Consider the following 57,671-nt stretch of genomic DNA (forward strand, 5'->3'; position numbering starts at 1 on the left):
GGCCGGATTCACGGATTCGGGCCGCGATGCGCTTGGCGGCTTTCAGGTGATACCCCTCGAGATTGACGTTGTAGGCCAGCATGAGTTCGCGCGCGCCGAAAACGGCGGCACCGCAGCGGGCCTGGAAGCGTTTGGGTCCGAAATCGGGTACCCCGTCGGGCCGTTCCATCCGTTTGGCCAGGCCCTCGTATTCTCCCGCCCGAATGGCGGCCAGCGAAATCCGCTCGGGCGTTTGGGCGGCGAGGCAGTAGAGGTAGCTGGGAACGCCCAGGGTCGTGCCCACCCGGTGTGCCAGCCGGCGCGCATGGTCGGCGGCCTGGGCCATGGTCATCCCTCGAAGCGGAATGAGCGGACAGACGTCGGCGGCACCGATGCGCGGATGGGTGCCGCGGTGGTCGCGCATGTCGATGAGCCGCACCGCGGCCTCGACCGCCCGAAAGGCCGCTTCCACGACCGGTTCGGGCGGGCCGGCAAAGGTCATGACGGTACGGTGGGCGGCCAGGCCGGAGTCTCGGCCGAGAAATCGGACCTGGTCGACGGAGGCGATCGCCGCCGCGATTTCATCCAATACGGCGGAATCCCGACCCTCGCTGAAGTTGGGTACACACTCGAGCAACATCGACATGGTGATCACCTCGCAAACGAATCGACGGCAAGGCGTACTCTACCACCAGATCGGTGGGGGTCGGCGCGCAACCACGTGGAGACTGCCCCACAAAAGGCCGTAATGCGCCGAACGGCGTTTCGACCACCTGAAATCGCCAGCATTTGGTGCCGGTTGGTTCCGGCTTTTTCTATAATGATGAGTGGCCTCGCGAGCTGGATTTCGATCGCGCGGTTCGCATGGAATTCGACGACGCGGCACACCGCGATGAAGGGAGCCCCACATGGATCCGTTGTTCAATAATGCCTCCTGGTTGAAGAAAAAGGGGATCCCCTCGCTGACCCTGTTGGCGGGAATTCTGATGGGCGCGGCTTTTTTCAGTTGGTACGCCAAGATGTCGAAGACGCTGGAAATCGCCGAAGCCGCCAGGCCGGTGTCGCAGCGAGGCGCCCTGACCAGCGACGAGGAGAACACGATCAACGTGTTCGAGGAAGCGGCATCCTCGGTGGTCTTCATCACCACCAAGCGTCGGACCTACGACTTCTTTCGCAACGTCATGGAGCAACCGGCAGGTACGGGTTCCGGCTTCGTGTGGGACCAAAAGGGTCACATCGTCACCAACTACCACGTGCTGCAGGGCGGCAACGCGTTCGAGGTGGTCCTGCTCGATCAGTCCATCCACGAGGCGAAGGTCATCGGCCTCTATCCCGACAAGGACATGGCCATCCTCAAGATCGAGGCCGATCCCAAGTTGCTGCGTCCCATTCCTTTGGGCTCCAGCTCCGATCTCAAGGTCGGCCAAAAGGTGCTGGCGATCGGCAACCCCTTCGGTTTGGACCACTCGCTCTCGACCGGCGTGGTCAGTGCCTTGGATCGAACCATCGAATCGGTGAACGGTCGGGAGATCGAGGAAGTGATCCAGACGGATGCGGCCATCAATCCCGGCAATTCGGGAGGTCCCCTCTTGGATAGTGCGGGCCGGCTGATCGGCGTCAACACCCAAATTCTCTCCCGTTCGGGCGCGAGTGCCGGCATCGGTTTCGCCATTCCCGTCGACGCGGTCCGTCGCGCGGCGCCACAACTGATTCGCTTCGGCGAAGTGAAACGCGCGGGCATGGGCATCAGCATCGGCGCTTCCACCTCGATCCAGCGCATGCTCTGGCGGCGGGGCATCAAAGGCGTGCTGATCATGTACGTGCAACCGCGCAGCGGGGCCGACAAAGCCGGTTTGCGCGGCACCCATCGCCGTGGCCGCAAGCTCCAACTGGGCGATATCCTGGTCGACATCGAAGGAGAGGCGATCGCCACGCCCCAAGACCTCTATCGCGTCTTGGATCGGTTCGAGATCGGCACGGAAGTGAACGTCACCTTCCTCCGCAACGGTGAAAAGCAAAAGACGAAGGTCACCCTGGAAGCCATCAGTTCGAGATGACCCGCCCGCAATCAGCCCCCTTCCGGCTTGGCCACTTCCTGCAGGCCGCCGATGGCGAGCGTGCCCATCAGGGACAGATGATCCTGTGCCGCCTGGGGAAGCTGGGCCGACCAGCTAAGCGACATCGCCACTTTCTTGTAACCCTGAACGCGTTTGTTGCGAACCACGGTCGGTATCATGATTTCGCGCTCGATCCAGTGATCGAGCGAGAAGGTTCGCAGCAGGAATCGCGGTGAAATCTCCAACTCGTGGTGGATGGAGACATCCCGATCCAAAATGGAGGTTTCCACTTTCAGGTCCAGGTCGAACTCCTTCTTGGCGAAACCCAACTCCAAAAAGCCGTCGCGCTCGGTGATTTCCACCGGTACTCTCTCGTTCACGCGCGGCTCGGCGGCGAACTCCTTGTTCAGGGCCAATCCGAACAAATCACCGGAGGCGACCCCGGTCACCTTGCCGCCCGCTTCCAGATCGACCCACAATTCCCCCGACGCCACGCCCAATCGGGCCCGCTGGATGTCGAGACTGCCGTCGACACCGACCAGATCCAGCTCCGCTTTGGTGGTCACGCCCAAAATCTTCTTCTCCTTGCGCCACACACGGGGAATGCGATCACTCTGCAGATAGAGGTCGACTTCCGGTTCGACCAATTCATCCAGCATGGCGGAGATCAGCCCGAAACGCACGGCCACCTGCGCCGAGCCTGGCGTCAGGTCGGGAGCCCCGAGCGCGGTCGTCGTTTCCGACGGCGCCTCGCGGTCGGCCAACTGAATGCGCTCGACGCCGATCACCAGGTATCCGGGCTCGATCGCCACCCACGGCGCGGTCAGCTCGAGTTGCACGGTCCTGGCCGGAATGCGCAGATTCAGGTTGCGCTTCGGGACGAATTTGGTCATTTCGGGCAGAGAGAGATTGGGTTCCAGCGTGACCGGAATGGGGAGTTCGGGAAATTTCAAGGCCCGCTGCAGCTTGAGCGTCATCCACGATTCGACCCATTTGGGAGAGATCAACGGCACGCGATCGGCGCGAACCTGATCCAGGCGAGACTCCAAAATACAGTGCCCGTTTTCGCCGATGCGGGCGAAGCCGAGATAGGAAGCCTTCACGGGCGTGACGTAGAGACCGCCAAAAGCGGAAAAGACGCCCTCGGCTTCGATATGCAGGAAACCGCGATCGAGGTGTACTTCGACCTTTTCCACCTGCAGGTCGTGTCCGCCTCGAGCCCGAATCTCCAGCCCGGCGGTGGCCCCGAAAATGTCGTTGAGAAACCGCTCGTCGAGGACCACCCGCAAATCCTGGGGCTGGGTCAACCGTTCGGCTTCTCCGGTTTCGGCGCGTGCGGCCGCCATGCGTCCTTTCAGTTCCGCCTGATATTCGGCGAGGCGACTCGTGACAAAACTACCATAGCCAAACGCGGCCAGCACCAGGACAAAAGCCAAGACACCAACCCACTTCACCACTCGTTTGATCAAGGGATCCTCCAACATCGGAAAGGCAATCACGCGCGAGTTCGAGGTCGCGTCACAGGAAGAAAAAGTCGTTTCCAGAGCAAGGTAGCACACTCCAACCGCGTACGACCGAGGATGATACCGATGCCCGGCCCAATCCCTTCACGACGAAGCGACAACCCGGCGACGGGGCCGGCCGAAACACCGACTGCGCCCGAGATGTCGTTTCAGGCGCTCCTTCAGCCGCAAGGGGGCCAAGCGGCGTAGATTTAATGAGAGAATAGAAAAAACCGCGACCTTGCGATCCCATCTCCAACCGTCGGTGAGACCTCCCCCGTGGCGCCACCGTGATGAGGCTAACACCGCGAACACCAAGGGCGCATGCTATGATGAGGCCCGTTTCTGTCGACCCGACAGGCACCGCATTCGCCCAAATTTTCCCGATAAGAGCCGCCATGAAACCCTTTCTTCTATTCCTTTTGGTTGTGGCCTGCCATGCAGACGAACCCCGACGAACCGCCCAGGTGCTGAAGGCATCCGCCACACTGAAGGTCTACAAAACGGAGCGGCTGAATATCTACTATACGCGCGGGTTTTCAGAGCACGCGGAGGCGCTGGGTCGCGAGGGTGAACGCTTCCTGGCCGAGCTGGGCCAGCGATGGTCCGTCATCCTGCCCGAGGAACCCGTTCACGCCTCCGTGATCATCAACGCCGTGGACCAGGGCCGGCCCCACCACCTGTCCCCTACCCGCTGGCTGGAAGTCAGCTACAACCAATCCGGGCAGCGCATCGAATTCCGAATTTCCCGACAGTTTCAGATCGATCAGGAGCACCTGAACGCGGAACTCCGGCATTACCTCGTCCACCACTATTTGAGATGGGATCATCCCGAACCGCTCCCCTTCTTCCTGGAAGAGGGCCTGGCCCAATACTACGACGGCACCGAACCCAACGGATACCGCTACAAGTTGATCCTGGGCTTTCGGGCGCTGTCCAATCCCGGCGCCCTGACCTCCCTCGACCAAGCCGCGTTTTTCCACGGTTTTCGAGGCGCCTATTTCGCCGCCGTGTCCGAGCAATTCGTGCGTTGGCTCTGGCAGGAATATCCCGACTCCGAAGTCACCTTCATCCAACGCCACCTGTTGGGCCAGCCGCTCAGCGACACCCTGCGGAACGCCCGACTCCCCGACATGGACGAACTCTTGGATCGCTACTTTCGGGACGAAAGTGCCAAACACCCGATGAGTGCCGTGACCCGCACGCCCGACTTCTGGATGATCGTCTTCGGCATCCTGTTTCTGATCGGTTTGGCCATCAAGACCTTGTTGGCGATTCGCGTCGCGCGCATTCCCCACGTGGAGATCGGCACCGTTGCGGAAAATCCCGGCTCGACCGGTGGGCCCCCCAAGGCCAAACCCACGGGTCCCGGTGAGCCCGTACTGGTCCCGACCGGCCCGGCATTCGATGCGAGCCCAAATGCTCCGATCTCGGACCTGCCGTTGCCCGATCTGCCTTTACCCGACCTACCGGCCGCGCCCGCGTCATCTCAGAGCGACCCATTCCAGGGCGCCGCATTTTTCGACGCCGCCGACCAACATGGATCTTCGCAACCGGCACCGCCGACAACGGCACCTCCGCAACCGCGGGACGACGATCACCTCTTCGCCCAACAGAGCCAGGAAACCATCGTCTTTTTGGATGACGAGGCGGCGCCGCCCCCGCCGACACCGGCACGCCCCTCGCGGCGAGAGGTCAAAAAGCGCACGTCCAGCTCGCAGTCCGCCGATTCGCGGACCGCCGATTCCATCCAGCCTCCCAGCCTGCCCGATCACCGGGCGAACCCATCCAGCCGAAGCCGCCAAGCGAAGCCCGAAGCCCCCAAGACGGCCCAATCCGCGGGCTCCTCCAGGCCCCAGGCCCCCACCCGACCGGAACGAGACAAGGCCGAAACGCCTTCGCAGAATCCTTCCATTCTGCCGCCGCCCAAAAAATTGATCCAAAGCCGAAAAGAGCAGGAAGTGTCCCACCTGAACCCCGGCGACGTCCTGCTGGATCTGGGCGACCTCGACGACGAACTGGATGCGGCATTCGGACAACTGGGCGGTGCCGAAGACAAGGCACCACCACCCAAGCGCCGCTCCCGCGAGTGAGGCGCGGCCGCTCCCGGCCTCGAGAAATCGCCGTGTTCATGGCCCGGGTGCGCGAGCACTCCGGCCATTCGACGTTTCCCCACAGCATGGGGACCAAGGCGAATCACGCAAAACCCAAAAAGTTTATGTATCTGAAAAACCGCCTATATATAATGAATCCGAACTCATTTTCTGGCGAGGAATTCGACTTCACGCCGAAAACGAACGATCGGTTCACGGGCGCCAAATGTAAAAAAACGCCATCCGATCCATTTTTTTGGAAACTTTTGTTGATTTCGTGCAACACATTCTAATTATTAGTATTTAAGCCCTAAAAATCATCATTTATCTCAGTCTGAACCCGGCTTTTTTCGCATCAGTTTTGAAAAATCTTATTGGCTTCCCTGCGGGTTCTTCATACAATGATCCAAATTTCGAAGTTGCTGCATCACGAAACGTGCACACTTCAGGATAAAACCTTATTTGGAGTATCTTTTCATCCACAGGTTTTTTCCAACGCTCAGGTTTTATCTACATTTCACTCCCCGCACTTTCATCGTTCCTCTTTTCTCGCTGTCATCAATGCGAATTCGTCGGGGATTTTCGGTGCCATGGCCGTGGTGTATCCCACCGTACCACCGGCTCCAATGAGGTTTTCAGGAGATTTGTTTCTATGCTCAGAAGAACCCTTGTGTGTTGTCTACTCATCGTCTGCGGGTTACCGCTTTCAGCTCAAACCGGGACCAGTGTCATCACCGGCACGGTCACCAACGAAGACCAGCCCTTACCGGGCGCCCTCGTCGTCTTGGAGGGCGAGGTCCTGCAAGGCCAACGTGAAATCGTCACCAACGACAAAGGTCTGTTCCGCTTCGCCCTGCTGCCGCCCGGCAGTGGATACCGGATTCGCGTGACCATGACCGGCTTTCAAACGGCCGTCCGCAAGGACGTCAACCTCCCCTTGGGCAAAACCGTCAAGCTCACGATACCCATTCAACCCCAGTCGGTTACGGACGAGTTGGTCGTCACGGCCGAGGTGCCGATGATCGACACCACCACCAACCAGATTTCCCACAACTTCAGCGCGGAATTCCTGGAGACGGTGACCAACAACCGCCAAATGCAAATGGTCATGGCCATGACCCCCGGAGCCCTGGAAGGCAACAACCCCAGCATGCTGGGCGGCTCCTCGACCGACAACATCTACCTCGTCGACGGTGCGGACAACACGGATCCCTTGTCGAAAACCTGGGGTACCCAAATCAACTTCGACGCGATACAGGACATCCAGGTCATCACCGGCGGGGTTTCGGCCGAATACGGTCGCGGCCAGGGCGCCGTGGTCAACCTGGTGACCAAATCGGGCGGTAACCGCTTCGAGGGGAACGTGCGCTTCCTGAAGTCCGACGTGGAATGGAACGAGGACGCCGACGGCAAGACCTTCGACGAAAGCACCCGGTACACCACGGAAGACCGCATCGCGATGACGCTTGGCGGTCCGATCATCAAGGATCGCCTGTGGTTTTTCGCGGCCTTCGAAACGCGCGGAAAGGAAAAGCAGACCTTCCACTACGCCAATCTCGAAGCGTTCGAATCGCAGGATCTGACCAGGCAGACGACCAATTCGCCCACCTACGAAGGTCACTACCTGAACCTCAAACTGACCTACCAGGCCACGCCCAATCACAGCCTGGTATTGGCCTACAACGAAGACCCCATCGAATTCCCGCTCCATTCCTACCTGAACTACGAGTATTACGGCAACCCCTTCACGGTCAATCGTGAACAGGGCGGCGACACCATGATGTTCGAGTGGAACTGGAACATCAACGCGGTCTCCTATTTGAGCGCCAGAGTACAGCGGTTCGACTCCAACCTGAACAACGTCCCCGCCGACTCGAGCGACATCTCGACGGCGCTCAGACCGGTTCATCAGTTCGTCTCGGCCGAGGCCGGCACCTTCTACACCAACACCTCGCCGGCGCGATCCAACTACCGATCCGACCGCGAATTCGATTCCTACACCGCAACGTACAACTACTTCTTGGATGCGGGCAAAGGCACCCACAACCTGAAGATCGGCGCGGAAGTCCGCGATTCCAGCTACGGCAGCGGCGACGACCTCTGGAACGGCGGCCACCGCATGTACTGGAACGAGCGCAGCGACTGGGCCGCCTTCCTGATCTACACCGACGACCGGCCCACCGCCCTGACCAGCGAATCCTACGGCGCGATCTTCCTGCAGGACGAATGGACGGTCAACGAGCGCCTGACCTTCAACCTGGGCCTGCGTGCCGAGAGCCTGAAGTTCGACAACGTGGAAGGCCGCGAAATCGTCAATCAGAAGCTGGGCGACATGATCTCGCCGCGGGTGGGCTTCGCATATACGCTCGACAAGGGCAGCCTGCACGGTTCGTTCGCGCGCTACTACGATGCGATCGGCGACTGGGTCGTCGACAACAGCCAACCCGACCAGGAATACACCCGTGAGTGGTACTGGCTGAATCCGGCCATTTCGGATCTGGTCGCGCAAGGCCTGCGCCCCTGGGAGAACCCGGCCGATTGGGCCCAGATCAACATCCAGGACCACCCCGACATGTGGGAGTACCGGACCACCTCCACCTTCGGTCCCTCGGGTACCACCCAAATCCTGGGCACCCTGGATCCCTCCTACATGGACGAGTTCACCCTGGGTTACGACTACCAACTGACGCCGATGTACGCGGTGGGCGTCAACACCTATCACCGTACCTGGCAGAACGCTTACGAGGACGCCGACTTCGCCCAGACCGGCGATTGGATCTTCCAGACCGTGGACGGCGAATGGCGCAAGTACCAGGCCCTGATCCTGAGTGCCCAGAAGCGCCTCGGCCCCGACGGCTTCCAGTTCTTCACCTCCTACACCTATTCCAAAACCCGCGGTCGCAGTTCCTCCGACAACTCGACCCTGTACCTGGATTCGCCCTACCAGGTGAACAACTGGTACGGCAAGGTGCTCGACGTGCCGCACAGCTTCAAGTTCAACGGCTCCTACGCCTTCGACGGAGGCTTCACCGTGGGGGTCAACTACATCCTCCAGAGCGGTTCCACCTTCACGCCCGAAATCAGCATCCTGAACCAGATTCCGGACGGCATCAACGAGGACACCTACGAAGAGGTGTGGTACGAGTCGCGCGGCAGCCGCCGCATGGAAAACTACACCCGCACGGACCTCCACCTGGAGTACGCCTTCAAGTTGTTCAACGGCCGCGTTTCGCCGTCGATCTACCTGGACATCTTCAACGTGCTGAACGATCGCCGGGTGGTCGATGTGGACAATTTCATCGGCTACGGCTCGTTCACCACCGACGCCGAACCCGGTTCCGAGGCCTATCTAGAGTACGTGCAGAACAACAGCCCCGTGCTGGACGAGTTCGCCGAGAACTTCGGTGAAGCGACCGAATACTCGTTCCCGCGCTCCTATTACGTGGGCTTCAACGTCAAATTCTGATCCCGCTACCCAAACCCATCTACCGGGAATCGCCCCCGATTCCCGGGATTACCTCCAAGCGATGAAGCCATCGCGAATTCAGGGAGCCGTTTTCGGCTCCCATTTTTCGTTCAGGCCGAGAAGGTGACGTGATAACCGCCGTATTTGCGGATGTTGATGACACCGGTGGAGAGAATCAGGTACTGGCCTTTGATCCCCTTCAGGACACCGCCGATCTCGGGCGTTTTGTCCAAGTTCAGCGAGGTCACCTTGGTCGGAAACTCCAGAACGGGAAAATCGAGTCGCGTTTCGGTCGCCTCGGGAAGAGGCGTCACCGCATCGGGACCGTGCTCGGCCACCAACTCCTCCAGGCCGGGCCGGCATTTCTCCATCAACTCGTCGCGCGCCGCGACCAGGTCGCGCTCCTCGACCTCGCCCTTCAACATCTTGCGCCAATTGGTCTTGTCCGCCACGTGCCGCTTGAAAAGGACCTCCGACAGTCCCGAAACGAGGCGGGTGCCGACCTTCAGGATCGGCAGGGCCTGAATGGCCCCCTGATCGATCCAGCGCGTGGGGATCTGGGTTTCGCGGGTAATGCCGACCTTGATTCCCGAGGAATTGGCGAGATAGACGTAGTGCGGCTTCATGCAGCGAGCCTCGCCCCAATCCGGCTGGCGGCAGGTGCCCTGGGCGAAGTGGCACAACTCGGGTCTGACGATGCAGGTGTCGCATTCGGCCAGGGTCTGGGTGCAGGGGTAACAATAGCCCTGGTGGTAGCTTTTTTTGATCTTGCGGCCGCAACCTGCGCATTCGATGCGGCCCGAGAACGTCAAGCCGATCGTGCGACCGAGATAGGTATTCATGGGAACGCGAAGCTGGTCCAGACACATTTCGTACTGGACCGGTTCCGCCAATGTCGTGGCCATTTTACTCAGGTGACCCGAATAGGTTTCCAATGCAGCATCCTCCCTCTCCGATCCGCAAGGCAGGGCCCCTCTCGCGATGGATGGATCGGTATACGATCCAAGGCGAAAGGAAAAACGATCCCGAATCGAAGGCGGTGCGAAGTGTGGGGCCCACACCGCGACGCGTGGGGGGCTCGAAGCGTTGCTTGTCGGTTTCGGCCCAAACCATACCGCGAATGGACCAAGGGTACAAACAGAAAGCGCCTCGGTGTCCTTGGTGTTCTCATTTGAAACCAATCCGTCTAGAGTTCCCGAATGCCGAGAGATTCGTCGTGCCCGGTAGGATGGGCACGGCCGGTAGGGCCGCTGGCCCGACACTTCGAAGCGATCAAGGCAGCGCAGATACGAAACGCCAAAGCGCGAAGCGTCGATAGAAGCAGGAGCTTCGGAATGTGCGACCAGCGGTCGCACCTACCTGGCCATACCGGCCGTGCACGACGACCCTCCCAGGCAACCGGGACCACCATGCAGGCTCGCTCCGCGCTGTTTCTTTCTCGAAATCGAGCTGGGTATGCCCGCTGGTCCGTAGCTCTCTTGAAGCAAAGTGGTGCTTTCAACCAGAGCTGGGTCTTGCCGTCGCCAATTCTTGATCAGGAAGGCAGGAATGATCGAAACCAGGAAGAGCGGGACCATGATCTGTCCCAAATGCCGATCCTTTCCTGGTTTCCGATGTTCCTGGGTTCCTGCTGAATTTTTTGGATGAACGACCCATGGCCCTTCGCCAGAAACCAGAAATAGTTTCACTGCTCGCCGTTGGAATGGTCCTCCGCCATTCGTTGCTGCATGGCACGCGCCGAGTGTTCCCAGAACTTTTGTGCCCAGCGGTTGATTTGCACTTCCTTCCCGATCGCATCGGCCTGCCGGTCCTCGGCGGCGGTTTCCTTCGCATCGGCAAGACACTGGTCCATCCTCGCGGCCAGACGGTCTGGATCGAGCTTGCCGGCAGCGGCGATGAACACCAATTCGGTGTAGGGCCGGGTGTCGCGCCACAAGCGGTCACCGAGAAAACTCACCCGCCGACCGGCCACCTGGAGCACCGTACGTTCGGCGGGCATGTTCTGCAACTGGACGATCCCCTTGACGCGGTAGACCGAAGCCGGCAATCCGCTCATCATCCGTTTCAACGCCGTGAAATCGAACGGTTTTTCACCGCGATAGGTCCAGGTCTCGAACTCGAGCAGGTGATTCTCGTGGGCGTGTTTCGCGGACTGTTCCACGTCGTGAACATGAACATCCAGCGTGTCCTTCTCCGCGGCCTCCCGCCATTTCTTGCCGCCCAGGCCGAACACCAGCTCGAGTGGAACACGACCTCGAACCGTTTCCACCAACCGCACGTCGGAAACCTGTTGTCGCAGCCATTTCGAAAGGGAGGCGCGCTGGGCATCGTCGAGAAGATCCACTTTGTTCACCAACAACAGGTCGGCCACGGCGATCTGGCGGCGCGCCAGCAGGGCGTTCTTGCCCTTCAGGTCGCGCACCTGCTCGCCATCGACCACCGCGACGATCCCGTCGAGGTACACCTTGGCGCGCAGGTCGTGGGACAGTGCGAAGGTTTGCACGATGGCCGCCGGGTCGGAAACGCCGCTGGCTTCGATCAACAGGTGATCGGGCTTTTCATCGCCGTCCACCATGGAAACCAGGGTTTCTTCCATATCGCCGCGAATGGAGCAACAAATGCAGCCATTGGCCAGGCTCATGGTTTCGCCTTCGATGCGTGTCACCAGATCCGCATCGATGTTGACACTGCCAAAATCATTGACGAGTACGCCAATGCGCCGGCCGTGGTCGGCGTGTAACAAATAATTGAGGAACGTCGTTTTCCCGGAACCCAGAAATCCACTGAGTACGGTGACTGGAACTTGTTTCACGACTCAACCACACTCCTCTCCGTCGTTCGCGGGTGACAGGCGGTCATGCCCCACCCATTCGGCCGCGAGCATCTACGTGTAAATACTCATCGGGACAGGACGGTTATCGCAATTTTAACCAAACTCGACCATCGACGTGTAGCACTCTTTTTGCGCGAATCCCGCAAAATCCAACAATCCCCTCATGGCAGGTCACACGGTCGATACAGCATCCTGCGTCAAAAAGGAACGTCGAACGAGGTCAGGAACGGTCGCGCCGATCGCCGTTGATCATATCGATCTGCTCTTGCTCCAGGTCGTTGATGCGATCGATGTTGGCGTCCCAGATTCGGCCCATGATCGGGTGGTAGAAACGGTGCAGGCTGGGCTTGGGCCGCGCGGGGAAACCGCGGTGCTTCTTTTGGGAGGCCCCGCCGGAACCCGCATCGTAATAGCGAATGCCGCGTTGGATCGCCCACTCGATGGCCTGGTAGTAACAGGTCTCGAAATGAAGGTAATCGTATTCCTCCAGGCAACCCCAATAGCGCCCGAACAGCCACTCGCCCTCGTGAACCAGCAGCGACATGGCGATCGGAAGTTCTCGATCGGGTTCGAAGGCGCACACGAAGGCGATGCGGTCGGCAAGGTGCACCGCCAGCTCGTGAAAGAAGGCCTGTTTCAGATAGTAACTGTATCCCCAATATTTCACGCAGGTCGCGCTATAGAAGAGGAACATGTGTTGAAAGTATTCGGCGGGGATCCGTTCGCCCGAAAGAACGCGAAAGTGAATGCCGGACTCGCGCACCTTGCGTCGTTCGCGTCGGATATTTTTGCGTTGGTGGCTGCGAAACGTGGCCAGGTAGTCGTCGAAGTTCGCGAATCCGGGGTTCTCCCAGATCAGCCCGTGGTGAAGCCAATACTTGAGGCCCAACTGCCGCATCTGGTCCACAAAATTGGGATCGCCGTGGAGAAAGTGACAACCCTGAATGTCCTTGCCGGCACAGAAATCGTCGATTTCGATCATCAAGCGGCGGTAGAGCGATGTCTCGTCCCAATCGGGATCGGTGAGGAAGCGGTACCCGATGGCGGGCGAGAAGGGGCTCATCCCCAAGAGCTTGGGGTAATAGGGAACGCCGACTTGGAGCGAGACGTGGGCCCATTCCTGATCGAAGACGAATTCGCCGCGACTGTGGGCCTTCAGGTAGAGTGCGGCGGCGGCCACCAGCCGCCCCCGATGGCGCAACAGGAGATGGCAGGGCGCCCAGCCCTCGGCCTGGCAGGCACTGCCGGACCGTTCCAAGCCGCGCAGCCAGCGCCAGTCAAGGAAGGGATAGGGGCGCGCCTCAAGGAGCCGGTTCCACGCCTCTTCCGTCACGCGCTCGATCGAATCGATCCACTCCGCCTCCAGGTTCAGGGTCGTCATCGGTCTTCAGTCGAGCACGAAGGTGAGCAGGTGGTTGTCGGCGGGCATGGCCACGTCTCCCACCAAGGCGAACCCTTCGGAGCGAGCCTGCGCCACGACCGCCTCGAAATCGCGAATACCGCTCAGGGGATCGCGCTGGCGGAGCATCTGATCGAAGTTCCGATTACCCGGCCCCGTGTAGTTGCCGTCGTAGTTGAAAGGACCGTACACCGCCAACTTCCCGCGCTTTTCCACGGCGGCGGCCTTCAAGGCACGGGCGGCGCCCGCCAGGAGTCGCTGCACCTGGGGCCACGACACGATGTGAAAGGTGTTGGCGGTAAACACGGCATCGGGCTCGAGTTCCGGCCATTCGGTCTGGTCCACGTCCAGGGGCAGGGGCGAGCCCACGTTGGGCAAGCCGGCATCTTCCAGCCAGCGCCGGATGCCGTCGTGATGCACCGCGAGATCACTGGTCTGCCACGTCAAATGCGGCAGGTGGGTCCCCATGTGTACCGCGTGTTGGCCGGTCCCGGAGCCGATCTCGAGCACGAGCGACACGTCCGCGAAAAAGCGTCGAAGCACCGTGAGAATGGGGTCTTTGTTACGTTCACAAGCCGCCGAGTAGGGTTTCATCGAAAACGTCCTTTCGACCATCGCTGATGGACGCGACGCCCTGTCCACCGGACCCTGGGCATCGCGGTCCTCATGCTAACACGATTGCCGCGGGAGACGATTCGGGTGAAGGGCGAGACCACACGGAGGCCCGTGCCCACCATGCCGGATGCGCGTCGGGATCAAGGCTTCAAAGGACGAATGGTGGCCAACAGGGCAAGTTGTTTTTCCAGATCGAATTCGCGATTGAGGCCGAGTGTCTGTACGCGTACGAGCCCTTCGGGTGTGTCCAGGATCATGAAACAGGAGGTCGCTTCGAAGCGGTCCTGTTCCACCTGGGCCACGCCCATGAAGCGAAAGACCCGATGGATCCGGCCTTCGATGTCCAACTCCACAACGGCCGTGGAACGCGTGTGGAACTCGTTGCGTGCCAAGCGCTTTTCCATGTCGGATTCGATCTCGGCCTCCAGCTCCGCAAGGGTGAGTTCGCGCCAATCGTTCTCGCGGTAGAGCGCGAACAGATTGGTCGTGCGTCCATCCTCGCGTACGTGTTCCATGTCCCAGAACGAGAGCGATTCGACGCCGAACACGCGGGTGTGGGAATAGGGCTGGAACGAAGCCGGCATCTCGACCCGAATCAATCCATGGAGGCGCTCGGCGATCTGCTCGGGATCGCGCACGGCCCGCGACCGCACGAACACCATGATGGCGATGATCACCAGCATCAGGCCAAACCAACCCGCGATCAACCGCAGTATGCAACCTCTTCGTTTTGCGCGGTGCTCTTCATCGTGACGCGCCAAAAAAGCCTCGGCATCTTGAACCTGATTATTCTCACTCGTTTCCATAATGTTCGAGCATCCCCTCGGAGTCATTGATGTCCCGTGCCGGCCAGGAAGCGACCTCGTGCCCATCGTGGCAGGGTTAGAGATGTCAGTCTCCCAGTTAATTCACCTGGACGGGCCCGATATCGTCCCCCAGGCTCCAGGCCTCAACAAGACCTTTAGTACCAGACAATTGGCTGAAACGGAATAGCTAACTGTAGATACCGGTGAACTTTGGGAACTCGGCCGGTTTCGGAGAATCGATTCAAACGATTCCTGATTCCGGGTGGGCACCAGCTCGCCGACAGCGGGCAATCATAACCGAAAACCGCGAGGGGACCCAAGAAAGTCACCCTTCGGCGGCAGAATATTTGGCCTGACATTGTTCGTTTTGCAAGAGTCCTGGAAGGAAATACTCAACTAAACGTGTTCCTACTCCGAATAGATGACCAACCGGAATACATCAGAATCGAATGAAAATCACACCCGATCCATCTTTCGCCCGACGACTTTCGGCCCGAATTGCGCGTATCGAGATAGTGCGGCTTCTCGATCGAGTAACCGCGATCGGCATCTGGCGAAGCCTGCCGACTTTTCGACCAATTTTGACCCACGAGGGTCGAGACACGATATCCCGAAACTTGACACCCGACCCGGCGAAAACGTGACCTCAGCCACAAGCCAAAAGTGTTCCAGCCAACGAACGATCGTTTTTTTAATGTGTTACAGACATTTCCCGACTCCGATTCGCGTTTTGTAATACCATGATGCGATAATGGTAGAGATCGGCTTTCGCATACCGGGAGGATGCCCATGGGGATTGCCAAGCTGTCTTTTATTGCAGCTCTCGCGCTAACGACAACCACCTTTTTGCAACCCCAAGCTGCCGACAAATCCGCCGTTTATGACTCGTTGGACACCATGGCCGAGATCCTGACCGTCGCGAGTGCCAAATCCGCAGTGAAGGTGGACAGCCAGGCGATGGTGGAAAGCGCGATCGAAGGCCTGCTGAACCAGCTCGATCCCCATTCCAGTTATTACAATGCCAAGCGCTACCAAACCTTGCGCGAAGATCAGGCGGGCTCCTTTTACGGCATTGGCATCATCGTCGGATACCAGAACAACGAGCTGACCGTCATTTCCCCGGTGGACGGCACCCCGGCCGCACGGGCGGGCGTTCGCGCAGGCGACGTGATCCGCAAGATCGACAATCAGGAAACCGCCAACCTGGATCTCTACGACGCGATCCGGCTCCTTCGCGGCAAAGAGGGCACGCCGGTGGACGTCACCATTTCGCGCGCCGCGGACTCCCTCGACCTCACCCTCTACCGGGCGGAGATCCCCTCGACCAACGTCCGCACCCATTTCATGCTGAACCGGGAAACCGGATACGTGGCCCTGAAGGATTTCGGTGAAACCGCCGCGGAAGAAATGACCCAAGCCATCCTGGACCTGGAAACGAAGGGCATGAAACTTCTGGTTCTGGACCTGCGCGGCAACCCCGGCGGCCTGTTGCCCCAAGCGATCGCGGTCAGCAGCCTGTTCGTTCCGGGCGACAAGTTGGTGGTCTCGACCGAGGGTCGTCTCTCGAATTCCAATCAGAAATTTTTCAGCGAAAAATCCTCGCCCATCACCCAGGTGCCCCTGGTCGTGTTGATCGATCGCGGCAGCGCCAGCGCCTCGGAAATCGTGGCCGGAGCCATTCAGGATCACGACCGCGGCCTGATCCTGGGGGTCAACTCTTGGGGTAAAGGTTTGGTTCAAAGTGTGTTTCCGGTCGCCGAAGGGGAAAAGGGCCTGGCTCTCACCACGGCACGTTACTACACCCCTTCCGGTCGCAACATTCAGGGTGACTACCAATCGCTGGACGCCTATTACAATCCCGAATCGTCCGAGAAAATCTACTTCACGCCGCTTTCCCAGCTTTCCAACAAGGTCTTCAAAACCATGCACGGCCGCTCGGTGCTGGAAGTGCGCGGCATCACGCCGGACGTCTATCTGGGCTTTTCGGAGTCGCCCCAAGAAATCGAAGCACTGGAAACGAAGCACAACGCCTTTTTCAATTTCGCCATTTCCAAACAGGACGCGATGAAGTCGGTCAGCGATGCTTTCGAGGCCGACGATGCGCTACTCGATGCATTCACGACCTATCTCGAGGGCGAAGGCATCGAAGCCGGCGACCTGACCGCCCACCGCGAGCTGCTGCGCCAGAAAATCACCCATCAGATTCTCTACATCCGCAACAACGCCTGGGCTTGGCGCTATCTCATGAAACACGACCGTCACACCCTCGCCGCCCTGGAATTGGCGCCCCAGGCTGCGGAGCTGTTCCAGGTCTACCTGGGCAAGTCGAACCTGGCGAGCGATTACACCAACAACCTGCGCAACTACGCCAAGCTGAAACTCGCAAAGCAGGCGCCGTCGCAGCCTAGATAATACCCATCCAGAAACGGAAGAACGGCAACACCCAGGTGGTTCGCTGGATGGGCCTAAATAATCGGCACGCGCCACGGGGACGGTTTCGCCGAGCCCGATTCGCAGGTGCCGCTTAGGGGCGCCGGCTAGCCGGCGACGACTTACGGTGGGCTCACGGGCGACGGTCGCTGAGCGCCGCAGTCAGGCCCGGTTTTTCAGGAACTGGGATATGATGTCTTCCACGTCGTCGACCTGGGCGTCGGCATCGATGGCGTCGCGATCCAGAATGTCTTTCCCGGAAGGCGGGATATGGGCCAGGCGGGTCACGTCCGGAACCAACTTGCGGCGAATGTATTCGGAAACGTCGATCAACTGGTGACCGACCTTTTCCAACTTCTGCCGGGTGATATCCTGATACTGATAAAGGTCCAAAATCCCATCGAGATTTTCCAGGCCGTTCTCCGCGTAGCTCAAAATATCTTCCACGCGGGCCATGACTTCGTCGGGCGAGAAATCCTGCTCCTCAGATCGCGACAGAAAGCCCATCAACTCGGCGGACAACCGTTTGATTTCCTCAAAATTATTGATGGAAATCTCAACCTGATCCATGACCCGAGCGGCGCCACCCTCTGATTCCTCGGCTATTTTGTAGAGCTGATCAGGAATGGTTTTTTCCTCATCTGGATCGTCAGGTTTTTTGGCCATCTGAAAAACTCCTCAAGCGCTACCGTAAAAGTCACCCTCTCGCGGGCGGCCACCAGGACTTTATTCTTTAGGAAGCGTTGGCGAATCCGTGCCAATAGGGCCGAAAAAGCGCATCAACCATTCATGTATCGATTTGGACTGAGCACATTCTAACATCCTGGAAACCGCCCCAGGCAAGAAAACACTTGTTACCATTCGATTTCGACGGAAGTGCCGCGCACCCGGGCAGCGCCTCGGCGGCCTAGCGAGTCCAGGTCAAGGAGAGCTTGGCGCCGTCTCCATCGAAAACATTTCGCCCATTTACGGTAGTCTGATAGCCGATATCGATCCGCCAACGTCGTCCAAGGTCGGTAAAGAGATCCAATCCCACCGTCTGCCGGCCGCGATCAGTCGCGTACTCCAAGACGTCAAAGGCGCTACCGCTGTTTTTGCGACTTTCGACCATGTGATAGTGGAGCTTCAGGTAACCGATTTTCATGACTTGGAGGTTGAGCGAGGTGTCGAAAAAGTACTCGTCCTCGGGATCCTCGTTGCGGAAGCGGTAGCCGAAATCCATCTCGAAGCCACCTTGAGTGGGGTAGAAGGTCTGGTTGTAACTCATGATGAAGATCCAACTCAGCCCCTCGTATTCGATCGGCAGGGGATCGTTCTGATCGGCCTCGGCCGGATACCAGATACCGGTCTCCGCCATGAACCGGGTGCCGTCGAGGTTGCCGCTCAGGCGTTGGCGAACACCGGCGTAGACGCCGTCGATCCCGCTGGTCTTGATGGACCCGGCCGGGCCTTCGATTTCGCGCTCCACGTAGCTGGTGTTCCAGACCAGGGTCAGCCCGTTGCCCCAACCAAAGGCAAAATCGAGATCGAGGCGGTTTTCGGTGAAATCGTCGTAATCCGAAAGGCCACTCAAGGGAATGGAGATTTTGTCGCGGTCGAGATATTCGTCGGCTCCCCAAGTGGAGAACCGGGTCTTGAACTGAAGGACGCCGCGATCGAGGGTGTCGTCCAAGGCGAGCGCGGGGCTGCCGAGACACGCCAACACACCGGCGAGCAGGATCAGCCCGCGAAACGATCGTCTCGTGTTTTCAGCGGAAACCGAGACCTGGCTGGTGACGCGAACACCCGATCCGAACAAATTGAAACCATGTGATCCATTCATGGGGTCACCTCAAAATACCTGTTGCCGCACGGCACATACATCGCGCCGATCCGGGGAGGGAGATCGCCCGGCCGCGAGACAAGGCCACATTGTGACAGAAAATCGGAAATCCGTGGGGCCGAAGCGTGCCGCTCGACCGCCATTCGCCGGGCCATTCCGTTGCGAAGCGAAGCGGCCGGTTCGGCAATGCCCGCCGACACGGGTGCAAGAGCGGCTCTCATGCCGATGCACCCGCCTCACGCCAAGCGCCTCATTCCTCCTCGACGCTCTGCTCCAGCTCGTAGATGCGCTTCTTGATCATGGCCTCGGCCAGCTCGGGCACCACCTGCCACACGATCTCGCGGACGTTGTCGGGCACCAGCTTCTCGAGCACGCGATCGGCGACCCGATCGGCAATTTCATCCATTTGCTCTTCGGTCAACTGACCTGCGGCCACTTCGGCCATGGCTTCGGCGATCGGGCCGGTCGTCGCTGCGGCCACCGGGGCGGGGGCGGCCAGCTCCTGTTCGGCCACGGCCACCGGTGCCGCTTCGGGCTGAACGGGTTCTTCCACCTCGTCGAGCAACGGCATCTCGGCGGAAACCGGTTCGGTGTCCAGTTCCTCGGTCTGAATGTCGAGCGGGTTGTCTTCAGCCGGCTCGAACGGTTCGTCGAATCCGGGGCCTCCGGCGAACTCGCCCAGCGGCGATTCCTCGGAAACCTCGGTCTCCAAAGGATTCAGGTCGACCTCTTCGAGCGGTTCTTCCGCGGGGGCGGTCTCTTCGAAAGGCGCAGCCTCTTCCAAGCCCAAGGGCTCTTCCTCGGCGGGAATCTCTTCCACCTCGTCGGCCAACAACGGCTGCTCGATTTCTTCGATTTCGAGCTCGTCCGGCTCGTCGAGCACCTCGCCGGTCTCGTCCATACTGCCGTCGTCTCCGCTGAGGTCCAGGGAATCCTCGTCCAGTTCGTCGTAAACCGGTTCGGCTTCCGCGGGCTCCGCCTCCGTCAGTTCGGGTTCGGTGAACTCGGGATCGGGTTCGGTGAGCTCGGATTCGAGTTCGGGCTCACCATCGTCCAGCACCGCGTCGGGCACGTCACCTTCGGCTTCGGCCGGGGCTTCGTCGAGGCTCAAGACGTCCTCTTCGCCAAATTCCGCCGAAGCCTGTTCGTCGAGTACGGGTCGATCGACGGGCGCGGTATCGTAATCGTTCTCTTCGGTTGCAGCGGCAAGCGGCTGGGTCTCTTCCTCGGGAAGATCCGAGTCTTCGTGTTCTTCGGCCAAATCGCCCTCGTCAAGGTCCATGATGCCTGGATCATCATGGGAATAGTCGGCGAAGGAGGGGGCGGCATCGATTTCTTCCAGCTCGTGATCCTCCAGGTCGTCGAGCCCGGCTTCTTCGAGATCGGCGGTCGTGAGCTCCATGGTATCGTCTTCGCTGGCATCTGCGGGGATCAACGGTTCCCCCAACTCCTGGACGGGCGCTCCAAAGGCGGCATGGTTGCCGGAAGCGGCGCCCGCATCGTTGAATTCTATCGGGCCGTCATTCGATTCCGCTGAGACGAGGCTCACATCCTCCGTCTTTTCATCCTCATAGGGAAGGAAGCCGGCTTCACGGGCCTCTTCGATCTCCTCGGAGGCACTGACCGCATCCCGCGTGGGGTCGTCCTCGACCTCGTCCAGATCTTCGGAGGGCAGGAAAGCCGCCTCGCTGGCCTGGGGCAGGGCTTCTTCGCCGACGGATTCGACGGGCGTGAACTCGGCTTCGGTGGGAGTGGGCAACGATTCGGTATCTCCCCAGCCGTCGTCGGTTTCGTCGTCGGCCAGGGCTTCCGGCTCGCTCCAGTCGTCGTTCGCGTCGACGGGCATGGACTGGTCCGCCGTGTCGCTCAACGAATCGTCGATGCCGGCGTCGAGCGATGCCGCCAGAGGCTCGTCGTCGCCGAGGTCGTCCCCGAAACCGGCCGAAAAATCATTGGAATCCGAAGCGGGATCCCCGGAATCGGCCATCTCGACCACCTCGTCATCCTCGATTTCTTCCATTTCGAAATCTTCGGCGGAGAGAAAGTCGTCCTCGTCATCGAGCGGTTCGGCCACCGCGGTATCCTCGAATTCCACCGGCGCATCCGCGGAGCGCATTTCGGCGGCCTCCCGCGTCAGCACGTCCGGGCTGACGCTGACCGTGGCATCCACGTCGGCACCCGCCATCTCCGGCACCATTTGCGGCATGGGCTGGTCCCGGTCCACGTAGCGGTCGATCATGGAAATCAGTTGTTCCTGGGAGAACGGTTTCACCACACGCTCGTCGATCTCGACGCTGCGCGCCCGGTTTTCGTCGAAGGGTTGAAACCGGCCGGTCAACAACACAACGGGAATATGGCTGAACCTAGGATTGCTTTTGACCGCGCGGCAGACCTCGTAGCCATCCAGCATCGGCATGATGGCGTCGGCGAGAATGATGTCCGGCTGAACCTCTTCCAACAGATCCACGGCGTTCTGCCCGTCCGAAACGCTGGTGAGATCGTAATCGGTGTCGCTCAGGGCCATCTCCACCAACTTTTGGATGGTTGCGCTGTCATCGGCAAGCAATACTCTTTTCCCCATTGCGCGCTCCTAAATTCGTGCTCTCTCTCGAGTGGTAAATCGTGAATTTGATACTAACATGAAATCTCTCTAATCTTAATCTCAAGCAAATCTTTTGATCAAGTTAAAAGGCTGTAACGAAAGGGGATTCTCACACATCCCAGGAACTCGGCAACCCCGGTCGCCGGGGGCGGGGCCGAGGCTGGAAGGAAATTTGCCGCCCGCTCAACCACACCTCTCTCCGTACAGCCCACCGTTCGAAAAGACGAAGCCTCGCCCACGAATTCTCTTCGGGAACCTTTTTGGCGAACTCACAAAGAATCTATCAGCGTTTTTCCGTTTTGACGGTGAGATAAAACAATCACATGCGACGATCACTATCCAATCCGCCCATCGACCGGCGATATCGAAGCGCCGCAACCAAGTTCCCAAACCGCACTTGTCTGTGGCGCCCAGCCGATCCATATAGTCCTCGCTCCACGAAACCACAAGTTTGTATTTCATCAGAATTGTCGGGTAGAATCTGGAAAGCTTAATGGTAAGATGAATTTTGCTTTTACCGGGGGCGCGCAATCAGGTATCAGCGGTCAGGTGTCAGTACCTTTATCCTCAAGGGTTTTCCTTGGTTTCGAGGCGTGTCTCGAAGGCCGGGTCCCAGCGATATTCCGGAAAGGGTTTGAGACCTGAACGCTGACTACGGGCTGTGTCCTCATGGTTCGAGCCTTGGCGACATGTTGCCGCACAATTCACGAAGCGACGCTTGGGAAGGGGTTTGAATGGGCGTAGATCTGAGGCATTTCGATGACGAATTACAGCAAATCCTTCTCGAACTCAAGGAGAACCCGGAGAACGTGGAGCTCCTTGCGAAGGTCTGCTACGAGTTCAACATTCGCTCGTACCACAACCTGTGCATCACCTACGCGCGCAGGGGCCTGGCCAAGGATCCGTTCCACGCCAGCCTGTATTACGAGCTGATCATCGCGAGCAGCCTCGACACCGCCCACATCCTCGAAGAGATCCTGACCGAGCTGGAAGGAATTCTGGAGAGCCGCCCCGGCGACGTCGGTGCCCGTCGCAACCTGGCCCTGACCCATTACTTCATGGAAAACGACGAAGAGGCCGAGCGCATGCTGCGCGACATCCTCCACGGCGGCGACGAGGAAAACGGCGATCGCCAGTCCTACGAAATCCTCGCCCAGCTCGAGTACGCCCACGGCCATTTCGATGGCTGCATCGACTGTTGCGAAAAAGCCATCGCACAACCGGGTCCCGCGGCCCGTGCCACCCGCCTCAAGGGCATGTGCCACCAGGAATTGGGCCAACAGGAAGAGGCCATGAGCGCCTACACCCAAGCGCTCGAGATGGAACCGCACTTCGTTTGGGCCTGCCACTCCTTCGCCTCGCTCCATTTCGAACGCGGCGACTTCAAGCAGGCCATGCGCTATTTCGGCAAGGCCACCTACACCAACCCCAACGATCCGGGCAATCTGTTCCTGCTGGCCGAAGCCTTCATGGACATGGAAGCCTACGACCTGGCCATGGGCGAACTCACCAAGTTGCTGATGTGCAAGCCCATCAAACGCATCGAGGCCGAGGTCTACAACGCCTTGGGTTACCTGTGGATCAAGAAGGGCGATCCCGACCGTGCCCGCCAGAACCTGACTCAGGCCATCGAGCTGGAGCCCGAACTGGCCGTCGCCTATTTCAACATGGGCCTGCTCGCCCAGAAGGAACACAACTTCCCGCTGGCCGAACGCCACTTCAAGAACGCGATCGCCATCGACTCGCAGAACATGGACGCCTGGGTCGAACTGGGCTTTCTCAACATCCAGCAGAAGAAGTACGATCAGGCCGAGGAGTGCTTTCAGACCGTGCTCGACCTGGATCCCGACGAGGCGCAGGCCTACCTGGGCCTCTCCAAGCTGTGCCAGCGCGAGAAGGATGCGGACGCGCAGTTGGAAACCGCCCAGCGCGCCTACGAGCTGGATCCCGATCATCCCGAGATCTGCAACAACCTGGGTATCGCCTACGAATGCAACATGAATTTCGAACAGGCCGAGGATGCCTACACCCGCGCCCTGGAATTGGATCCGTTCCACTCGCCGGCGGCGAACAACCTGGGGTACCTCTACGAGAAAAAGATCAAGCTCCTGCCTTCCGAAGAGAATCACTACCGCAAGAAAGCGATCGAAGCCTGGACGAAACGCCTCCAAATCTGCGTCGTCAAGAAGAAGTCCATCAAGGGTGCGACGACCCACCTCCTGAAACTGGGATTGACCCAGCAGGAAATCGACGCTCTCTCGGAGGCTCCCTACCAGCCCGAGTCCTGAGCACACCATGGATCGCCTCACCTGTCCCATTTGTGGTGATACCATGGAGGATCACCGACCGGCGGGGGAGCTGGCCAAGGCATACAGACGGTACGAGTGCACCGGCTGCGGCGCGGAGTTGCGCCAGTACTACGATCGCGCGGGTGGCACCAAGGCCGAACGGGCGAAACACGAAGGCGGTTCGCCTCATCTGGAATGCCCGGAGTGCGCCTTCGGCGACATCGCCTGCACCCAGTGCGGGGACACGCTCTGTCCCCAACACGTACGCACGTTCGAGAAATACGCCACCTACCTGCCGGCGCCCATGATCGAGGGCCTGATCGAGGTCAACGGCAACGGCGTGTTTTGCCCTCTCTGTTTTCAAAACGCGCTCAAACGATACAATTACGGCACGAGCAAGCCGCGCCGGACGCCGCGTCGGCCGTTCAACCTCCCCATCATTCTGGCACTCTGCAGCCTGTTTCTCATCATCGCCATTGGATTGCGACAATGTGGTCATTCACCACAGCCTCAAAAGGAGCCTGCAGTTGAGCAACCCAGCCCTTGATCGAAGCATCGGGGTCCACCTCGCCTTGGGCGGCGGCGCGGCCCGCGGCCTGGCCCACCTGGGCGTGATCAAGGCGCTCCAGGAACACCAAATTCCGATCGCCAGCATCTGCGGCACCAGCATGGGTGCACTGGTGGGCGCCTGCTTCGCCCTCAATCCCGACGCCGAACAGGTCATCGACGACTTCATTCACCACGTCAACAGCGAGAAATTCAACAAGGCCCGATTCACCGTCATCCATCAGGTTCAGAAACAGGAGAGTCGCGATCGGCGCTTGACCCTCGCCGCCAGAATGCGGCACGGCTGGCTGGTGGGCCGCTCCCTGACCACGGGCTCGATTCTCTCCTTCGACGAGTTTCGCTCGGAAGTGTCGTCCCTGATCCCCGATCGCACCTTCAAACAGCTCAAAATTCCCTTTTTCGCCGTCGCCTGCGACCTGTTGGCGGCCCGCGAAGTGGTGTTCCACGAGGGCTATCTGCGGTCGGCCATCATGGCATCCTCGGCCATTCCCGGCGTCTTTCCCGGCGTCCAGGCCGGCACCACGGTTTACGTGGACGGCGGGTGGATCAACAAGATCCCCACCCGTCCTCCGGTGGCCTTCGGGGCGCCGCACGTGATCGGCATCGACGTCTCGGACAACTACACGGCCGAATTCAACCCCAGACGGGGCTACTCCATGCTGAACCAGGCCAATGCCGCCTCGCAGATTCGCCTCCAGGAACTCCAGACGGAACACGCCGACCTGATGTGGCGGCCGCCGATCTCGGTGCTCCACTGGTCCGAATTCACCCAAATCGAGCGCGCGGTGGAAATCGGGTACGAATACGCGTCGGCCCACATCCACGAAGCGGAAGCCCTGTTGGCCCCGCCGCCCAAACCCACATGGCGCGAGCGGGTGAAACAACGCTTTTTTCCCGATCCGGCGCCCAAACCGCGGTTCCAACCCGGCTTCGACGCGCGCGGAATCTGGGATATCCAGGAAGCAGAAGAAAGTCGTCTTCAAAACCAACACAAGACCGAAAAAATCGACACAGCCAAATCAATTACACATCAATAGGAAAACAATCAGGCCCATTTCACACAACATTGTACAAAACAGCGCAAATCGAGCGCCCTTCCAAAGACCGCATTCCACACACAAACAACTGTAATGAAATGGGATAACCCACTCACCCGCCCTCCCCCAAAAAATCTCAAAAAAATGGTTGACGGCTCTTGGGGGTTCCATTATTATTACGACTCGTTGCTCGGGAACGAGCGTCACACGAGAGTGACCCGTTAGCTCAGTTGGTAGAGCATCTGCCTTTTAAGCAGGGTGTCGATGGTTCGAGCCCATCACGGGTCACCACTTTCCTTCTCAGTGCCCCCATCGTCTAGAGGCCTAGGACACCGCCCTTTCACGGCGGCGACAGGGGTTCAAATCCCCTTGGGGGTACCAAGAGACATTGTTTCCTGGGTACTGAGAAGATTTTCATGGCCTGCCCCCATCGTCTAGAGGCCTAGGACACCGCCCTTTCACGGCGGCGACAGGGGTTCGAATCCCCTTGGGGGTACTTGAGTACTCGATCGAAAACCCGCCCATGTGGCGGGTTTTCGTGTTTCTGGGCTCCATTTCCCAAAATGAAAATGACCGAAGCATCGCCCCGGGCGATTGACTTCGGTCTTTGTCGTTTTGGGGTTGGGCGACCCACCGCGGAGTCGCCCACCCGAGTCACACGCGCTCGATGCCGATGCGCAGGTTCTTGCCGTTCACGTCGCGCTCGTGCAGGGTTCCGGGAGCGAAGCCCTCCTCGTTGACGCTGACGGCCAAGGTCTCACGCTGGATGTAGTCGCCGTGTTGCGCCAGACAGGTAGCCAGCCAATCCGCGTCCAACTTCAGGCGCACGCGGTCTTCCACGTTGAAGTCGAGCTCCTTGCGCAAGTTTTGAATGCGGTTGACCATTTCGCGCGCATCCGCCTCCAATTTGAGTTCGTCGGTCAGGTGGGTGTCCAGCGCGATGGTGAGGCCGCCTTCGGTGGAAACCACCATCTCTTCCCGCTCGTTGCGATCGATAAGGAAGTCGTCGACGGACAGCTCGTGCCCGGCGAGTTCGATCGAGCCGTTTTCCTGCAGGGCCACGATATCGGCATGACCCATTTCGCGAATCGCACCCTGGAGCTGTTTGAGGGCCTTGCCCAGACGAGGGCCCAGCACCTTGAGATTGGGCCGCGCGGTGTAGTGAACCAACGAGGTCTCGTCTTCGAGTACCAGGATCTTCTTGACGTTGAGTTCTTCGGCGATGATGTCGCCCATCGCCTCCACGACCGCATCCTGCTCGTGGGGAACCACCACGCTGAGCTCTCCCAGCGGCTGGCGCACCTTCAGGTTGTGTGCGGCTCGCAACGAGCGCCCCATGTCGACGATGCGACGAACCAGCGCCATGTCCTTTTCGACCTCGATATTGATCCGCTCCTCGATCGGCTTGGGGAAATCACACAGGTGCACACTCTCGATGCGGTCGCTTTCCAATCGGGTGAGATTCTGGTAGATGGCCTCGCACAGGAAAGGCTGGAAAGGCGCCATGACCTTGGCGAACTCGCGCAGGACGTAGTACAGGGTATTGTAGGCCTGTTGCTTGTCGCCATCGCTGTCCGCACGCCAGAACCGCCGGCGCGACCGCCGGATGTACCAGTTGGTGAGCTCGTCGATGAATTCCTGGAGCTCGGGGACCACGTTGTAGAGCAGGTTGTGCTCCATGTGACGGGTCACGTCGGCGACGAGCGACTGGAATCGCGAGAGAATCCAGACGTCGAGCTCGTGGGTGGAATCCGTGAGCGCGCCCTCGGGCCGGTAGTTGTCGAGGTTGGCGTAGGTCACGAAGAAGCTGTAGGCGTTCCACAGGGGCGAGACCACGCCGCGGTAGATTTGCGAGATTCCGGTTTCGGAAAACTTCAGGGGCTCGGCCCGAACCACGGGAGAATTGATCAGGTAGGCGCGCAGGCAATCGGCGCCGTACTCGTCGATGATGACCATCGGATCCGGGTAGTTCTTCTTGGACTTGGACATTTTCGAGCCGTCTTCGGCCAGGATGAGCCCGTTGACCACCACGTTCTTGAAGGCGGGCTTGTCGAACAGGGCGGTGGACAGGACCGTCAAGGTATAGAACCAACCCCGGGTCTGGTCGAGGCCCTCCGCGATGAAGTCCGCGGGGAAGTGCTCTTCGACCATTTCCTTGTTCTCGAAGGGATAGTGGTTCTGGGCGTAGGGCATGGCGCCCGACTCGAACCAACAATCGAACACTTCGGGAATGCGGCGATAGGTCTTGCCGTCCCTCTCGATGGTCAGCTCGTCGATGAAGTGCGAATGCAGGTCGTCGACCTTCTGGCCACACAGTTCTTCCAACTCCGCGGCGGACCCGACGGCGATGGTCTCGCCGGCGTCGTCGACCCATACCGGCAGCGGCGTGCCCCAGTAGCGGTTGCGGGACATGTTCCAATCGCGGGCTTCCTCCAACCAGTTGTGGAAGCGCTTGGTTCCCACGGCTTCCGGCACCCAGCAGATCTGCTCGTTGCTGTTGAGCAAACGGTCCTTGATCTTTTCCACGCTGACGAACCAGGTGTCGATCGCCTTGTAGATCAACGGCGTGTTGGTGCGCCAGCAGAAGGGATAGCTGTGCTGGAGCGTGCCCTGATGCAGCAGCTTGCCGGACTCCTTCAGGTGACGAATGATGTGCCTGTCGGCATCCTTGACCATCATGCCCTTGAAATCGGTGACGGGATCGGTGAAGGTCCCTTCCACGTCGACGGGATCCACCAGGCGCAGCCCGGCTTCCTTGCAGGCCCAGAAGTCGTCCTCACCGAATGCCGGCGCCATGTGGACGATGCCGGTACCGTCCTTGGTGGTGACGTGCCCGGAGGTGATGACGCGAAAGGCCTTGTGCTCGCGCTCGGCTTCGAAGTAGTCGAAGGGCGGCAGGTATTCGCGACCGACGAGCGCACGCGCCTCGTGGGTGGCCACTTTCTCGAGGCCGCGCTTCAACAGTTTTTCGTGGGCCTCCACCAGTGCTTCGGCCAGGATGTAGTGTTCGCCGGTTTCGGCATCGCGAACTTCGGCATAGGTGATGTCCTCGCCCACGGCGAGGGCCAGGTTGGAAGGCAGGGTCCAGGGGGTGGTGGTCCAGGCCAGGAACGAAGTGTTCTCGGAATCCTTCAGCCGGAACTTGATCGTGACGGCCGGGTCCTGAACGTCCTGGTAATTCATCTTCGCTTCGAAGTTGGAGAGCGGCGTGGACAGCTTCCAGGAAAAGGGCATCACGCGATAACCCTTGTAGACCAGGCCCTTGTCCCACAATTGCTTGAACACCCACCAGATCGACTCCATGAAGCTCTTGTCCATGGTGCGGTAGCCGTTCTCGAAGTCGACCCAGCGCCCCATGCGCCTGACCACGATTTCCCATTCCTTGGTGTAGCGCAGGACGATGGAACGACAGTATTCGTTGAACTTGGCGACGCCATACTTTTCGATGTCGTACTTGCCGGAGAGGCTCAACCCCTCCAATTCCTTCAAATCCTTGAGCGCCTCGTTCTCCACGGGCAAACCGTGGCAGTCCCAACCGAAGCGGCGCTCGACGCGATAGCCGTGCATCGTCCAATAGCGAGGAACGATATCTTTAATAGTACCCGCGAGGAGGTGGCCGTAGTGCGGCAATCCGGTGGCGAACGGCGGGCCGTCGAAAAATACGTATTCGGGCGCGCCGGCGCGATTTTCAACCGATTTTTCGAAAATGCGGTTGCGCTGCCAGAAGTCGAGGATTTTCTCCTCGAGCTCCGGAAAATTGGTTTTGGGAGATACCGCCTCGAACATTCATCATCCTCCTCACGGTTTCCGTCGCACCGTTTCGGACGAAACCAAGGTACGACGCCCGTGGCAAGCGGGTAACAGTAGCCGATAAGTTCCCAAAATTAGTTGATTTTCCCAGTGATGTAAAGCCGGAATCGACGATGAGAGGCAAACGCGAAGCCATGAGGAACCAAGGCTTCGACCCGGTGCCCGGACATCGCCGCCGGAACCCGCTCGAGCTGGTGAGGGGCGTCGGCCGGGAGCGCGTAAATCGAAGCTCCCATGTAGGATCGAAGCCGGCCGCTCCCTCTCGAATTTCAAGCCAAGCCTTCGGAAACCTGATAAGATGTAAGCAATATTTCCTCAATACCCTGCGTGCTCGTCCGTTTCTCGTCCCGCCACTCGATGCCCTCGAGCGGCCCATCAATCACCAACTCGTGCCCAACCGAAACCAGGGATTTTCTGGAACAAATCCCCTGAATTGACACGACATCCACGACCGAATGAAATCAGCGCCAGTCACCCGCAAACCCCTGTGACCGTGATCTGACGCGCGACATTCGATCCCGTGACCATCCCGCCGGAAAAAACCGGAAGTTGCCGGTGATTCCGACCCGAATGGCCACCAACGCTCGATCCCGAAACCCAGGGTTGATTGATTCATGTCCACGGTAACCGAACCAGAAAAACTTCTGCACTACGACATTTTGGAAGTGCTGGGCTCAGGTGGAAACGGCACGGTCTACCGGGCGGTCGACACGCGCAATGAAAAGGTCGTCGCGCTCAAGACGTTGAAGACGGTCACCGAGGTCACCCTCAACCGCTTCAAGCGGGAATACCTCGCCCTGAAGAAAATGGACAACGACGGCATCGTCAAGGTGTTCGAAGGCTTTTTCGAACATGCGCCGCCGTTCTTCTCGATGGAGTGGGTGCGCGGCAAGACGCTCTCCAACGTCATCGAGGACATGGAGCACAATCCGCTGATCTTCAGCGTGGCGGATCGCGAGAATTTCGCCGTAAGGTTGGCCATCCAGGCCTGCGACATCCTGAGCTACATTCACGACTTCCAGGAAGTGCACCGCGACCTGAAGCCGGACAACCTCTTCATCACCATGGACAAGGGCAACATCCTCTCCGAGTTCCACGTGAAGATGCTGGATTTCGGGCTCCTGAAGCAGTTGAGTACCCAGGAGGACGAGGACACCCAGAGCGGCATGATCGTCGGCACGGTCCACTACCTCAGTCCCGAACAGGCGCGCGGCACCTCGCTGGATCCCCGCTCGGATCTCTACAGCCTCGGCGTGATCATGTACCGCATCATCAGCCTCAAGTTGCCCTACGAAGCCAAGGACGTGGTGGGCTACATCTTCAAGACGGTCTTCGAGGACCCGATCCCGATCGACCAGCACACGCAGGAGTGCTCCAAGCAGATGCAGTCGATTCTGCACGATCTGCTGGCCAAGGAGCCCGGCAAGCGCCCGCCCACGGCCAACGCCCTCAAGTCGAGGTTGAAGGGGTTGCTGCAGAAGGAAGTCAAAACGGTCGATTTCGATGCCTCGGACCTGGACTTCACCTCGGGCATCGAAGGCTGGGGCACGCCCCTGCTGCCGCCGCCGCTGATCGGCCGCGACGAGGCCATCGCCAAATTGGAGCGGCTGATCCAAACCCTGGACAGCACCCACCCCCAGGCGGCGCTGGTCATCGGCGAGCCAGGCATGGGACGGACCTCGGTATTGAAGGAATGGCGTTCCCGGGTTCAGTTCAAGGAACCGATTTTCATGCAGGTCCACTTCGCCGAGGAGGCGGTACCCGCCCAGGACCCGGTGGGCACCTTGATGGATTCCCTGATCCGCAATATGAAGCCGGAAGAGGTGAAAACCGTCTTTCGCGACGTCTACCCCTTTCTCTCCAGCGTATCGCGCTATTTGGGCCGCTATTTCGACACCAAATCGGTCAGCAAGTTCGACCACCTCTCACCCGGGCGCAAGCTTCAGGTCCTGGCCATCAATTTCATCAAGCTGATTCAAACCCTGACGGTTCGCGGTCCCATCGTCATTCTGCTGGACAACGCCCAGAACGCGCCCGAACGCTTCTACGGCTGGCTCACCCTGTTCTGGGAACAGGTGGGCAGCAAGAAACTGCTGCTGTTGCTCTCGGCCTCGCCCGACCATTCCAAGAAGGCCTACAATCAATTCGTGGCACGGCTCAAGTCGGGGCCGGACATGACCGAGATTCCCCTGAATCCGCTGGAAGAAAAGCAGATCTGCGACCTGCTGCAGGACATGTTGCCGATCGCGACGCGCCTCCCGTTTTCCGAGAAACTGCGCAAGTTCCTCATGGAGCGCGGCTCCGGCAATCCCTTCTACAGCATCGAACTGTTTTCGCGGCTGTACGAGGACGACCACGTCTTCATCAACAAGGGCACGATCGACGTGCGTTCCGTCGACGACCTGGACGTGCCGGTCTCGATCCACCAGGCCCTGATGAAAAAAGTCTCGCGCCAGCCCGAGGACGCCATCACCCTGCTGCGCGCGGCCTCGATCGTCGGCAACGGCGTCGACTACGCCACCCTCCAAAACATGTTGGGCTGGCAAGAGGAGAAGGTCATCGAGGAAGTCATGTCCCTTCTCAAGCAGGGCATCCTCTCGGAGAGCGAGGAAGGTACCAACAAGCTGAACTTCAATGCGCCGGCCCTGCTGAAAATCGTGACCGAGCAGATGTCCGAAGAGGACAAGCGCTTCTGGCACCACGCAGCCGCCCGCGCCATCGAAAAGGGACTGCCGACCAACGACATCCTCACCCTGGAAAAGGTGGCCTATCACTACGCCAACAGCGCCAATCACGTGCGGGCCGTCAAGTACGCCTACCTGGCGGGCAACAGCTCGTTGGAAGCCAAGGACATGGACAAGGCCGTCTACTTCTACGAGCTAAGCCTGGAAATGATGGATCGGATGGAAAACAAGCAGGCCCGCAACCTGGTCAACCTGAAGCTGGCCGAAGTCCACCTGTCGGGCAATCAACCCAGGGAAGCCATTTCCTATTACAACGAAAGTCTCAAGATTCCCAATCTCTCCAAGATGGAGGAACTCCGTTCCCTGCGGGGACGGATGCTCTGTTTCCAGAAACTCGATCAACTGGAAGACGCCTTCGGCGACGCCCGCGCGCTGTTCAAACTGGGCGAAACCTGCTCGGCACGGATTCGCTCGGAGACCAAAAGGGCCTTCGGCCGGCTTTCCTGGCAGTTCAAGGGCGAGGGCAACGTCTATTTCAAGGAACTGGACGAAGGCCGCAAAATCTATCCGAAACTCAAACACTGGCAGTTGGAGCTGCCCCTCTCCCAAATGCTCGCCAACGAGGTGATCGCGGCCGGAAAACGCCTGCTGGCCCAACTCAAGAGCAATCCGCCGAACACCTTTCCACTCTACTGCCAATTGGCGTTCATCCGCTATTTCATGGGCGACTTCAACAAGGCCCGCGAGTACCTCAATGCGGCCCAGAACGCCACCTCCACCCAACAGCACCAGGGCGGTCCCCATTTCCTGGTCCTCCAGGCCCTGCTGACCTACAAGATCAAGAACACGCTGGCCCCCGACCACACCTCCGACGAATACCTGGTGATCGCCGAACGGTATCTCGAACGCTTCGGCCTGGAAAAGCTGCATCCCGTCATCGCCATCGTGCGCCTGGAGCACCTCCTGATGAACGGTCGCTACGAGGAGGCCTGGGAACTCATCCGCACGCGCGCCAAAGACTCCATGGACTTGCCGGTCAACTACCACGACCGCTATCTGTTCCTCTCCCTGGCGATGCGGGCCGCCTGGGAAATGAAGGAACGACCGCCTCGCGGCTGGTTGATCCAGTTCCAAAAATTCAACCCGGCACCCCACGACTCCTTCATCCTGCAGACCCACTGGGTCCTGGCTCGCGCCACCGAAGCCTCGTTGCCCCTGTCGATGGGTGCCCCCAAGGCGCTCAAATCGCTGAAGGAAGTTGAGGCCCTGCTGGTTCAGGCAAAATTGAAATACTACTACCGGGCCGTTCTGACCAAACAGATCATCTTGTTGGAGAACCTGGACCAACAGGAGACCCTGGCCCAGTTGATCACGCTGCGCAACCAAATCGACGATCTGCTCAAAGTGGCGCTTCCAGAGCGGTGATGGCCCCAAGGCGTCTTTTTTACGACACCAAACCACTTTTTTACACACACCACCCGTCACTTCCCTTACAATGTAAAAAGAGGCACATTATTCGGTGATCCAGATCACACCTCCTCAACACAAAAAGACTTATGAATGGGAGACAGAGGTCACACATGAAGCTTGAGGAAATACTCGAGACTCGCGATCTGAGCGGAGCGAACCTTTCCGGTCACTCTCTCGGAGGCGTCAATCTCAGCGGCAAGAACCTACGCGGGGCGGATCTGTCCTTTGCCCACCTGGGCGGTGCGGTTCTTCGCGGCGTGGATTTACGCAACGCGATTTTGAATCAGGCCAACCTGGGCGCTGCGGACCTTACCGGAGCCGATTTGCGTTACGCGGACCTGAGAGACGCCAATCTCAAGGGCGCCATTTTGATGGGCGCCGATCTGAGGGAATGTATGGGGTTACGCCAATATCCCATCGCCCCACCGAGTCATCTGCTCAAGCAGGACCCACTTCTCGAAGAGACCGAAGATTTTGCCGAGGCAAAAAAAGAAGGATTTCACCCGATCTCCCACTGGGGGAAAGCCTTCGCTCTTTCAGCCAACGACAGCGACTTGAACCAGAACGACACCATCTGGCGCAATTTGAAAGATCACCTCGGCGACTTGATTTTCGGGGACCGCAACACCTACAAGGAAGTGCGGTTGGTACGCCAATACAAACACTACTCCCAGTGGGCGTACATGATTTCCAAAAAGGGGTTTGAACAAATGGCCGCCAAACTCGGCCTGAAAATCAAACCCAAAGCCTGAATCTCCAAGGGGTGACGCGGTCACCACAAAACGTTCCGAGCCACAGGCGAAGAACGTCGGTAGGGGTCCGTGCGCTGAAGAGGGCCACACCGGAGAGGTCAGGCGAACGAGGCAGGAACGGGCCGTCCATAGCGGTCTTACAAGTACTTTAGGTTGAAAAGGTCATATGTTTTTCCGATAATCATATTAAAGGCATCCATTTTTTTATCTAATTCAGCTTGACCGACCGATATTAACCTCCAAGTGCAACGTTTCATCTCTTTCCGCTAAACCCGGTCATCTGCCATGCCAACCATAGTGAGTCAAGAACGGCGTTTTCACGCGCTGACCATGGAGCGCTTGACTCACCCACCAGGAATGAAACCAGAAGCAAACTTAACAAACGGAGGTCTGTCCTATGGCGGTCGCCAGTCCTATTTTACCTACGCGGCACCACTCGGTCACTTATAGCCCACTCACAGAAAACGACTTAGAAGAAACCATCGAATGTCTATGCCGGGTATTTCCGCAAAATGAACCAATTACCCAGAGAGCCGGAATCACCGAAAAAGACTTTCGTCCTTTCGCAAGGATGTTCTGTGAATTAGCTGTAAAAGAAAAAGTTTCCCTGATTATGAGGGATAAACAATTTGGAAATCGCGTTACCGGTTTTTCCATTAACCACGACTATGCAACTCCTGCTCCCGAGGAGATAGAACGAGTAACACCAAAGTTCGCTCCAGTTTTTAAAGTACTTGAAGAATTGGACATCATTTATCGTGACGGAAAGTCATTTTCTTTTGGTGAAGTCTGTTACTTGTTGATGGCCGGTGTCGATCACCAGTTCTACAAGCAACAGAAGGGAAAAACGGCAGTCAAGGGCAACCAGTTAGCCGCGAAATTGTTTCAGTTGACACTCGACATCGTGCGCGCCGAAGGGTTCCACAACACGATCGCCCACGCCACGGGCTCGTTTTCGCAAAAGGGTCTTCACGACTTGGGATTCTCGGAAGTCGCCAGAATCGACTACAACACCTTCGAGTTCGAGGGCCAGTATCCATTCAAGAGGATTCCCTGGCACTCGTGCTGCAAAATCTACGACCTGTCCCTGCGCGAAGAACCCATCGTTCAAGCCAGCTAGGATCCATCCCGAAACGGACAGGCCTTTTCTTCGAAGGCTTTTCGACGGGGGACGGTTTCGGGCCGCTGGCCTCGGGCCTGGGCAAAATTGGGTGGGCCCGGTTCACGCGCCGAAACGCCACTTCCTCCGCGAACCTACTTCGCGTGGTTTTCGAGACCCAAACCGAGAACTCATTTCAATTGACCCGCGCTTGCGTTTCACCAGGAGAACCGCCGGCGAGGGTGCATGAAAAGATCCCACCAGATCGCGAATCGGTGTGGATCATTCGAAAAAGGCACACAGGTTTACGAAGGCGGGTCGATTCGGCACACGCGACCATCGGCCCGTCCGGTCCTCGTTTCCCATTGATATTTTCTCTTTCTCCCATACTCTCAAAAAAACTTCGGAACCTACTTTCCTCACCCCAATCGCCACCTCAATCTGTGCTAGAATAGACCGATAATCCCCAATTCTCCAACGCTCCGGGGCTCGTGCTCCGCGAGATGGCTAAAGGTGAGGCGAGCATGAAGCGATTGCTTTCGGCACTGGCGTGCTTGGTCTGTTTTCACGCCCCCATTTTGGCTCAACCGTCGAGTTCGGCTCCCCCGGTTCCTCCGAAAAAATCGGAACTGAGTTTGGAAGCACTGCTGAACCTGAAGGTCTCCATCGCCTCTCGCATGGAACAGGACGTGTCCGAGGCGCCATCGATCGTTTCGGTCATCACCGCCCAGGAAATCGAGAACATGGGGGCACGCACACTGGAAGACGTGCTGCGAACGGTGCCGGGATTCGATACGTTCATCGATCCCTCGATCAGTTCGGTGACGATCGCCGTGCGCGGGGTCGTCGCGGCCGAGGCGCGCAACAACAACATCAAGTTTCTGCTCAACGGGCACGCACACAACTGGATGACCGGCGGCCCGCACCACTATTTGATCGATCACTTTCCGGTGGACACCATCGATCGGCTCGAGATCATTCGCGGACCGGGTTCCGCCCTGTACGGAACCAGTGCATTCGTCGGCGTGGTCAACATCATCACCAAACAAACGCTCGACACCACCACGGTCAGCCTGAAGGGCGGCAGCTTCAGTTCGGTGCGCGGGTCGGTCAATCACAACGCCCGCAAGGGCGACCTGATTTTCGACCTCAAGGCGACCTACTACGATACCGACGGCGCAGAGGAGTTGGTGGACAGCGATTCGGCGGTGGTCAATTTCGGCGAACCGTTTTCGGCCGCTCCCAACGACACCACCCGCGAGGCCGAGAGCTTCGTGCTTCAGACCACCCTGGAATACCAAAATTGGCAGTTCGACTTTTTTCACACGAATCTGGAGCGTAATTTCGCGATCGGTCTGGCGGGCGCCTCCACCGACGAAAACACCTTGGAAATGAAGGCCTACAGTGCCCAACTGTCCTACAAGCGATCGTTCGCCGACGAGCGGGGCGAGATCAAGGCGCGGGTCTACTACGATTTCTTCGAGTTTTTCCAGGCACTGGAACTGTTCCCCGAGGAAACGGCCGGCCTGTTCAGCCTCCTATACCCCGACTCGCCCTATCCCGAGGGTGAGAGCATCCTGGGTCAGCCCGGCGTGGATTTCGCCCATTTCGGCCCGGAAATCGACATTACCTACGAAACCGAATCGGGCATCACCTACCACAGCGGCCTCCTGTACAAACACGCCGAGTTGATGGATCCCATCCATTACGCCAACAACAACGTCACCGGCGTACCGCTGGACGTCAATGGCACGACCTTTTTCCCGTTCCAGTATTTTGGTTCCCTGGTCAACCTGACCGACGTTCCCGCCGGAAACTGGATCCTCGAGGAGGATCGCTCGATCGTGGCGGCCTACGTCCAGGGTGTCTTCAACTTCGTGGACCTGTTCCAGGTGCCCGCGGAAAGCTTCGCACTCACGCTCGGGGTCCGGCACGACGATTACGACGACTTCGGGACCAGCACCAATCCGCGCGGCGGGGTGGTCTGGTCGCCCAACGAACACATTTTTCTCAAGTTGCTGTACGGGACCGCATTTCGTGCACCGGACTTCAACGAGCTGTACCAGATCAACAACCCGGTCATCCGCGGCAACCCGAACCTGGACCCCGAGGAACTGAAAACCGCCGAATTTCAAATCGGCTTCAAGATCAGCCAGGATGCCCTGATCACCGCGTCTTATTTCAAAACGGACATCGACAACGCGATTCAGGACGTGACTTTCGTGGAGGACGGCGTCGTGCTGGAACGCTTCGACAACATCGGCAGCCTGGAATCGGAAGGCGGCGAACTGGACGTCAAATACGTCCACGACCGCGGCTACATCTATTTCAATTTCACACTGCAGGAGGTCACCAACACGACCCGAGCCACGCTTACCGGAACTGACGCCGACGGCAACGAAGTCAGGTTCCAACAGCCCGTTTTCGACGTGGGCTACATACCCGAAACCATTTTCAACCTGGGAAGCTACTTCGAAGTGACCGAGACCATCGGCTGGAACCTCTCGCTGAACCACACCGGCGAGCGCGACCGCACCGAAGAAGTGGGCCTGGTGGACGGCGTCCCGACCGCCATGGACCCGCGCGAGCCGACGCCGGAACGGACCCTGGTCAACAGCGCGGTTTCGCTGCGCATGGGCAACTGGCGGGCGAAGCTGGCGGGATTCAACCTGCTGGACGAGGATCACCGCGATCCCGATGCCTCCGCATCGATCGCCAACGATCTGCCACGCGAAGGCACCACTTTTCAGATCACCCTATCCTACGATTTTTGAGGAACCGCCCGAAACCGTAGGAGCCTGGGCTCAAATGACCCGTTTTTTCTTGCCCCGTGCGCTCATGAAGGCCTCGTCGACGACTTCGACCTTGACGGGTACCTTGAAGGATTGCAACCGCGCACGGCAGTATTTTTTCACTTTTCTGGCCAAGGCCTTGGGATCCTCGGCCGCTGCCGGATTGACCTTGGCGCAAACGATGTGACCCGTGAGCGGGCTTTTCTCCTTGTAGACCAAGACGTCGCGAATGTTGTCCATTTCGAGGATCGTGTTTTCCACTTCCTGCGGCATCACCTTTTCGCCACCCACGTTGATCATCTCGGACTTGCGGCCCAGGATGCGCAGAAACTCGCCATCGACCTCCACCGCATCGCCCGTATTGAACCAACCGTCTTCGGTGAACGGGCTCTCGGCATTGAGATACCCCAACATCGCCGATTCGGTCTTGATCTGGAGAATGCCGGCGACGATGCGGTAATCCATGTCGAGTTTGACCCAAAGGGAATCGGAACTCTTGGATTTCGACCGAAACACGCCCAATTCGATCAGCCCGTAGGTTTGCTGGAACTTCACGCTGGGGAACAGCTCGTTCAGGCGTTTCAGGGTCAGCTCGGGCATGGGCTCCGCACCGTAGGTGATGAGATTGAGCGAACCGAGATCGAACTTCTTGTATGCCTGGCTGATCAGCAGCAGGTTGAGAAAGGTGGGCGAAGCGGGCAATACCTCGATGTCGTAGTCCTGAATCAGTTTGCACACGGAATCGGGCCCGTAGTCCTGCACGGTGTAGAGAATGCCGCCATTGGAGAGGTTGTGGAGCAGGGTATTGAGCCCGCCCCAGTGATCGAATTTCAAAAACAACAACATGTTGCGCGTCGGACGCCGCCGCTTGAACTTCTCCAGCAGGCCGGTGAAATCGTGAATGGCGCCCTTGGGATCCCCCGACGATCCGGAAGTGAACAGAATCAGACCGGGATGTTCGCGCCCCCGAACGGTGGCCACCAAATCGTGATCGTTGGCCACCTCGAGACGCTGGAACCGGTAACTGTCGGCTTCCACGTCGAAGTGGAAGGCACACTCGATCTGCGCGATTCGGTAGATGCGCGCCTTGTTTTCTTCGGGCGCGTCCCACATCAGCGGGACGCCGATGCAGCCACGTTCGATCAACGCCAGAAGCAGGGCGATGGTGTTGGGCGTGAAGTCGGATTCAATGGAGACGACCGCGCCGGCAGTCACCTTCAGCTCGTCCAATTCAGAGCGCCACTTTTCGATGCGCGTGTACAACCATCGGTAATCGAAGCGCTTGCCCCGCCAGTAGATGGCGATATCGTTTTGATGTTCCTCGAAAACACGCAACAGAAACTCGATGCTCATCACCCAACCATCCCTATCCTTCAGGCCTCGATGCCTTCTTCGCGCAACAGCACACAAACGTACTCGACCAGGTTGGCGATCGAATGGAAGGGGCTTTTCTCAGCCGTCAGCGCCCGTTCGTCCGCCAGGACGATCGTCGCATCGAATACATCTTCCACATGCTCCTCGACCACGGAAATGAAATTGACCAACCCGAGCGAGTCCAGCCTGCCGTTTTCACCGAACAGCAGGGTATCGAGCGATTTGGGCAGCAGTTCCTCGCCCTGATCCTCGTTGGTTTCGTCCACCGCCAGATAAACGGCTTCCTGAACACGTTCTTCAAGAGACATAAGCCATCCTCACCCAAAAAATTTGCACCGACCATTATATCAAAAACCACTAAAAAACCAATGGAGAGCACGACAGAAACCCATACATTGCAAATATTTACGCATCGCGCAATTCTCTCGCCGAATCGTTGAAAAATCTAAAACGATCTTTCCGGTTTTTCGGTGATTTGCTTTTCGATCCGGATCGACGCACCCAGGAAACCCCGGTCACAAATTCGCTATCTCAGGTATCGGTGTTCTCGAAGGTTTTTCTGAAAAACTGCAGGCGCGTCGTTTTCGCGAGGACCCGAGCCGGCCACATCGATGGGCGATCTTCCGCATCGCCGAAGGTGCGGAACAATTACTTTCCGGTGCAGGAAACCCCGTCATCCCTCAAAAGCGCAGAATCGCGGAGCCCCACGAGAGCCCGACGCCGAAACCGCACATCAAGATTCTGGAGCCTGGTGCGAGCTTGCCCGCCGCCATCAACTCTCCCAACAGAATGGGAATCGAAGCGGAGACCGTGTTACCGATCCGATCCACGTTGACCGGCACCTTCTCCGGCGGAAGTTTGAGAATGCGGATCAGAGAATCCAGCGCCATCTTGCTGGCCTGATGGAACACCAGGTAATCCAGGTCGTCCACCTCGAGCCCGTTCTTTTTCAGAAGTGCGCGGATCTGCTTTGGAATCTTGGAGTTGACAAACGTCAAAATCCGCATGCCCTCCATGTGGATGTTCTCCTCGGAACGCACGTTGCCACTGCCCCCGACCACGGCCGTTCGCGTCTCCTCGGTGGAAGGTGTGCGGCAGCCGCCGGCGGGGATCATGAACGCGTCGAAATTACGCCCCGAGGTGGCACACAACATGTCGACGATGCCCGTCTCGTCCTCGGCCGCCTCGATCAGGGAAACCGCCGCACCATCGCCGAACAGAACTCGGGTGGAACGATCCTTGGGGTGGATGTAGCGCGAATAGGTGTCCGCGTTGACCAGCAGCAGCCGGGAAGCCATACCGGAAACGATCAACCCGCGCGCCAAGGCCAAACCGTAGACATAACCGGAACAGGCCAGATTGAAATCGAAGGCGAACAGTTCCTCCTTCAGTTTCAACCGCTTTTGAAGCACGCAGGCATTGGGAGGCATGATGTAGTCGGGCGATTGGGTACAGAAGATCAGGCCGTCGACCTGCTTGGGATCCAGGTCGTACTCGTCGAACAGTTTGCGACAGGCCGTCTCCGCCAGATCCAGCGCCGTTTGGTCGGAGGCGGCCACGTAACGGGTCTTGACGCCTGCACGCTCTTCCACCTTGGCCATGTCCCAGGCGGGATTCTCCTGATGGAGCCAATCGTTGGTCACCGGGTGCTCCGGCAGATGCCAGGAAATGTGTTTGATGTGGACGCTCACGACAAAACCTCCTTGAGCGGCAGGTTGCCCTCCATTTCCTCTCCGATGGTGCTCGTACCACCATGGCCGGGAAAAATGACCGTGTCGCCGGGGAACGTCAGCACGTGCCGCAGGGTATCGGCCAACAGCCGCTTGCTACCGCCCGGAAGGTCGGTCCGGCCGATCTTGCCGCGGAACAGGGTGTCGCCGGTGAACATCAGGTCATCGATCAGAAAGCACACGCTGCCCTTGGTGTGACCTGGGGTGGCGACCACTCGCACCGAAAAGGGACCGAACACGAGGGTCTCTTCCTGTTCCTCGAAGCGGTAGTCCACCTCGGGCGGTTCGATCTCTTCCGGCTCGTCGAACACGGTGCGGTAAAAGTTGGCGCGCTGGACCAGCTTGAGGTCCTTGCCGTGCAAATAGAACGGCAGTTCGTAGCGATCTTTCAAGGGCGACACGGCACCGATATGATCGAAATGCCCATGGGTGTTGAGAATGGCGAGCGGGCGCAAACGCTTGCGTTCGATGACGATGGCGATGTCCTCCGCATTGTTGCCCGGGTCGATGATCAGGGCGTCGCGGGAAGGCGCGTGCGACACGACAAAGCAGTTCTCTTTCCAGCGCCCGGTGACGATGCGATCCACCTCTATGGCCATCAAACGCCTCCGAGATACACGACTTGGCCCGTCAACCCACCGGCTGTCGCGGCCGTCAGGAAATCCACCGCATGACACAGTTCCGCAGGGGTCACCCTGCGTTGAAGGATGGTTTTGGCCACCACCTCGTCCGCGGCCGAATCGTCGGCGGCCCCATCCAGGGCGACGAAGGTCAGACCCAAGGCGTTGACGGTGATGTTCATCGAGGCCGTTTCCCTGGCCAAAACGCGGGTGAACTGTTCCACGGCCGCACGCGTGCCGGAATAGGCCGCGGTCCCCATCGAGGCCATCGGCACCTGCAGGGTGGTGGTGTTCAGGATCCGTCCCGCTCCGGATTTCTTCAAAAGGGACAGGGCCGCCTGGCAGGTGAAGAAGGTATTGGCGAAATTGGTTTGCATGGCTTGATCGAGCACGGGTCGCGTGAGCAGGCGGGTGAGATTCATGGGGGCGACGCCGCGAAGGTTGACGAGCACATCGAGCCTTTTATGGGTCTTGCGAACGGTACCGAATACTTTGCCGAGTTGCTTTTCGTCGGTGGTGTCGACCGCGAAAACTTCATCGACGTCGGCAGCCCGTTCGTCCGACGCATCGGTCAGCCCCAGCACCGTCGACCCGCATCGGCGGAAGTGGTCGACGATCACGGCTCCCAAAGGATTCGAGATACCGTTGACCATCACGATTCTAGTCTGTTCCACATGGACCTCGCCAGAAGCCGGCAACGCCGAAATCGACAGGTGCCGGCTGAGACCACAATGCATTGGCAACCCGGCCGAATCAGAGGGCATACTTCCATGGACCGCTGTTTCCGGAAGGGCACTGGTTGGGTGTTAAACGTAAGATAAAACATCGAGCCGATAGAATGCAAATGATTCCCTGCGAATCATTTAACCTAGATCACACGGGCAGGACCCCAGCGGCTGGACTGGCCGACGGGACAAACCCCCGGGAAACCTGCGGCGGGTCGGTTCCCCGTGGCGAATTTCGGATCGGGATCCCGTCCATCCGGCCGAAACCGAGCATCCCCCTAGGGCGGCCCCATCTGCCGTGAACGTCAAAAATCGCCGCGGAAGGAGGTCTCGAACTGCAACGAACTCTCGTCCACCTCGCAGCTTCGTACCTGCCAGTATCCCTCGAAATTGGTCTTGCGCATGGTCACATCGATTTCCAGGTAGGACAACTGCTCGCGCGGCACGGGATTGGCGCTGCTGCCGACCACGACTTCGTGAACGGTGCCCCAGGGTTTGGCGGGAATGTAGACCTTGGTGCCTTCCTCGTATTCGGAGTACTGGATGTTGTTGTCGTAGGAAAAGCTTACGGACAGGCGCATCTGGACCGTCTGGCCGTCGTCGCCGAAGGTATAGCTCTTGATGTCGTAGCGATGGTACGCCAATCCCAGGAAACGAACCAGCACGACCCCTTGGGGATCGAACTCCAGCGGTCCGCCGGCATGGGTTCGCTCCATATAACTCAAGAGCAGTTTCTTGACGTGCGCCTTGTAATCACTGACTCCCGGAAAATAGACGGAAATCGTGAGCCCCTTGTCGTGGAGTTCGTTGACGGAGTGAATGAAGTTGTTGAAACTGCGCATCAATTCGAGCTTTTGCATCTGCTCGGCGCGATTGCAGGCAGGAAGGATCAGGGCCAGGACGACCGCGGCCAACCATAGAGAGTTTCGCATGGGCATACCTCTTCCCGACCTCGAGGAGGTCTCGTGTATCCGGTAAAGGCCACTATGCGCTCAGTTTAGCAAACCGCTTTTCCAAAAGTAATACCCCGCGGCAGCCAGAGTTCCCGCGGTCAACAACGCCAATCCTCCGAACAGGATCCACGGCGAGGTACCCAGCACCTTGGCCTGGGTGCTGTCCATGCCCAACCGCTGGCCCGGGGCCATCGGCAACGAGGGTTTCAGCAGCGTCTTTTCGGCGGGATCGCAGCTCACCCGGGCCGCCCGCAGATCCTTGGCCGCGAGCACCGGCGTCGCGACCGTCTTGTCGTCGTCTTCCGGCGCCAATCCATTGACGCGGGTCCCCTCTCCCCTGCCGATCTTCACATGGGGGTTCTCGAACCGGAATGAAATGCGGTCGAACCGAACCACGTCGCCCGGCTTCAGTCGATGGCGCGCGGTGCGCTGTTCGTTGACGAAGGTCCCGTTGGCACTGTCGCGATCCAACACGGTGATGCCTTCCTTGTCCTTGAGGATTTCGGCATGGACCTGGGACACCGTATCGACCGGCAGCGTGATCTCGCATTCCACGCCCCGCCCGATTCGGGTATGGGGTCGAAGGGGAAAAGATTGATTGGCGAAGGGCCCGTTCAAGGCCACGAGGCGTTCGCCGTCGGACTGCCAATCCGGCGTCACCACCCGCAGCGTTTCGGTGTTGGTCACATCGGCATCTTCCATGAAGACCGCCTCGATGCGGTCGCCGAAGCGAATTTGGTCGCCGTGGCCGATGTTGGCGCGGGTGATGCGCATTCCGTTCACAAAGGTTCCGAGTTTACTGCCCATGTCTTCCAGGACGAAATTGCCTTGGAAGAAGCCGATGCGACAGTGGGACCGCGAGACCCGGCTGGAGTTGATGTGGATATCGTTCTCCGTGCCGCGGCCGATCGTCACCGGCTTGCCTTTAAAAGAAAATTCTTCCCATTGTTCCTGTAGAAATATTCTGATCTTCGGCATGGCTACATTCACCTTCGCGCGGGCAAACCCGAAAAGTGCGATCGCGGGTGGGTGTGTAGTCGTATGGCTGTGCCATTCGTGGGGAGCAGCGCGCCACCGCGTTTCGCACGGGTCAGGTAGGGTCAGCGCATCAATCGTCATATGTTCAGCGAGACAACCGACATAGGCCGGTTATTACAAATCGAACAGAATCGCTATGCCGCCAATCCTAAAGGCCCCAGAAAAAATAGACAAGGCGAAGGATCACAAAATGGCGAAAACAGACTGCCCGGAATTTGATTCCTCAACGACGACCCCGCCCGCGTGGCGGGCCGAGGATTATTTGGCCGATCACCATCTGTTGCGTGGGCGAGTCGCCGGGAAGGGTGAAGTGGCCGGACTCGACCACCTCTTGCTTCTGCTCGACGAGATGCATCTTGCGAGCATGGGCCTTGGCGGTTCGAGACCGCTCGCGCTCCAGCCGCTCGAGATGTTCTTCGGTGGTCTCGTAGTGCTGGGAAACCGGCGCATAGCGGGGCCCCGAAGCCGGCGGGGAGGCCGGCGGCGATGTACCGCCGGCGGGTCGTTCATCATCCAGCAGATCCTCGATCCAGGCATCGAGATCGCGCGACTTGCCCTTGCTCGCCGGTTTCGAGGACGGCTTGGGCTGGGGGCGCCGTTGCTGTCGCTCTTGGCGACGGCGCTCCGCATCCTGTTCGAACAATGCTTGGAATATGTCGAGAATCAGCCGGATGATGGCGTTCATGGGTGGTCCTCATCCAAGAAAAGATGGGCGGTCATCAGGTCTGGGGCCCTTTCTTGGGTTTGGTGGATTCGGCGATACCTTCGCGCATCGCGGTATCCGATTGAACGTTCTTGTAGTTGACGTAGTCCATCACGCCCAAATTGCCGCTGCGGAAGGCCTCGGAAATCGCCAGGGGTACTTCGGCCTCGGCCAACACGACCTTGGCCCGGTTTTCCTGAACCTTGGCCTTCATCTCCTGCTCCATGGCGACGGCCATCGCCCGTCGCTCCTCGGCCCGGGCCTGGGCGACGCGCTTGTCGGCCTCGGCCTGATCGGCCTGCAGTTTGGCACCGATGTTTTCGCCCACGTCGACGTCGGCGATATCGATGGAGAGGATCTCGAACGCGGTCCCTGCGTCCAACTGCTTTTGGAGCACGGCTCGCGAAATGATGTCGGGATTCTCCAGAACGTCCTTGTGCGATTCCGCCGAGCCGATCGAGGAAACGATGCCCTCACCGACGCGGGCGACGACGGTCTCTTCCGTGGCGCCGCCGATCAGACGGGGCAGAAAGGTACGCACGGTGACGCGGGCCCGGGCCTTGAGCTGAATCCCGTCCTTGGCGACCGCGTCGATGCTGATCTTGTCGGAGCCGCGCATGGGCACGTCGATGACCTTGGGGTTGACCGAAGTGTTGATGGCGTCGAGGATGTCGCGGCCAGCGAGGTCGATGGCGGTGGCCTGGTTGAAGCCCAACTCGATATTGGCCTTGTTGGCGGCGACCAGCGATTGAACGACCCGAGTCACGTGACCCTGGGCCAGGAAGTGGGTTTCGAGATCCTCGACGGTCAGGCGCAGACCGGCTTTTTTGGCGAAAATGTAGTTGTTGACGATCAGACTGGGCCGAATTTGCCGCCAGGGCATCATGACGATGCGCAACAGCGAAACGGGTGCACCGGAAACCCAAGCCTGAAACCAGAGCTTGAGCGAACCGAGAATCATGAATCCGACGACCAACAAGAAAATGACGAGAACGATGGAAGCGCCTGTGACTAGTAGATTGATCATGCCAATGCTCCCTTCTGTGGCGATAACTCAGCTCGTGGCGAATATGGCGATGCCCGGATCCTGTTCCGGGTCTTTGCATTCGAATTAGGTAATTGAAAACGAATAGATTGTACCACGCGGGTTCGAAAAGGAAGGCGACGAAAATCCGCGATGGAACCGGTGCGTGGGTGCCTCAATCGGCGGCGCGCACCACCAGGCTCGGTCCCCGTTCCTCCACGATCTTCACCCGGCTTCCCTTTTCGATGAATCGGCCGTCGGTGATACAGTCCAAGTGCAGTTCCTCGCCGTCCCGATCGATGGCCACCGTCCCGGACGGCCGCAAATCCGAAAACGCGATGCCCTCGCAGCCGATGAAGCCCGCGCGCTTCTCGATGCCCACGTATCCGTCCTCGGCGGCCATTTCACCCTTGAGCGTCCAGCGCTTGAGCACGAACAGGACCAAGGCCGGGATGACCGCGGCACAGACCACGAAGTGCAGGGCGGCCGATACGAAGCCGTATTCGAGGTAGTTGAGATAGATGCTGTAACCGATGAATCCGGTACCGATCAGGGCGAATACGCTGCCGGGGATGGCCAGCACGTCCACCAGGATCAAACAGAGACCGATCAAGGAGAGAAGCAAAATCCACATGTCTTAACCCGCCTTTCGGTCCCGGACAACCCCTCGACAATCATCTCGAAAAGCCGTCGTTGGACCTTTGTCCATCATGCGCGAAATCTCCGGCCTCGAGGCCTATGAAAAGCGTCCTTCTCCCGCATCACACGACCTTCACCGGCCGCACGATGATGCGGTTCCCCTCGATCCGCAAAACCTTGACCTGCTCTCCATCTTCCACGAAGGGGCCTTCGCTGACCACGTCCACCCGGCGACCGTCTTCGAACTCGACCTTGCCGGCAGGTCGCAGGCCACCCATGACGGTCCCGTGCAGGCCTTTGAGCGTATCCGCGTCGGGAACCATCTCGGCCACGTAACCGGCTTCCGCGGTCATTTCGGCGGAAAGAACGGCCGGACGCGCCAAGGGAGATTTGAACACGGCGGTCACCAACACGAAGAACGCCACGAAGGACAACACGAAACTGCCGGCCGTGAAGCGCACCATCGATCCCATCCACTGCCACTGGAAATCGGTTTGCGGGATGGGAATGGGGACGTCGCCGAAATCGGGAAGCGAGGCGAAGACCAGGGCACCGAACATGAACACGATGCCCAGAATGCCGGTCACACCGAAACCCGGCACCACGAAGATTTCGGCCACGCACATCATGATACCCACGACAAAGAGCGCCAGTTCGATGCCCGAGGCGGTGCCCAGGATGAAGCGGGTCCCGAACACGATGGTGAAGCACAGGATGGCGGTCAAGCCTGGCACGCCGAAGCCGGGCATCTTGATTTCCATGTAGATGCCGTTCAGACCGATCAGGGTCAGCAACATGAAAATCCAGGGGTTGGCACCGAGAAAGCGCAACACTTCCTGCTTGAAATCCATGTCGACCTGTTCCACCGACGCGGCATCGATCGACTCGGCGGTGAGATAGGCGTCGAAATCCTTGACCACGCGGGCGATGCCCAGCTCGCCGGCCTCCTTGGCGAACAGGGTCAGGAGTTCACCCTCGCGGACGACGATTTTCAGGATCGCCGGTCGTTCGGATTCCTTCAAAAATTCGTAATCGTCGCGGGTCATGAAGGTGAAATTCTGTTCGGAACCCACTTTCAACACTTCGACACCCACTTCGAAAAACCCCCGAGCCAGGGCGAACGAGCGATTCTTCATCTCGCAGGCCTTGCGCCAGTCGGCGCGAAACACGGTAACCGCCTTCTCGGGTGCCTCTTCGATGCCTTCCGCGGTCTGCATGATCATTTGGGCGTCGCCCAGGGTGGTGTGCTCGCCCATGACGATCTCGTCGCAGGCGTAGGCGATGAAGGTCCCGGCCGAGATGGCCTTGGTCTCCACGTAGGCCACGCTCTTGACCTTGAGGCGCAACAGGCGTTCGGTGATGTCGCGGGCCGACATCACCACCCCGCCGTAGGTGTCGATCTTCAAAATGACGCGATCGAAATTCTCTTCTTCCGCGCGATCCAGGGCCTTGACGATGAAATCGGCCTGGACCTGATCCACCATGTAGCGATTGTTGTCGCTCAACGGAATGACCATGACCTTTTCCGCGCCGTCCTGCACCACACCGACGGTCTCGGGCGCGCCCGGCTCCCAAGCCCATCCGAACGAAACGAAAATGCAGCTCAGGAAAGCCGACCAAAACATGGATCGCATGCAGACCACCTCGACGATTGTTGAAACGAATTTACATCCGAGCAGGCCCACCGGGCAAGAACTGAATCGAGCGAGGCGTCCCTCGCGAAACCAATTGTCAGTGCATGACTTTCCCGGGAAACTGCCAACGCAGGAAGCCGAGCCTACGGGCATCCCGCTTCTCTTCTCTAGGCGTTTTCCACAGGGATTGAGTGAACTCGAAATGTTTTTCGGAACGCAATCGGTGAATTTGGAACACGGGCAGCCATCGCGAGCGATAGTGTTCGAAGGGGCCGACCCCCAGATGATCGAGGTCGTCGGCCAGCTCTTCCAGGGCGAAAGCCGACCGCAAGGAGTTTTCGGCGACACGGCGCCATTGATCCTGATTCCGTCCAAAAAAGAACTCGACGAAGGAGTCGGGAGTGGCGGCGTGACCGGGTCGCTCCCAGTCGAACAGCCAAATGCTGCAATTGTTGCGAAAGCGCAGGACCTTGAGACAGTTGAGGAATTGGCGCCAGGCCACTTCATCGGCCAGGCAGTGCAGCGAAAGAATGCTGGTCACCAGATCCACGCGATCCTGGACCTGTTCGTGGGCGCGACTCATCTCCCCTTCGATCAGGGTCACCCGATCGGCCAGCCCCCCCTCGCGGACCTGCCGCCGGATCTCTTCCAGCATCGCTTTGGACTGCTCCAGACAGATCACGCGAATGTCGGGACGATGTTTGACCAGGAACAACATGATCTGGCCGGTTCCGCTCGCCAAGTCCAAGACAACGCCGTTTTTGGGAACCAGACGGGTGAGCGCCAGGGCGTTGAAGCGCATCAACGATTTCAGGTTGCTCTCGACCTCCGCCTGTCGCACCAGGGCTTCGGCCGATCCCGGTTCCAGGCTCGTGGTCGACTCCGGCTGGGCCCGTGCGGGCCTCTGGGAATGCGACCATTCCCGAAAGATCAAGGGCAGGGCTTTCAGAAATCCAATCATGGCAGAGCGTCCCAGTCGGGTAGTCCGATGCCTCGCCGATGAAGCGTCGCCGCGATGCGGTCGGCATTGGACACGGCTTTAGAAAAGGATTCGAGCAACCATCGAGTGCCTCTCCACCCCTGGCCAAATGGGGAAAGTCATGAAACTCGAATAGGTTACCAACGTTGTGGGTGAATGCTCGGCCCTTTGCCGAGTCGTCGGGTATGGAAGCGATATTCGGCTGTGGATGGAGGGATTCCCTTGGATTGGAAACAGGGGAGTTGAACGAATTGATCGGGAAACTTCGAGCCGGCGAGACCCAAAAGAACCCATTTACTTCTAATCCTTACGCTTATAACCAATAACCATTATAATCCAACCCTTTTCAATTGCTATTCTAAAATCTCAATTAACCTTTATATTTCCAGCAAGTGGCAACTTTCAAAGCGGACTCCTCGCCTCGCGCGATAAACTCGTGCCCCCGACCGCGGCCCGAGGTCCCCGCCGGGAACGGATCTAGATTCGGGCAAAACCCACCGTGCGGGCCATGCCCGGGGCACTATTGGGCGCGTTCGGGCTCCACCGTGACCGGCTCGTCCTCGTCGGGAGACATGCGGCCCAACCGTTCCAAAATATTCTGGTAGTTGCGTATGTTCTGGACGTAGCGCACCGGTTCGGAGCCTCTCGCGTAACCGTGCTTGACGGTTTTGTAGTATTTGCGTTGGGAGAGCTGGGGAAGCACGTGTTTCAGGTCGCGCCAGAGATCGGGGTTTTTGCCCGCGCGAACGGCCAGCTCGCGGGCATCCATCAGATGTCCGAAACCCACGTTGTAGGCGGCCAGCGCCATCCAGGTCCGATCCGGTTCCTGCACCGTCTCGGGAACTCGCTTGTGCAACCCGGTCAGATAGCGTACCCCGCCTTGAATCGATTGCGCCGGATCGGCCCGATCCTCGACGCCCAATTGCTCGGCGGTGGGTTTGGTCAACATCATGATGCCCCGCACGCCGGTGGGACTGAGCGCATTGGGATTCCAGTGGGATTCCTGATAGGCCTGTGCAGCCAGCAGCGTCCAGGGAAAGCCGTGTTCCACGGCCTGGTCTCGAAACAGGGCCTCGTAGCGCGGCAGGACCCGCTCCACCTTGCGGCGAAAGGTCCGGGTATCCACGTAGTCGAAGATCTTGACGTACCCGTAATAGCGTTCCTTCAGGCCGTCCAGCGCTCCGGACCCCTGATAGGCGGCAAACCACGCGGCAAGTTCGGGCAGGAGATCGGCCATTTCGGGGTTCACCACCCAGGCCAGGGATTGCTCCTCGCCAATCGGGAAGGCCACCCGCAACTCGGGAAAGTAACGCCGATTGATGGACACGAGATGGGAATCGCCGATCGTGAAATCCACGTTGCCGGACCAAACCTCTTCCAGCATCTGCTCGGTACTCATTTCCATGTGGGAGGTCCAGGTGAGCCGCGGAACCTGCTGGCGCAGCGCCTCCAGTTCCTCTTCGTAGCTGCTGCTACCCGTAATCAGCAACGAGGCGCCCACCAGTTCGGCCGGCTCCTCGGGAACCGCCAGGCGGCGGCTCCCCACCACCTGCTGCTGCACGGTCTGGTAGGGTGGGCCGAACAGGTAGGTGCGGGCCCGTTCGGCGGTATGGGTCAAGCCGGCCGCCGCGATGTGTCCCTCGCCCGCCTGGATCGCAGCCAGGATTTCGGCGGTGGTGTCCTTGACGACAAACCGCGGTTTCAGCCCCAGGTGGGCGGCGAAGGCACTCGCCAACTCGTATTCGAATCCTTCCCAGCGATCGCGGCGCTCGTAGTACATGGTGGGCGCGTTGCGGGTCAGGACCACGAGTTCACCGTCGCGATGCAACCGCTCCATCGGGGTCAACGGCGTCTCTCCCCACCAGCAGGCGGACATCCCTCCGAAAACGACCGAAACAACCAGCACCAGAAGCCAGGCGGAACGTCGGTTTTTTAGGGACGAAGAAGCAATCATGGACCCGTTACTCCAGGCTCTCGTAGGTCGCGCGTCGAACCGCCGGAGGTGCGTCGCGCGCGACCCACACGCCATTCGACGGAATCACTCACGGGCGCGCTGCACGCGAATCGGAGGTACGTCAAAAAAGAATGAACCGTTTTTTTACAAGAACGATACACGAAATCATGAGGATCAAATACTAACCAAGCCACTCGAAGCGTGTCAAGATTTCAGGCCAAATCGAAGAATTGGAGCACTTTGATATGCGGGAAGGCGCCGTGGAAGCCAGCGGCGAACAAAGGATCCCACATGGTGCCGTCATCGTGGGGACAAGCCAAAACCATCGCTTCGGGTGCGACGCATGGCGGCCGACAACCCCGACGCCATCCATCACGCGAGTGAAACGGAAATGCGGTCAGGGGGCGACCGATGGATCCACGGTCGCGACGTGGTATCCGGCGGACAACATCATGATTTCACACTCGCGCCACAAAACGGCCTGATCCTCGTCACTCAAATCGAATTCCAGGTCCAATCTGCCGTCGTTCCAGAACGCAAGGCGAATGTGCCCGTCGTCCAGGTGGCGTAACTGGGCCACGGGCGCGGGCCGCCGCTTGAGTCGGTCCAGGATGCCGAGTGGTTTGGCGAAGCCGTGGCGCACGCCGTATTCGGCCATATCCGCATAGTGATAGAGGGTTTCCGTATCCCCGATCGACACTTCCATGCCCTGAATCTGAAAACAGACCCTGTCCAGCCCCGGATTGGAGGGGGAAACGGGTCGAATCACCTCGATACGACGTTGGGCCGAATCGATGAATCGCAAGAACTTGCGCCCCATGTAAGACTCCTGTTGGTTTCACGCACCTTGCGGCTCGAGCGGGTCAGCGATCCAGAAAAGCGCCCACGACCGAGTGGAACCAGTCCACTTCCACCAGGAAGGCGTCGTGGCCGGCCTTGGATTCCAGCATTTGGAACCGCACGTCCCGGCCTTCCTTGTGCAGAATCTTGGCGACGCTTTCCTGCTCGTCGGGCGGGAAAAGCAGATCCGTGGAAACCCCGATCATCAGGCTGCGCGCCTCGATGCGCACCACACCCGCGTCGTAGCTCGGAAAATCATAACCAAGCGAATAGATGTCCATGGCTTTGGTCAGGAACAGGAAACTGTTCGGATCGAAATTGCTGGCCAGCTTCTTGCCCATGTGGTGCAGGTAGGACTCCACCTGGAAATCGGGCCCGAAGTTGTACCCCTTGCCCGTGCGGGTGCGACCGAAGCGCTCGTTGAATTCCTCGCGGGAGCGATAGGTGATGTTGCCGATCTCGCGCGCCACCGCCATGGATTCCAGCGGTTTGTTTTCGCAATCGTAATAGCGGCCGTCGTTGTAGAAGGGATCGGCCAGAATGACCCGACGTTGCAGGTAGCGAAAGGCGATGGACTGGGGACCCGGACGCCCCGAGGCGGAAATCGAAACCAGGCGGGCCACGCGATCGGCGTAGCGGGCCGCCATCTCCATCGCCAACATGCCGCCCATGGAGGTTCCGATGGCGGCATAGAGCCGTTGGATGCCCAGGCTGTCCAGCAACAGCGCCGCCGCATCCACGAGATCCTGAATGAGCACCGGCGGAAAGTCCGGGCCATAGCGTTTCCCGGTCTCGGGATTGATGGAAGAGGGGCCGGTCGAGCCGAAACAGCCGCCGAGGTGATTGAGACACACGATGAAGAAGCGCCGGGTATCGAGCGCCATGCCGTCGCCGATCATGGCCTCCCACCACCCGGGCACATCGGTGCGCGAGTGGGACTTGGCGTGGGAGGAAGCCGACAGGCCGGTGAACAGAATGATCGCGTTACTCTTGTCTTCGTTGAGACTGCCCCAGGTTTCATATGCAATTTGAAAACGAGGAAGAGATCCGCCCAGTTGAAGCTCCAGGGGGCGATTCCATTCAAATAAGTTGTAGGGTAGCTGGGCCATCTCGCCTACCTTTTCGCGATGGACGCGTCATTATAATATCGAGGTTCCGAAAGGTCCAAACCCAAATGCAAGCGTCACGATTATGGGGTAAACCGCAAATCGCGCAACTCTTTTCTGGGTGGACGCGGTCATCGAAGGTACGCGTTCCCGAATCCTGGATTACGCGATCGGACTCGGCAAGACGGAATAGCGTGACGATCGACACCGTTCACCGCATAGTCGGCGCGCGCGATGGCCGAGATCGCGTGATTGCGGGCGTCGCGTAAAACTTCCGAAAACACAGCCGCCCTCGAATTCGTTAGAATGCGCCAAGCACGCTTTTATGCGCGATCGATGCATTCGACTCACCCACCAAGGATTCCCTCAGCTTGTTGCCTCAAACCACCGTACTTTGCGAACGTCACCGGGAAGCGCTCGACATATGCAGGCTGCTCGATCGCTCCGGATTTCAGGCCATGCTCGCCGGCGGCTGTGTTCGCGACCTTCTCCTGGCAAGGGAACCCAAGGATTTCGACATCGCCTGCACCGCCGAACCCCGCAAGACGCTCGCCTTTTTCCAGAAACAGGGATTCAAGACCGTGCCGGTCGGCATCGAGCACGGCACCGTCGCGGTGATCACACCGCGCCAGACACTGGAAATCACCACCCTGCGCGAGGACGTGGTTTGCCACGGGCGCCACGCCGAAGTCGCCTTTTCGACCGATTTCGCCACCGATGCCCAGCGTCGCGACTTCACCATCAACGCCCTGTTCCAGGATGCCGAGGGGCGGATCCACGACTTCGTCGGCGGGGTCGACGACCTCGAGGCCCAACGCCTGCGTTTCGTGGGCGACGCCGACGCGCGCATTCACGAAGATTACCTGCGCATCCTGCGCTACTTCCGCTTTCTGGCCCGCTTCGAGTGGCAGGCCGACGTGCGTCAATTGGAAGCGGTTCGGGCGGGAATCCCCGGCCTCACCCAACTCTCGGCGGAACGCATCCACAAGGAACTGAACGAGACCTTCCGTGCGCCCGGTGCCGCGGCCGCCCTCGATCTCATGATCGAATGCGGCGTGTTGCAAACCCTGGCTCCCGCCACCACCGAGGCCGGCCTGCGCCGCGCTCTGACCCTCTTTTCCGAGGCCGCCCCGCTCTCCCAAGTCCTGGCCTGGTTCACCTTTCTGTGGTTCGGCAGCGAAGGGCGCCTCACCGACAAACCGCTTCAGAACGAATTGAGCCGGCTCCGCTTCACCCGCAAGCAGACCAAGACCCTGCGCACCCTGGTCGATCTGTTCCAGGTCGCGCGACAGCCGTACGCGGTGCTCGCCCACCTGCTCCACCTTCGCGAACAGGCCATCCTCACACCGTCCGAGTTACGGGCCTATCTCGACCATCACCCCGAGGTCTTCCCCTCCGATGCACGTCCGGCACTCGCCACCTTTTTCGTGAATCAGGAAGCCGTGGAACCTCCCCGCATCCCCACCGAGACCCTGCTGGAAATCCCGCGCAAACAGCGCGGCGCAGCCGTCGAGGCGGTCAAGATTTCCTGGTATTTGGGTATCCTTGGTGATACAAACCAAGTCGAACAACTCTTGAGCCTTTACCATGAAACACCTTCCACCTCACCTTCCGGAACCGTCCGTCCCGAGGTCCCCGTCGCGGACCGAGGCGAACGGTCGTGGTCCGGCTGGCTCGAACGGATCGGTTTCCGTCCCGAGGCCCACGTGCCTCTGGCGACGGCCCCCCGAGCAGGTGACTCGGATTCGCGAGACCCGCAACCTTGATTCTCAAATGACGCAGTCGGATCGAGAAATACCGAGATCCGCACCCACATTGCCTCGAGAGGAAGTGAAACGATGCCCGCAAAACAAGCGACACTCGGCATGCAAGAGCTGAAACAGAAGGTCAATGAGTCCTTTTTCCCCAAGGGAAAAGATTCCAAGGATCACGTCGGCCTGGAACTCGAGATCTGGCCTTTCCGCCACACGGCGGAATCCCCCCACGCATTGGTCCCTTTCTTCGACGATCAGGAAACGGGGCTGATTCAGCTTTTGCGCAAACTGGAGGGTCGCCTCGAGGGCTTTCGCTATCACCAGAAACCGGACGGCACCAACATCTTTTATTTCGGCGACGGCGGCAACCTGACCTTCGAGCCAGGCCGCCAACTGGAATACAGCGGCGCACCGAAGGCGACCCTGACCGAAGCCATCACCAATCTCAACGATACGATCGAACTGTTGCGATGTCATCTCAAGAGCTATGACATCTGGTTCTTTCACAGCGGGTTGAATCCCTGGTACACGGTTGACGAAGTCGGCCTGCACCTCACCGCGCCGCGCTACATCCACATGAACAACTATTTCAAGACGATCAGCCACTACGGCCCGCGCATGATGCGCCTGTCCACCTCGCTCCAGATCAACCTGGACGCCGGCGATCCCGACACGGCCCAAAGACGCTGGTTGGCCGCCAACCTGTTGGCGCCGGTATTCACGGCCCTGTTCGCGAACTCGCCGTTCGTGGACCGCAAACCCAGCGGTGCCTTCAGTTACCGCTCGCTGATCTGGCAAAACCTGGATCCCTCGCGCACGGGCATCCAGAAGGGGTTCCTCACCGAGGAGTACCACCCCTGTCCCGTCGAACAATACCTGGACTTCGCGCTGGACGCCCACGTGATGCGTGCACCGAACGCGACGGGCGAGCTGGGATACTGGGGCAATTTCACGACGTTCCGCCAGTGGCACGAAGAGGGTCTGCACGGTTTTTTCCCCACCGAGGAAGATTGGGCGGTTCACCTCAGCACGCTGTTTCCCGAGGTACGGGCGCGGGGCTTCTTCGAAATCCGCTTCCTGGATGCGCAATCCAAGGTGTGGTGCGCGGTGCCGGGCATCCTGCTGGCGTTTCTGCTGTACAACGCGCCCGCCCGCGAACGGGTCATCACCCTGCTGGAACCCTATCGCGTCAAACTGCGCGACATGTTGCGACAAGCCGCCTTGCAGGGCTTGACCGACCCCGATTTGTTGGATCTGTCCAAGCGAATCTTCCAGCTTGCGTTGACCCAGGCCAACGGCGACGAGGCCCCGCTGGCCGCACTCGCCGAGCGTTTCTTCGAGAAATACACCTATCGCGGGCTCAACCCGGCCGCCGAGTTACTCAAACTGAACGACGGCGCCGTGTTCTCGCCAGAGCAATACCGTTCCTTCGAGAAGAAGCAGGTGGATCGAGCGGGCGACCTGCTGCAAACGATTTGTGAATATTGCTGAGTCGGCCTTCCGGGTCTTCGGCGTCCGAAATTAAAAAAACCCGGGTCCAAGCCCGGGTTCTTCGAGGGCCGCCTCGTGCCGAGGTCGGTTGAAATCAGTCGTTTTTGGCGGAAAGGAACCAGCCGTTGTTGGAGTCCAGAGCGAGAATGGGTTTGTAGGCGACCTTGCTAGCCAATTCGGAACGGGCGGTCAGGTCCACCACTTGGCCGTCGAAGACGACCCAGGCGTGATCGAAAGAGGCTTCCACCGCGTCGTTTTCAGCGGACTGAGCCTGGCCGGGCTGACTGGCCAACGCGACCTTGCCCACCACGAGCTTGGTGGGGATCTGGTATTTTTCGGCGATCGCCTGGAACAGGATCGCGAAATCCTCGCAGTCTCCCGTCCCGGTCATCAGCGTTTCATAGGGTGTCTGCCAGAAATCCTGGTCGAACTCCTCCTCCACAGGCACCACTTCACGACGAATGTAGGAGGCCAGTCGATTCACCTTGCGCTTGTCCGCATGGCTCGACTTCAGGAAACGCACCAACCGGCGCGGCAACAACCCCTCCAAGCCGTCGGTGTTGATCAACCCGCGACGATCGGCCCAACGCTGGTCCAACCGGCAGTCGAAGCAGAGTGAGGCCACCGGGGCGCCCTGCTGGATCCAGAGTTCGTAGAGCCCATCCAGGTTGGGCGTGTCCAGGCGTGCGTCCAAACGGCCGTCCATGCGGTCGACCAAGGCGTAGAACACCGCCAACCGGGCGGGCTCGGCATCCACCAGGCGCAGCGCGGGGTTGGCGGGATCGTTGACGTCGAAGTAGAGATCGAGCATCGTCTGGGCCACCACATCGCGAGAATAGTTGGGAAGGGCGTTCTCGTCGATCTGGATGCCTTTCTTTTCCGGCGCGACCACAGCCAGAGCCTCGGAACGGTTCAACAAGAAGGTCACCGCATCCACTTGACGGTCTCGAGCCACCCGATCGGCCCGCGACAACACATGGTAAAGGGCTTTGTTGCCCGTGTCT

Annotated in this window: 40 protein-coding genes and 3 tRNA genes (2 of these 43 cut by a window edge); 16 read left to right on the forward strand and 27 right to left on the reverse strand. The window is 59.2% G+C overall.

The features are described from left to right. A protein-coding gene (gene ftcD / locus J3U87_RS06800; protein ID WP_237382282.1) for a glutamate formimidoyltransferase crosses the window boundary here: on the reverse strand, positions 1-625 show its 5' portion. Its footprint begins 395 nt before the window's first position; the window shows 625 of its 1,020 coding nt (coding positions 1-625); its start codon is at positions 623-625; its stop codon lies off the left edge, out of view. Between the two features lie 262 nt (positions 626-887). Between ftcD and J3U87_RS06805 the strand changes: the two genes are divergently transcribed. Next, positions 888-2,036: a S1C family serine protease gene (locus J3U87_RS06805; RefSeq protein WP_237382283.1), complete on the forward strand. Its 1,149-nt coding sequence runs from the start codon at positions 888-890 to the stop codon at positions 2,034-2,036. Between the two features lie 11 nt (positions 2,037-2,047). Here the strand turns inward: J3U87_RS06805 and J3U87_RS06810 are convergent, their stop codons facing one another. Beyond that, the gene (locus tag J3U87_RS06810) at positions 2,048-3,505 is read right to left on the reverse strand and encodes a hypothetical protein (RefSeq protein ID WP_237382284.1); all 1,458 of its coding nucleotides are present in this window, start codon (positions 3,503-3,505) and stop codon (positions 2,048-2,050) included. Between the two features lie 431 nt (positions 3,506-3,936). Between J3U87_RS06810 and J3U87_RS06815 the strand changes: the two genes are divergently transcribed. Next, entirely contained in the window at positions 3,937-5,631 is a 1,695-nt protein-coding gene (locus tag J3U87_RS06815; RefSeq protein WP_237382285.1) for a hypothetical protein, read from the forward strand. Positions 5,632-6,283: 652 nt separating this feature from the next. Further along, on the forward strand, positions 6,284-9,097 hold the full coding sequence (locus J3U87_RS06820; RefSeq protein WP_237382286.1) for a TonB-dependent receptor: 2,814 nt from the start codon (positions 6,284-6,286) through the stop codon (positions 9,095-9,097). Positions 9,098-9,207: 110 nt separating this feature from the next. Here the strand turns inward: J3U87_RS06820 and J3U87_RS06825 are convergent, their stop codons facing one another. The 5 genes from J3U87_RS06825 to J3U87_RS06845 all read right to left on the reverse strand — a co-directional run bounded on the left by J3U87_RS06825 (position 9,208) and on the right by J3U87_RS06845 (position 14,627). Further along, a complete protein-coding gene (locus J3U87_RS06825; RefSeq protein WP_237382287.1) occupies positions 9,208-10,032 on the reverse strand; it encodes a DUF2797 domain-containing protein in 825 nt (274 codons plus the stop codon). A gap of 749 nt (positions 10,033-10,781) precedes the next feature. Then, positions 10,782-11,909, reverse strand: a complete 1,128-nt coding sequence (locus J3U87_RS06830; RefSeq protein ID WP_237382288.1) for a CobW family GTP-binding protein — start codon at positions 11,907-11,909, stop codon at positions 10,782-10,784. Between the two features lie 241 nt (positions 11,910-12,150). Beyond that, positions 12,151-13,311, reverse strand: a complete 1,161-nt coding sequence (locus J3U87_RS06835) for a GNAT family N-acetyltransferase (RefSeq protein WP_237382289.1) — start codon at positions 13,309-13,311, stop codon at positions 12,151-12,153. Between the two features lie 6 nt (positions 13,312-13,317). After that, positions 13,318-13,923 carry a DUF938 domain-containing protein gene (locus J3U87_RS06840; RefSeq protein ID WP_237382290.1) on the reverse strand — a complete coding sequence of 202 codons (606 nt, stop codon included), beginning with the start codon at positions 13,921-13,923 and terminating at the stop codon, positions 13,318-13,320. 161 nt (positions 13,924-14,084) lie between these two features. Beyond that, positions 14,085-14,627: a hypothetical protein gene (locus tag J3U87_RS06845; RefSeq protein WP_237382291.1), complete on the reverse strand. Its 543-nt coding sequence runs from the start codon at positions 14,625-14,627 to the stop codon at positions 14,085-14,087. 912 nt (positions 14,628-15,539) lie between these two features. Here J3U87_RS06845 and J3U87_RS06850 point away from each other — a divergent pair. Further along, positions 15,540-17,162: a S41 family peptidase gene (locus J3U87_RS06850; RefSeq protein ID WP_237382292.1), complete on the forward strand. Its 1,623-nt coding sequence runs from the start codon at positions 15,540-15,542 to the stop codon at positions 17,160-17,162. A 180-nt stretch (positions 17,163-17,342) separates the two neighbouring features. Here J3U87_RS06850 and J3U87_RS06855 read toward each other — a convergent pair whose 3' ends face one another. From J3U87_RS06855 to J3U87_RS06865, 3 genes are all read right to left on the reverse strand, one after another. Next, positions 17,343-17,846 carry a hypothetical protein gene (locus J3U87_RS06855; RefSeq protein WP_237382293.1) on the reverse strand — a complete coding sequence of 168 codons (504 nt, stop codon included), beginning with the start codon at positions 17,844-17,846 and terminating at the stop codon, positions 17,343-17,345. 241 nt (positions 17,847-18,087) lie between these two features. Beyond that, positions 18,088-19,002: a hypothetical protein gene (locus tag J3U87_RS06860; protein ID WP_237382294.1), complete on the reverse strand. Its 915-nt coding sequence runs from the start codon at positions 19,000-19,002 to the stop codon at positions 18,088-18,090. A gap of 250 nt (positions 19,003-19,252) precedes the next feature. Next, on the reverse strand, positions 19,253-21,583 hold the full coding sequence (locus J3U87_RS06865; protein WP_237382295.1) for a response regulator: 2,331 nt from the start codon (positions 21,581-21,583) through the stop codon (positions 19,253-19,255). Between the two features lie 755 nt (positions 21,584-22,338). Here J3U87_RS06865 and J3U87_RS06870 point away from each other — a divergent pair. The 6 genes from J3U87_RS06870 (at position 22,339) to J3U87_RS06895 (ending at position 25,992) form a co-directional block, all read left to right on the forward strand. Continuing rightward, a complete protein-coding gene (locus J3U87_RS06870) occupies positions 22,339-23,892 on the forward strand; it encodes a tetratricopeptide repeat protein (RefSeq protein ID WP_237382296.1) in 1,554 nt (517 codons plus the stop codon). Between the two features lie 43 nt (positions 23,893-23,935). Then, positions 23,936-24,439: a hypothetical protein gene (locus tag J3U87_RS06875; RefSeq protein ID WP_237382297.1), complete on the forward strand. Its 504-nt coding sequence runs from the start codon at positions 23,936-23,938 to the stop codon at positions 24,437-24,439. Continuing rightward, a complete protein-coding gene (locus J3U87_RS06880) occupies positions 24,420-25,496 on the forward strand; it encodes a patatin-like phospholipase family protein (RefSeq protein ID WP_237382298.1) in 1,077 nt (358 codons plus the stop codon). Before J3U87_RS06875 ends, J3U87_RS06880 begins: the two co-directional genes overlap by 20 nt. 215 nt (positions 25,497-25,711) lie before the next feature. Then, positions 25,712-25,787: transfer RNA gene (locus J3U87_RS06885), tRNA-Lys, on the forward strand. A gap of 14 nt (positions 25,788-25,801) precedes the next feature. Continuing rightward, a tRNA-Glu gene (locus tag J3U87_RS06890) sits at positions 25,802-25,877 on the forward strand. A gap of 42 nt (positions 25,878-25,919) precedes the next feature. Further along, positions 25,920-25,992: transfer RNA gene (locus J3U87_RS06895), tRNA-Glu, on the forward strand. 158 nt (positions 25,993-26,150) lie between these two features. On the opposite strand, the gene ileS is transcribed toward J3U87_RS06895, so the two are convergent. Then, a complete protein-coding gene (ileS, locus tag J3U87_RS06900; RefSeq protein WP_237382299.1) occupies positions 26,151-29,282 on the reverse strand; it encodes an isoleucine--tRNA ligase in 3,132 nt (1,043 codons plus the stop codon). Between the two features lie 638 nt (positions 29,283-29,920). Between ileS and J3U87_RS06905 the strand changes: the two genes are divergently transcribed. The 4 genes from J3U87_RS06905 to J3U87_RS06920 all read left to right on the forward strand — a co-directional run bounded on the left by J3U87_RS06905 (position 29,921) and on the right by J3U87_RS06920 (position 38,085). Beyond that, positions 29,921-33,415 carry a serine/threonine-protein kinase gene (locus J3U87_RS06905; protein WP_237382300.1) on the forward strand — a complete coding sequence of 1,165 codons (3,495 nt, stop codon included), beginning with the start codon at positions 29,921-29,923 and terminating at the stop codon, positions 33,413-33,415. Positions 33,416-33,570: 155 nt separating this feature from the next. Next, positions 33,571-34,212 carry a pentapeptide repeat-containing protein gene (locus J3U87_RS06910; RefSeq protein ID WP_237382301.1) on the forward strand — a complete coding sequence of 214 codons (642 nt, stop codon included), beginning with the start codon at positions 33,571-33,573 and terminating at the stop codon, positions 34,210-34,212. Between the two features lie 397 nt (positions 34,213-34,609). Continuing rightward, positions 34,610-35,332: a hypothetical protein gene (locus J3U87_RS06915; protein WP_237382302.1), complete on the forward strand. Its 723-nt coding sequence runs from the start codon at positions 34,610-34,612 to the stop codon at positions 35,330-35,332. A gap of 503 nt (positions 35,333-35,835) precedes the next feature. Next, positions 35,836-38,085: a TonB-dependent receptor plug domain-containing protein gene (locus tag J3U87_RS06920; RefSeq protein ID WP_237382303.1), complete on the forward strand. Its 2,250-nt coding sequence runs from the start codon at positions 35,836-35,838 to the stop codon at positions 38,083-38,085. Between the two features lie 30 nt (positions 38,086-38,115). On the opposite strand, the gene J3U87_RS06925 is transcribed toward J3U87_RS06920, so the two are convergent. From J3U87_RS06925 to metX, 15 genes are all read right to left on the reverse strand, one after another. After that, positions 38,116-39,456 carry an ANL family adenylate-forming protein gene (locus tag J3U87_RS06925; RefSeq protein ID WP_237382304.1) on the reverse strand — a complete coding sequence of 447 codons (1,341 nt, stop codon included), beginning with the start codon at positions 39,454-39,456 and terminating at the stop codon, positions 38,116-38,118. Between the two features lie 20 nt (positions 39,457-39,476). Continuing rightward, positions 39,477-39,785 carry a hypothetical protein gene (locus J3U87_RS06930; protein ID WP_237382305.1) on the reverse strand — a complete coding sequence of 103 codons (309 nt, stop codon included), beginning with the start codon at positions 39,783-39,785 and terminating at the stop codon, positions 39,477-39,479. 372 nt (positions 39,786-40,157) lie between these two features. Further along, entirely contained in the window at positions 40,158-41,168 is a 1,011-nt protein-coding gene (locus J3U87_RS06935; RefSeq protein ID WP_237382306.1) for a 3-oxoacyl-ACP synthase III family protein, read from the reverse strand. Continuing rightward, on the reverse strand, positions 41,165-41,806 hold the full coding sequence (locus J3U87_RS06940; protein WP_237382307.1) for an MBL fold metallo-hydrolase: 642 nt from the start codon (positions 41,804-41,806) through the stop codon (positions 41,165-41,167). The genes J3U87_RS06935 and J3U87_RS06940 overlap by 4 nt, the downstream gene beginning before the upstream one ends. Beyond that, complete coding sequence (locus J3U87_RS06945; protein ID WP_237382308.1) at positions 41,806-42,501, reverse strand: SDR family NAD(P)-dependent oxidoreductase; 696 nt, start codon at positions 42,499-42,501, stop codon at positions 41,806-41,808. The genes J3U87_RS06940 and J3U87_RS06945 overlap by 1 nt, the downstream gene beginning before the upstream one ends. Before the next feature lie 356 nt (positions 42,502-42,857). Beyond that, positions 42,858-43,484 (reverse strand): hypothetical protein, encoded by a 627-nt coding sequence (locus tag J3U87_RS06950; protein ID WP_237382309.1) that lies wholly within the window; start codon positions 43,482-43,484, stop codon positions 42,858-42,860. Positions 43,485-43,544: 60 nt separating this feature from the next. Next, on the reverse strand, positions 43,545-44,483 hold the full coding sequence (locus tag J3U87_RS06955; RefSeq protein WP_237382310.1) for an FHA domain-containing protein: 939 nt from the start codon (positions 44,481-44,483) through the stop codon (positions 43,545-43,547). 283 nt (positions 44,484-44,766) lie between these two features. Then, complete coding sequence (locus J3U87_RS06960; protein WP_237382311.1) at positions 44,767-45,228, reverse strand: hypothetical protein; 462 nt, start codon at positions 45,226-45,228, stop codon at positions 44,767-44,769. 34 nt (positions 45,229-45,262) lie between these two features. Next, positions 45,263-46,273, reverse strand: a complete 1,011-nt coding sequence (gene floA / locus J3U87_RS06965) for a flotillin-like protein FloA (protein ID WP_237382312.1) — start codon at positions 46,271-46,273, stop codon at positions 45,263-45,265. A gap of 172 nt (positions 46,274-46,445) precedes the next feature. Beyond that, positions 46,446-46,904 (reverse strand): NfeD family protein, encoded by a 459-nt coding sequence (locus J3U87_RS06970; RefSeq protein ID WP_237382313.1) that lies wholly within the window; start codon positions 46,902-46,904, stop codon positions 46,446-46,448. A gap of 127 nt (positions 46,905-47,031) precedes the next feature. After that, positions 47,032-48,543 carry an NfeD family protein gene (locus J3U87_RS06975; protein WP_237382314.1) on the reverse strand — a complete coding sequence of 504 codons (1,512 nt, stop codon included), beginning with the start codon at positions 48,541-48,543 and terminating at the stop codon, positions 47,032-47,034. Between the two features lie 97 nt (positions 48,544-48,640). After that, positions 48,641-49,504 (reverse strand): class I SAM-dependent methyltransferase, encoded by an 864-nt coding sequence (locus tag J3U87_RS06980; protein ID WP_237382315.1) that lies wholly within the window; start codon positions 49,502-49,504, stop codon positions 48,641-48,643. A gap of 538 nt (positions 49,505-50,042) precedes the next feature. After that, on the reverse strand, positions 50,043-51,476 hold the full coding sequence (gene mltF, locus J3U87_RS06985) for a membrane-bound lytic murein transglycosylase MltF (protein ID WP_237382316.1): 1,434 nt from the start codon (positions 51,474-51,476) through the stop codon (positions 50,043-50,045). Between the two features lie 397 nt (positions 51,477-51,873). Next, the gene (locus tag J3U87_RS06990; RefSeq protein ID WP_237382317.1) at positions 51,874-52,296 is read right to left on the reverse strand and encodes a hypothetical protein; all 423 of its coding nucleotides are present in this window, start codon (positions 52,294-52,296) and stop codon (positions 51,874-51,876) included. Between the two features lie 43 nt (positions 52,297-52,339). Continuing rightward, on the reverse strand, positions 52,340-53,425 hold the full coding sequence (metX, locus tag J3U87_RS06995) for a homoserine O-acetyltransferase MetX (RefSeq protein WP_237382318.1): 1,086 nt from the start codon (positions 53,423-53,425) through the stop codon (positions 52,340-52,342). Between the two features lie 368 nt (positions 53,426-53,793). On the opposite strand from metX, the gene J3U87_RS07000 reads away from it, so the two are divergent. Both J3U87_RS07000 and J3U87_RS07005 read left to right on the forward strand, forming a co-directional pair. Then, positions 53,794-55,188: a CCA tRNA nucleotidyltransferase gene (locus tag J3U87_RS07000; RefSeq protein WP_237382319.1), complete on the forward strand. Its 1,395-nt coding sequence runs from the start codon at positions 53,794-53,796 to the stop codon at positions 55,186-55,188. 72 nt (positions 55,189-55,260) lie between these two features. Further along, positions 55,261-56,667 (forward strand): glutamate-cysteine ligase family protein, encoded by a 1,407-nt coding sequence (locus tag J3U87_RS07005; RefSeq protein ID WP_237382320.1) that lies wholly within the window; start codon positions 55,261-55,263, stop codon positions 56,665-56,667. A 94-nt stretch (positions 56,668-56,761) separates the two neighbouring features. Here the strand turns inward: J3U87_RS07005 and J3U87_RS07010 are convergent, their stop codons facing one another. Next, positions 56,762-57,671 carry the 3' portion of a transglutaminase domain-containing protein gene (locus J3U87_RS07010; protein WP_237382321.1) on the reverse strand. Its footprint extends 131 nt past the window's final position, so 910 of the gene's 1,041 nt are visible here — the last part of the coding sequence; its start codon lies off the right edge, out of view; it ends in the stop codon at positions 56,762-56,764.

Source organism: Sulfidibacter corallicola, assembly GCF_017498545.1.
GTDB classification, from domain to species: domain Bacteria; phylum Acidobacteriota; class Holophagae; order Acanthopleuribacterales; family Acanthopleuribacteraceae; genus Sulfidibacter; species Sulfidibacter corallicola.

Bases quoted from the DNA above. Each gene is read 5' to 3' on its own strand.
- J3U87_RS06910 (WP_237382301.1), top strand. From the start codon at position 33,571: ATGAAGCTTGAGGAAATACTCGAGACTCGCGATCTGAGCGGAGCGAAC.
- J3U87_RS06940 (WP_237382307.1), bottom strand. From the start codon at position 41,806: ATGGCCATAGAGGTGGATCGCATCGTCACCGGGCGCTGGAAAGAGAAC.
- J3U87_RS06870 (WP_237382296.1), top strand. From the start codon at position 22,339: ATGGGCGTAGATCTGAGGCATTTCGATGACGAATTACAGCAAATCCTT.
- metX (WP_237382318.1), bottom strand. From the start codon at position 53,425: ATGGCCCAGCTACCCTACAACTTATTTGAATGGAATCGCCCCCTGGAG.
- J3U87_RS06950 (WP_237382309.1), bottom strand. From the start codon at position 43,484: ATGCGAAACTCTCTATGGTTGGCCGCGGTCGTCCTGGCCCTGATCCTT.
- mltF (WP_237382316.1), bottom strand. From the start codon at position 51,476: ATGATTGCTTCTTCGTCCCTAAAAAACCGACGTTCCGCCTGGCTTCTG.
- J3U87_RS06845 (WP_237382291.1), bottom strand. From the start codon at position 14,627: ATGCTGGTGATCATCGCCATCATGGTGTTCGTGCGGTCGCGGGCCGTG.
- floA (WP_237382312.1), bottom strand. From the start codon at position 46,273: ATGATCAATCTACTAGTCACAGGCGCTTCCATCGTTCTCGTCATTTTC.
- J3U87_RS06960 (WP_237382311.1), bottom strand. From the start codon at position 45,228: ATGAACGCCATCATCCGGCTGATTCTCGACATATTCCAAGCATTGTTC.
- J3U87_RS06820 (WP_237382286.1), top strand. From the start codon at position 6,284: ATGCTCAGAAGAACCCTTGTGTGTTGTCTACTCATCGTCTGCGGGTTA.
- J3U87_RS06955 (WP_237382310.1), bottom strand. From the start codon at position 44,483: ATGCCGAAGATCAGAATATTTCTACAGGAACAATGGGAAGAATTTTCT.
- J3U87_RS06835 (WP_237382289.1), bottom strand. From the start codon at position 13,311: ATGACGACCCTGAACCTGGAGGCGGAGTGGATCGATTCGATCGAGCGC.
- J3U87_RS06840 (WP_237382290.1), bottom strand. From the start codon at position 13,923: ATGAAACCCTACTCGGCGGCTTGTGAACGTAACAAAGACCCCATTCTC.
- J3U87_RS06990 (WP_237382317.1), bottom strand. From the start codon at position 52,296: ATGGGGCGCAAGTTCTTGCGATTCATCGATTCGGCCCAACGTCGTATC.
- J3U87_RS06905 (WP_237382300.1), top strand. From the start codon at position 29,921: ATGTCCACGGTAACCGAACCAGAAAAACTTCTGCACTACGACATTTTG.
- J3U87_RS06850 (WP_237382292.1), top strand. From the start codon at position 15,540: ATGGGGATTGCCAAGCTGTCTTTTATTGCAGCTCTCGCGCTAACGACA.
- ileS (WP_237382299.1), bottom strand. From the start codon at position 29,282: ATGTTCGAGGCGGTATCTCCCAAAACCAATTTTCCGGAGCTCGAGGAG.
- J3U87_RS06860 (WP_237382294.1), bottom strand. From the start codon at position 19,002: ATGAATGGATCACATGGTTTCAATTTGTTCGGATCGGGTGTTCGCGTC.
- J3U87_RS06920 (WP_237382303.1), top strand. From the start codon at position 35,836: ATGAAGCGATTGCTTTCGGCACTGGCGTGCTTGGTCTGTTTTCACGCC.
- J3U87_RS06915 (WP_237382302.1), top strand. From the start codon at position 34,610: ATGGCGGTCGCCAGTCCTATTTTACCTACGCGGCACCACTCGGTCACT.
- J3U87_RS06865 (WP_237382295.1), bottom strand. From the start codon at position 21,583: ATGGGGAAAAGAGTATTGCTTGCCGATGACAGCGCAACCATCCAAAAG.
- J3U87_RS06815 (WP_237382285.1), top strand. From the start codon at position 3,937: ATGAAACCCTTTCTTCTATTCCTTTTGGTTGTGGCCTGCCATGCAGAC.
- J3U87_RS06930 (WP_237382305.1), bottom strand. From the start codon at position 39,785: ATGTCTCTTGAAGAACGTGTTCAGGAAGCCGTTTATCTGGCGGTGGAC.
- J3U87_RS06855 (WP_237382293.1), bottom strand. From the start codon at position 17,846: ATGGCCAAAAAACCTGACGATCCAGATGAGGAAAAAACCATTCCTGAT.
- J3U87_RS06970 (WP_237382313.1), bottom strand. From the start codon at position 46,904: ATGTGGATTTTGCTTCTCTCCTTGATCGGTCTCTGTTTGATCCTGGTG.
- J3U87_RS06925 (WP_237382304.1), bottom strand. From the start codon at position 39,456: ATGAGCATCGAGTTTCTGTTGCGTGTTTTCGAGGAACATCAAAACGAT.
- J3U87_RS06975 (WP_237382314.1), bottom strand. From the start codon at position 48,543: ATGCGATCCATGTTTTGGTCGGCTTTCCTGAGCTGCATTTTCGTTTCG.
- J3U87_RS06980 (WP_237382315.1), bottom strand. From the start codon at position 49,504: ATGATTGGATTTCTGAAAGCCCTGCCCTTGATCTTTCGGGAATGGTCG.
- J3U87_RS06875 (WP_237382297.1), top strand. From the start codon at position 23,936: ATGGAGGATCACCGACCGGCGGGGGAGCTGGCCAAGGCATACAGACGG.
- J3U87_RS07005 (WP_237382320.1), top strand. From the start codon at position 55,261: ATGCCCGCAAAACAAGCGACACTCGGCATGCAAGAGCTGAAACAGAAG.
- J3U87_RS06805 (WP_237382283.1), top strand. From the start codon at position 888: ATGGATCCGTTGTTCAATAATGCCTCCTGGTTGAAGAAAAAGGGGATC.